This window comes from Mesorhizobium sp. CO1-1-8, assembly GCF_020164875.1.
Taxonomy (GTDB): domain Bacteria; phylum Pseudomonadota; class Alphaproteobacteria; order Rhizobiales; family Rhizobiaceae; genus Mesorhizobium.
Map to the genome: position 1 here is coordinate 1 of NZ_JAIUGZ010000021.1, position 55,876 is coordinate 55,876.

The 55,876-nt window shown below is 62.1% G+C and carries 56 protein-coding genes and 1 pseudogene (1 of these 57 cut by a window edge); 17 read left to right on the top strand and 40 right to left on the bottom strand.

What is annotated here, in order from left to right:
• Positions 1-84: 84 nt before the first annotated feature.
• The 6 genes from LB558_RS29025 to LB558_RS29050 all read right to left on the bottom strand — a co-directional run bounded on the left by LB558_RS29025 (position 85) and on the right by LB558_RS29050 (position 5,515).
• Positions 85-801 carry a Bax inhibitor-1/YccA family protein gene (locus LB558_RS29025; RefSeq protein WP_023812012.1) on the bottom strand — a complete coding sequence of 239 codons (717 nt, stop codon included), beginning with the start codon at positions 799-801 and terminating at the stop codon, positions 85-87.
• Positions 802-824: 23 nt separating this feature from the next.
• The gene (locus LB558_RS29030; RefSeq protein WP_224700663.1) at positions 825-1,598 is read right to left on the bottom strand and encodes an anti-sigma factor family protein; all 774 of its coding nucleotides are present in this window, start codon (positions 1,596-1,598) and stop codon (positions 825-827) included.
• The gene (locus LB558_RS29035; protein ID WP_263495446.1) at positions 1,595-2,110 is read right to left on the bottom strand and encodes a sigma-70 family RNA polymerase sigma factor; all 516 of its coding nucleotides are present in this window, start codon (positions 2,108-2,110) and stop codon (positions 1,595-1,597) included. The genes LB558_RS29030 and LB558_RS29035 overlap by 4 nt, the downstream gene beginning before the upstream one ends.
• 250 nt (positions 2,111-2,360) lie before the next feature.
• Complete coding sequence (locus LB558_RS29040) at positions 2,361-2,894, bottom strand: response regulator transcription factor (protein WP_224700665.1); 534 nt, start codon at positions 2,892-2,894, stop codon at positions 2,361-2,363.
• The gene (locus LB558_RS29045; protein WP_224700666.1) at positions 2,884-4,164 is read right to left on the bottom strand and encodes an ATP-binding protein; all 1,281 of its coding nucleotides are present in this window, start codon (positions 4,162-4,164) and stop codon (positions 2,884-2,886) included. Before LB558_RS29045 ends, LB558_RS29040 begins: the two co-directional genes overlap by 11 nt.
• 37 nt (positions 4,165-4,201) lie before the next feature.
• Complete coding sequence (locus LB558_RS29050; protein WP_224700667.1) at positions 4,202-5,515, bottom strand: MFS transporter; 1,314 nt, start codon at positions 5,513-5,515, stop codon at positions 4,202-4,204.
• A 166-nt stretch (positions 5,516-5,681) separates the two neighbouring features.
• On the opposite strand from LB558_RS29050, the gene cyoA reads away from it, so the two are divergent.
• From cyoA to mazG, 7 genes are all read left to right on the top strand, one after another.
• Positions 5,682-6,851, top strand: a complete 1,170-nt coding sequence (cyoA, locus tag LB558_RS29055; RefSeq protein WP_224700668.1) for a ubiquinol oxidase subunit II — start codon at positions 5,682-5,684, stop codon at positions 6,849-6,851.
• Positions 6,852-6,866: 15 nt separating this feature from the next.
• Positions 6,867-8,879, top strand: a complete 2,013-nt coding sequence (gene cyoB / locus LB558_RS29060) for a cytochrome o ubiquinol oxidase subunit I (RefSeq protein ID WP_224700669.1) — start codon at positions 6,867-6,869, stop codon at positions 8,877-8,879.
• 5 nt (positions 8,880-8,884) lie between these two features.
• Positions 8,885-9,511 (top strand): cytochrome o ubiquinol oxidase subunit III, encoded by a 627-nt coding sequence (gene cyoC / locus LB558_RS29065; RefSeq protein WP_224700670.1) that lies wholly within the window; start codon positions 8,885-8,887, stop codon positions 9,509-9,511.
• A complete protein-coding gene (cyoD, locus tag LB558_RS29070; RefSeq protein WP_224700671.1) occupies positions 9,508-9,888 on the top strand; it encodes a cytochrome o ubiquinol oxidase subunit IV in 381 nt (126 codons plus the stop codon). Before cyoC ends, cyoD begins: the two co-directional genes overlap by 4 nt.
• Before the next feature lie 96 nt (positions 9,889-9,984).
• Positions 9,985-10,692, top strand: a complete 708-nt coding sequence (locus tag LB558_RS29075; RefSeq protein ID WP_224700672.1) for an SURF1 family protein — start codon at positions 9,985-9,987, stop codon at positions 10,690-10,692.
• A 257-nt stretch (positions 10,693-10,949) separates the two neighbouring features.
• Positions 10,950-12,134, top strand: a complete 1,185-nt coding sequence (locus tag LB558_RS29080; RefSeq protein ID WP_224700673.1) for an aromatic amino acid transaminase — start codon at positions 10,950-10,952, stop codon at positions 12,132-12,134.
• A 139-nt stretch (positions 12,135-12,273) separates the two neighbouring features.
• A complete protein-coding gene (mazG, locus tag LB558_RS29085; protein WP_013531500.1) occupies positions 12,274-13,098 on the top strand; it encodes a nucleoside triphosphate pyrophosphohydrolase in 825 nt (274 codons plus the stop codon).
• Between the two features lie 6 nt (positions 13,099-13,104).
• Here mazG and hflX read toward each other — a convergent pair whose 3' ends face one another.
• The 8 genes from hflX to dusB form a co-directional block, all read right to left on the bottom strand.
• Positions 13,105-14,496 carry a GTPase HflX gene (gene hflX, locus LB558_RS29090; protein ID WP_224700674.1) on the bottom strand — a complete coding sequence of 464 codons (1,392 nt, stop codon included), beginning with the start codon at positions 14,494-14,496 and terminating at the stop codon, positions 13,105-13,107.
• Positions 14,497-14,742: an RNA chaperone Hfq gene (gene hfq, locus LB558_RS29095; RefSeq protein ID WP_006202172.1), complete on the bottom strand. Its 246-nt coding sequence runs from the start codon at positions 14,740-14,742 to the stop codon at positions 14,497-14,499.
• A 145-nt stretch (positions 14,743-14,887) separates the two neighbouring features.
• Positions 14,888-15,751 (bottom strand): D-amino-acid transaminase, encoded by an 864-nt coding sequence (locus tag LB558_RS29100; RefSeq protein ID WP_224700675.1) that lies wholly within the window; start codon positions 15,749-15,751, stop codon positions 14,888-14,890.
• A gap of 99 nt (positions 15,752-15,850) precedes the next feature.
• The gene (locus LB558_RS29105; RefSeq protein ID WP_127259225.1) at positions 15,851-17,212 is read right to left on the bottom strand and encodes a sigma-54-dependent transcriptional regulator; all 1,362 of its coding nucleotides are present in this window, start codon (positions 17,210-17,212) and stop codon (positions 15,851-15,853) included.
• On the bottom strand, positions 17,202-19,487 hold the full coding sequence (locus LB558_RS29110) for a sensor histidine kinase NtrY-like (protein WP_224700676.1): 2,286 nt from the start codon (positions 19,485-19,487) through the stop codon (positions 17,202-17,204). Before LB558_RS29110 ends, LB558_RS29105 begins: the two co-directional genes overlap by 11 nt.
• A 129-nt stretch (positions 19,488-19,616) precedes the next feature.
• A complete protein-coding gene (ntrC, locus tag LB558_RS29115; protein ID WP_224700677.1) occupies positions 19,617-21,077 on the bottom strand; it encodes a nitrogen regulation protein NR(I) in 1,461 nt (486 codons plus the stop codon).
• A complete protein-coding gene (locus LB558_RS29120) occupies positions 21,074-22,216 on the bottom strand; it encodes a two-component system sensor histidine kinase NtrB (RefSeq protein ID WP_224700678.1) in 1,143 nt (380 codons plus the stop codon). Before LB558_RS29120 ends, ntrC begins: the two co-directional genes overlap by 4 nt.
• Positions 22,213-23,241: a tRNA dihydrouridine synthase DusB gene (dusB, locus tag LB558_RS29125; RefSeq protein WP_224700679.1), complete on the bottom strand. Its 1,029-nt coding sequence runs from the start codon at positions 23,239-23,241 to the stop codon at positions 22,213-22,215. The genes LB558_RS29120 and dusB overlap by 4 nt, the downstream gene beginning before the upstream one ends.
• Positions 23,242-23,483: 242 nt before the next feature.
• Between dusB and LB558_RS29130 the strand changes: the two genes are divergently transcribed.
• Complete coding sequence (locus LB558_RS29130) at positions 23,484-24,713, top strand: bifunctional 2-C-methyl-D-erythritol 4-phosphate cytidylyltransferase/2-C-methyl-D-erythritol 2,4-cyclodiphosphate synthase (protein WP_224700680.1); 1,230 nt, start codon at positions 23,484-23,486, stop codon at positions 24,711-24,713.
• On the top strand, positions 24,710-25,219 hold the full coding sequence (locus LB558_RS29135; protein WP_224700681.1) for a CinA family protein: 510 nt from the start codon (positions 24,710-24,712) through the stop codon (positions 25,217-25,219). Before LB558_RS29130 ends, LB558_RS29135 begins: the two co-directional genes overlap by 4 nt.
• Here the strand turns inward: LB558_RS29135 and LB558_RS29140 are convergent.
• From LB558_RS29140 to LB558_RS32980, 17 genes and pseudogenes are all read right to left on the bottom strand, one after another.
• Entirely contained in the window at positions 25,195-25,653 is a 459-nt protein-coding gene (locus LB558_RS29140; protein WP_224700682.1) for a type II toxin-antitoxin system RatA family toxin, read from the bottom strand. The two genes, LB558_RS29135 and LB558_RS29140, sit on opposite strands and share 25 nt — an antisense overlap.
• A gap of 12 nt (positions 25,654-25,665) precedes the next feature.
• Complete coding sequence (gene lipA, locus LB558_RS29145) at positions 25,666-26,631, bottom strand: lipoyl synthase (RefSeq protein WP_224700723.1); 966 nt, start codon at positions 26,629-26,631, stop codon at positions 25,666-25,668.
• Between the two features lie 134 nt (positions 26,632-26,765).
• Positions 26,766-27,023 (bottom strand): GlsB/YeaQ/YmgE family stress response membrane protein, encoded by a 258-nt coding sequence (locus LB558_RS29150; RefSeq protein ID WP_023812036.1) that lies wholly within the window; start codon positions 27,021-27,023, stop codon positions 26,766-26,768.
• A gap of 89 nt (positions 27,024-27,112) precedes the next feature.
• The gene (lpdA, locus tag LB558_RS29155) at positions 27,113-28,558 is read right to left on the bottom strand and encodes a dihydrolipoyl dehydrogenase (protein ID WP_224700683.1); all 1,446 of its coding nucleotides are present in this window, start codon (positions 28,556-28,558) and stop codon (positions 27,113-27,115) included.
• Positions 28,559-28,569: 11 nt separating this feature from the next.
• Complete coding sequence (locus tag LB558_RS29160; protein ID WP_224700684.1) at positions 28,570-29,205, bottom strand: SGNH/GDSL hydrolase family protein; 636 nt, start codon at positions 29,203-29,205, stop codon at positions 28,570-28,572.
• Complete coding sequence (locus LB558_RS29165) at positions 29,202-29,357, bottom strand: hypothetical protein (protein WP_224700685.1); 156 nt, start codon at positions 29,355-29,357, stop codon at positions 29,202-29,204. The genes LB558_RS29160 and LB558_RS29165 overlap by 4 nt, the downstream gene beginning before the upstream one ends.
• Positions 29,358-29,371: 14 nt before the next feature.
• Positions 29,372-30,742, bottom strand: a complete 1,371-nt coding sequence (locus LB558_RS29170; protein WP_224700686.1) for a pyruvate dehydrogenase complex dihydrolipoamide acetyltransferase — start codon at positions 30,740-30,742, stop codon at positions 29,372-29,374.
• Between the two features lie 18 nt (positions 30,743-30,760).
• Positions 30,761-32,164: a pyruvate dehydrogenase complex E1 component subunit beta gene (locus LB558_RS29175; RefSeq protein WP_224700687.1), complete on the bottom strand. Its 1,404-nt coding sequence runs from the start codon at positions 32,162-32,164 to the stop codon at positions 30,761-30,763.
• A gap of 15 nt (positions 32,165-32,179) precedes the next feature.
• Positions 32,180-33,217: a pyruvate dehydrogenase (acetyl-transferring) E1 component subunit alpha gene (gene pdhA / locus LB558_RS29180; protein ID WP_183452669.1), complete on the bottom strand. Its 1,038-nt coding sequence runs from the start codon at positions 33,215-33,217 to the stop codon at positions 32,180-32,182.
• Between the two features lie 194 nt (positions 33,218-33,411).
• On the bottom strand, positions 33,412-33,735 hold the full coding sequence (locus LB558_RS29185) for an FtsB family cell division protein (protein WP_224700688.1): 324 nt from the start codon (positions 33,733-33,735) through the stop codon (positions 33,412-33,414).
• Between the two features lie 276 nt (positions 33,736-34,011).
• Positions 34,012-35,286, bottom strand: coding sequence for a phosphopyruvate hydratase (gene eno, locus LB558_RS29190; protein WP_136622487.1), 1,275 nt, complete (start codon positions 35,284-35,286; stop codon positions 34,012-34,014).
• Between the two features lie 483 nt (positions 35,287-35,769).
• Positions 35,770-36,135 (bottom strand): PRC-barrel domain-containing protein, encoded by a 366-nt coding sequence (locus LB558_RS29195; RefSeq protein ID WP_127260143.1) that lies wholly within the window; start codon positions 36,133-36,135, stop codon positions 35,770-35,772.
• An 84-nt stretch (positions 36,136-36,219) separates the two neighbouring features.
• Positions 36,220-36,403: pseudogene (locus LB558_RS29200) on the bottom strand (dodecin family protein).
• A gap of 116 nt (positions 36,404-36,519) precedes the next feature.
• Positions 36,520-37,380: a 3-deoxy-8-phosphooctulonate synthase gene (gene kdsA, locus LB558_RS29205; protein ID WP_224700690.1), complete on the bottom strand. Its 861-nt coding sequence runs from the start codon at positions 37,378-37,380 to the stop codon at positions 36,520-36,522.
• Positions 37,377-38,264, bottom strand: coding sequence for a VOC family protein (locus LB558_RS29210; RefSeq protein ID WP_224700691.1), 888 nt, complete (start codon positions 38,262-38,264; stop codon positions 37,377-37,379). Before LB558_RS29210 ends, kdsA begins: the two co-directional genes overlap by 4 nt.
• A gap of 115 nt (positions 38,265-38,379) precedes the next feature.
• Positions 38,380-38,670, bottom strand: a complete 291-nt coding sequence (locus tag LB558_RS29215) for a Dabb family protein (RefSeq protein ID WP_224700692.1) — start codon at positions 38,668-38,670, stop codon at positions 38,380-38,382.
• A 100-nt stretch (positions 38,671-38,770) separates the two neighbouring features.
• Positions 38,771-38,905: a hypothetical protein gene (locus tag LB558_RS32980; RefSeq protein WP_263495447.1), complete on the bottom strand. Its 135-nt coding sequence runs from the start codon at positions 38,903-38,905 to the stop codon at positions 38,771-38,773.
• Between the two features lie 146 nt (positions 38,906-39,051).
• Between LB558_RS32980 and LB558_RS33270 the strand changes: the two genes are divergently transcribed.
• The 3 genes from LB558_RS33270 (at position 39,052) to LB558_RS29225 (ending at position 41,646) form a co-directional block, all read left to right on the top strand.
• The gene (locus LB558_RS33270) at positions 39,052-39,249 is read left to right on the top strand and encodes a hypothetical protein (protein WP_412033506.1); all 198 of its coding nucleotides are present in this window, start codon (positions 39,052-39,054) and stop codon (positions 39,247-39,249) included.
• Between the two features lies 1 nt (position 39,250).
• The gene (locus LB558_RS29220; protein WP_224700693.1) at positions 39,251-40,507 is read left to right on the top strand and encodes an SAM-dependent methyltransferase; all 1,257 of its coding nucleotides are present in this window, start codon (positions 39,251-39,253) and stop codon (positions 40,505-40,507) included.
• A gap of 137 nt (positions 40,508-40,644) precedes the next feature.
• Entirely contained in the window at positions 40,645-41,646 is a 1,002-nt protein-coding gene (locus LB558_RS29225) for a glycerophosphodiester phosphodiesterase family protein (RefSeq protein ID WP_224700694.1), read from the top strand.
• 31 nt (positions 41,647-41,677) lie between these two features.
• Here LB558_RS29225 and LB558_RS29230 read toward each other — a convergent pair whose 3' ends face one another.
• Together LB558_RS29230 and LB558_RS29235 are read right to left on the bottom strand one after the other, a co-directional pair.
• The gene (locus tag LB558_RS29230; protein ID WP_224700695.1) at positions 41,678-43,657 is read right to left on the bottom strand and encodes a bifunctional 2',3'-cyclic-nucleotide 2'-phosphodiesterase/3'-nucleotidase; all 1,980 of its coding nucleotides are present in this window, start codon (positions 43,655-43,657) and stop codon (positions 41,678-41,680) included.
• Positions 43,658-43,803: 146 nt separating this feature from the next.
• Positions 43,804-45,069, bottom strand: a complete 1,266-nt coding sequence (locus LB558_RS29235; RefSeq protein ID WP_224700696.1) for an NAD(P)/FAD-dependent oxidoreductase — start codon at positions 45,067-45,069, stop codon at positions 43,804-43,806.
• Between the two features lie 166 nt (positions 45,070-45,235).
• Here LB558_RS29235 and LB558_RS29240 point away from each other — a divergent pair, with 166 nt between their 5' ends.
• The gene (locus tag LB558_RS29240) at positions 45,236-45,886 is read left to right on the top strand and encodes a 5-formyltetrahydrofolate cyclo-ligase (RefSeq protein WP_224700697.1); all 651 of its coding nucleotides are present in this window, start codon (positions 45,236-45,238) and stop codon (positions 45,884-45,886) included.
• Here LB558_RS29240 and LB558_RS29245 read toward each other — a convergent pair.
• A complete protein-coding gene (locus LB558_RS29245) occupies positions 45,883-46,356 on the bottom strand; it encodes an Lrp/AsnC family transcriptional regulator (RefSeq protein WP_013531467.1) in 474 nt (157 codons plus the stop codon). The two genes, LB558_RS29240 and LB558_RS29245, sit on opposite strands and share 4 nt — an antisense overlap.
• Positions 46,357-46,511: 155 nt before the next feature.
• Between LB558_RS29245 and ald the strand changes: the two genes are divergently transcribed.
• Positions 46,512-47,627 (top strand): alanine dehydrogenase, encoded by a 1,116-nt coding sequence (gene ald, locus LB558_RS29250; protein ID WP_224700698.1) that lies wholly within the window; start codon positions 46,512-46,514, stop codon positions 47,625-47,627.
• Positions 47,628-47,831: 204 nt separating this feature from the next.
• Positions 47,832-49,106, top strand: coding sequence for an outer membrane protein (locus LB558_RS29255; protein WP_224700699.1), 1,275 nt, complete (start codon positions 47,832-47,834; stop codon positions 49,104-49,106).
• Positions 49,107-49,340: 234 nt separating this feature from the next.
• Here LB558_RS29255 and LB558_RS29260 read toward each other — a convergent pair whose 3' ends face one another.
• The 6 genes from LB558_RS29260 to LB558_RS29285 all read right to left on the bottom strand — a co-directional run bounded on the left by LB558_RS29260 (position 49,341) and on the right by LB558_RS29285 (position 53,870).
• On the bottom strand, positions 49,341-49,808 hold the full coding sequence (locus LB558_RS29260) for a DUF1203 domain-containing protein (RefSeq protein ID WP_224700700.1): 468 nt from the start codon (positions 49,806-49,808) through the stop codon (positions 49,341-49,343).
• A gap of 157 nt (positions 49,809-49,965) precedes the next feature.
• Entirely contained in the window at positions 49,966-50,523 is a 558-nt protein-coding gene (locus LB558_RS29265) for an OmpA family protein (protein WP_127260154.1), read from the bottom strand.
• A gap of 110 nt (positions 50,524-50,633) precedes the next feature.
• On the bottom strand, positions 50,634-51,197 hold the full coding sequence (locus LB558_RS29270; protein ID WP_224700701.1) for a GNAT family N-acetyltransferase: 564 nt from the start codon (positions 51,195-51,197) through the stop codon (positions 50,634-50,636).
• 5 nt (positions 51,198-51,202) lie between these two features.
• Complete coding sequence (gene sseA / locus LB558_RS29275; RefSeq protein WP_224700702.1) at positions 51,203-52,054, bottom strand: 3-mercaptopyruvate sulfurtransferase; 852 nt, start codon at positions 52,052-52,054, stop codon at positions 51,203-51,205.
• Between the two features lie 38 nt (positions 52,055-52,092).
• Positions 52,093-52,836, bottom strand: coding sequence for an alanyl-tRNA editing protein (locus tag LB558_RS29280; RefSeq protein ID WP_224700703.1), 744 nt, complete (start codon positions 52,834-52,836; stop codon positions 52,093-52,095).
• Positions 52,836-53,870: a cysteine synthase A gene (locus tag LB558_RS29285; RefSeq protein WP_224700704.1), complete on the bottom strand. Its 1,035-nt coding sequence runs from the start codon at positions 53,868-53,870 to the stop codon at positions 52,836-52,838. Before LB558_RS29285 ends, LB558_RS29280 begins: the two co-directional genes overlap by 1 nt.
• 331 nt (positions 53,871-54,201) lie before the next feature.
• Here LB558_RS29285 and LB558_RS29290 point away from each other — a divergent pair, with 331 nt between their 5' ends.
• Positions 54,202-55,023, top strand: coding sequence for an SDR family oxidoreductase (locus LB558_RS29290; RefSeq protein ID WP_023812065.1), 822 nt, complete (start codon positions 54,202-54,204; stop codon positions 55,021-55,023).
• 77 nt (positions 55,024-55,100) lie between these two features.
• A protein-coding gene (locus tag LB558_RS29295; protein ID WP_224700705.1) for an alpha/beta hydrolase crosses the window boundary here: on the top strand, positions 55,101-55,876 show its 5' portion. Its footprint extends 199 nt past the window's final position; only the first 776 of its 975 coding nucleotides appear in the window; the start codon lies at positions 55,101-55,103; its stop codon lies beyond the right edge, outside the window.

Here is a 55,876-nt window from a genome sequence, read left to right on the forward strand (position 1 = left end):
CCCCCCCCCCCCCCCCCCCCCCCCCCCCCCCACTTCTCCGCATCAAGAGCAATAACCCTCGCTCTTGCCCACAGCGGATAGTCGTTATTCGCGTTCGCCGGTAAAATTCAGCAGCAACTGGAAGATGTTGATGAAGTTCAAATAGAGCGAGAAGGCGCCGAATACGGCGAGCTTCTGGCGCGATTCCGCGTCGAAATTCTCAGCGTACTGTTCCTTGATCGTCTGCGTATCCCAGGCGGTCAGGCCGATGAACACGGCAATGCCGATCACCGAGATGGCGAACTGCAGCGCGGTCGAGCCGAGGAAGATGTTGACGATGCTGGCGATCACCACGCCGATCAGGCCCATGATCAGGAACGACGAGAACTGGGTCAGGTCGCGCTTTGTCGTGTAGCCATAGAGGCTGGTGGCGCCGAACATGGTGGCGGCGATGAAGAATGTGCGTGCGATGCTGGTTCCGGTGAAGACCAGGAACACGGAGGCGAGCGACAGGCCCATGACCGCGCAGAAGGCCCAGAACATTGCCTGGGCGCTGGCCGCGGACATGGTCTGCATCTTGAACGAGAACAGCATGACGAAGGCGAGCGGCGCCAGCATCACCACCCACTTCAGCGGGCTGGAGAAGATCGGCACGTAGAGCGCCGGCGTCGACGAGATCATGAAGGCGACGAGGCCGGTGACCACCAGGCCTACGCCCATATAGTTGTATACGCGCAGCATGTGCTGACGCAGGCCCTCGTCGAAGATGGCTCCGGTTTGGGCGCCGGCGCCGACGCGATATCCCAGATTGGGGGTGTTCATTTGCGTTCTCCTTTGTGGATCGATCAGTAAAGCGTCTTGGCGAGCGTCTCGGCGGCGCGGTCGAGGTCACGGACCTCGCTTCGTCCGACCACCGCATAGGCGACCTCGCCGATCTGGAAATAGGCCGAGGAAATATCGCCTGAGGGCGCGATCGTCGGCTTGACGACGTCGAAGGTTCCAGGCCGGATCGCAAACAGCGACACCAGTCCCATGTCTTTCGTCTCGACCGCCATCTCGACGCTCGGCCCAAAGCGCGACGGATAAATCTGCACGTCGCGAACCTTCCAGTCCTTGGGCAGCGATGGCATGACGATGGCGGTCGCGGCGCGTATCTCACCGGCGTTGTAATTGGGCGCCTCGGGCTGCGAGGGCATGTTCTCGCGCACCAGCGTCGTCCTGTGGGCTCGCACCGCCTCGTCGACATAGGCGGGCGGCTGCGGCGAGGCGACGACTTTGGTCACCGACATGGGCCCGATGATGCCGTTTGCCAGCCAGCCGGCGGCGACGAAGGCAGCAACCACCGCGGCGCGCTGCAGCCCACCGAAGATGCGGCCGCGGGCAAGCCCCCTCTCCAGCCGCCGCGCGGCATCGGCGGTCGCGGGCCGTGCCATGCCCCTGGAGCCGGCAAGCGCCACGCGCAGTTCATCGCGGGTCCTGAGATCCGACATCACGCGCGCGGCGGCCTCCGGGCGAGCGGACAAGAATGCCTCGACCTCGATGCGGCGGGTGACGTCGATCTGGTCGTCGACATAGGCGTCGAGGTCTATATCCGTCACGGGATCGACAGTTGCGGTCATGACGGGCCTCCAACGATCCTGAGGTGGTTTTTTGCCTTCGCCGGCTTCTCCATCTCGCGCAGTGCGGCGCGCGCCCTGCCGATGCGTGACATCAGCGTGCCGAGCGGCACGCCGCTGGCTTCAGCGGCTTGGCTGTAGGAGAGGCCTTCGATGGCGACGAGGTGCAGCGCTGAGCGCTGTTCTTCCGGCAGACTGAAAAAGGCCTCGCGCACTTGCGCCAGGCGCACCGAATGTTCCTGCGGCGCCGGCGTGCTGCCCTCGGCCAGGTATCCGGCCTGTTCGAGGCGCGCCGCTTCGGACTTGCGGGACCGCATTGTGTCGATGAAGGTGTTGTGGGCGATCGACAGCAGCCACGCGCGCAGGTTTCCGCCGGAGCGGAATGTGCTGCGCCGCTCATAGGCGCGCACCAGCGCGTCATGCACAAGGTCCTCGGCGTCGATGCTGTCGCGCGTCAGCGAGCGCGCATAGCGGCGCAGCGAACCGAGCTGTCCTATGATGTCAAAGCGTGGCATCGACGGTTTCATGTCCTGTTTACGGAGCATGTGGGGATTTTAATCCCTGCCCTGCCAATTTTTCCCTTTGAGGACATCGTTCGCCTCTACCCTCGCCCCGCAGCATCGAGCAGCCATCCCTGGAGCCGCATGATAAGGCCGAGAAATACAAGCTCCCGGAATCGTTGTGCGGGTGATTTCCATCGGTGCATCGACGGCAGGCATGGCGGCAGTGGGCCCAATGTGGCGACTGGAATGGAGTAGATCGTGCCTACTTCACACGCCTCTTCTCAAGCTTTCGCGCCAGAGTCCGGCGGTGCATGCCCAGCCGTCGTGCCGTTTCGGAGATGTTGAAGTCGGCCTCCACCAGCGTCTCGTGGATGCGCTCCCATTCGAGGTTCTTTATCGAGGTTGGCCGCTCGGCCAGCGGCACCGAAGCATTGCCCTCGACCTGGCCGAAAGCCGCTTCAATGTCGTCTGTATTGGCGGGCTTGGCGAGATACTGGCAGGCGCCGAGCTTGATCGCCTCGACAGCGGTGGCGATGCTTGCAAAGCCGGTCAACACGACGATCCGCATTTCAGGATCGTGTTCGTGCAGCGCCCTGACGCATTCCAGGCCCGAGCCGCTGGCGAGCTTGAGATCGACCACGGCATATTGGAAGGCAACGGTGCCGATCAGCGCATGCACGCCGTCGACGCTCCGGCAGCTATGCGTTTCGTAATCACGCCGTTCGAAAGACCGGCGCAGTGCGTTGGCAAAGGCGATGTCGTCCTCGACGATCAACAGCGTGCGTTTACTCGGCATTGTGCCCTCGCGGAGACAGAGCAGCCAGCGGCAGATTCAACGTGACCGAAGCTCCCCCCTCGTTTCTGTTTCTTACGGTGACGCTACCCCCCAGCTTGCGGATGACATTGACGACCAGAAACAGGCCGAGACCGCTACCTGGCCGGTTCTTGGTCGACGTGTAGGGCTTGCCGAATTCTGCAAGCATGGCTTCTTCAAATCCCGGTCCCACGTCGACAACTTCGACGATGAGATCGTCAGCGTGGCGGCTGACGATCAACCCGACCCATAGAGGCGACGCTTCAAGTGCATTGTCCAGTACATTGAACATCACCTGTTTGAGCGCGGGATCGGAGACGATCTCCTGGTTGGCGCCGAAACGCCTGGTGTATTCGAAACCTTGCGGCAGCCGTGTCGATTTCCATTCGGCCACCAGCTCCGCGAAGAAGGCGTCGACGGAGGTGCGAACCGTGCCTTCGCCGCGCAATTCGCCCGACGACATCAAGATTCCCGAAACGATCTTCTTGCAACGGTCCAACTGGCCCTGCATCTCCCGGATTTCCTGCGCCAGATCCGGATCGGCCTCGAGAGCCGGCATACGCTGCCAGTCATTGAGGATGACGGAAAGCGTGGCCAGCGGCGTGCCGAGCTCATGTGCGGCGCCAGAGGCGAGCAGGCCCATCCTGACGATGTGAGCCTCCTCCGCCGATTGCTGCCGCAAATCCGCAAGATGGGCGTCGCGGGTGCGAATGTTGTTCTGGACCCTGGTGATGAACAGCACCAGAAGCGTTGCCGCCAGGACGAAACAGATGAACATGCCCTGGATGTGCAGGCTGAACAGCCCGGCACCGTGTGCGGCGGGCAGGCTGATCTCACGGTAGAAGGTGGTCAGCGCGATGAAGCACGTGCTTGCAGTGAAGACAAGCGCCCAGACCGACCATGTCTCCAGCAGTACCGCGCCCAGGATGACCTGGAGCAGGTAAAGCGAAATGAAGGGATTGGACGCGCCGCCGCTCAGGTAAAGCTGGACCGTCAACGCGGTGACGTCGAGCAGCAGTCCAAGAAACAGCTCGGTGTTGGTGATCGCGTCCTGGCTGCTGTGCCGCCGCAGGCTGGCGACGTTGAGCGCGATCAGCAGCAGGATGACCACCGCCATCGGCACCAGCGGCAGCCCGATGCCAAGCGCGTAGCGGACGAACAGGATCGTCACGATCTGACCACCGACCGCGATCCAGCGCAGTTGAATCAGAAGCAGGAAATTCTGTTTGTTGGTCTTGTCGTGCAGAGTCATTGGACCGGGAGGTCCCAGCCCTGGCCAAGCAGGTCACTCAAGCGGGCGTCCGATCCAGGCGCTGGTTGAGCCTCAGCGCCAGCAGCGTGCATAGCGCTCCCGACAACAGATAGGCGCCTGACGAGATCAGGCCGAAATGGGCGGACAGGAACAGGGCGACAATGGGGGCGAAGCCTGCGCCGAACAGCCAGGCGAGGTCCGAGGTCAACGCCGCGCCGGTATAGCGGTAGGTCTTTGAAAAGTTCGAGGCGAGTGCACCTGAAGACTGGCCGAACGACAGGCCGAGCAGGACGAAGCCCAAGACCATGAAGACGGACTCTCCGACGAAGCCGCCATCGAGCAGCTGTGGCGCGAAACCGCTGAACACGGCGATGGCCACCGCCGAGCCTCCGAGCAAGGGCCAGCGTCCGACCCGGTCGGCGACGAAGCCCGAGATCGCGATTGCCGCCAGGCCGAAGAAGGCTCCGATCGTCTCGATGACCAGGAACCGTGCTGGTCCCTCGCGCGTGAACAGGAAGATCCAGGACAGAGGAAACACCGTCACCATGTGGAACAGGGCGAAGCTCGCCAGCGGCGCGAAGGCGCCGAGCACAACAGTGCGCCCTTCGGCGCGCAACGTCTCGCGAACGGAAGTCGGCTCCAGTTCCTGGCCTTCGAACAGTCTGGTGTATTCCGGCGTCACCACAATGCGCAGCCGCGCGAACAGGGCGACGACGTTGATGGCGAAGGCGACGAAGAACGGGTAGCGCCAGCCCCAGCTGAAGAAGTCTTCAGCCGACAGGTTGCCGACGAAATATGCAAACAGGGCGCTGGCAACGATGAGCCCGAGTGGCGCGCCCAGCTGCGGGATCATCGCATACCAGCCGCGACGCTTTTCAGGCGCATTCAACGCCAGCAGCGAGGCAAGTCCGTCCCATGTCCCGCCCAGCGCCAGTCCCTGACCGATCCGGAACATGGCCAGCAGCCAGGCCGAAGCCGCGCCGATCTGGTCGTAACCGGGCACGAAGGCGATCGACACGGTCGAGGTCCCCAGCAGGAACAGCGCGATGGTGAGTTTGGCGCTGCGTCCGTAGGCGCGGTCGAGCGCGGTGAAGATCGCCGTCCCGATCGGCCGCGCGATGAAGGCAAGCGCGAAGATGGCGAAGGAGTAGAGCGTGCCGGTCAACGGGTCGGCATAAGGAAATACGAGCTTCGGAAAGACGATGACGGAAGCGATCGCGTAGACGAAGAAGTCGAAGAATTCCGACGTCCTGCCGATGATGACGCCAACGGCGATTTCACCGGGCTTCACCTCATGATGGCGCGCGGTGATCCGTCTTGCGTCGGCTTCGATCTTCGAAGTTGGGCTCACAGCATTCTCCGTCGCCCCGCCGCGGTCTCATACGATCGCTTGCCATGTGCGCGGGCCAGATGCTTTGATGACGCCTGCCGCGTCATTGCGGCATTGGACAAATTGTCCAATGCCTTCATTGCCGCGGTACGGCTAGCACTGGGGGGAACAACCGACAGGTCATACATTGAGCCGTCTCCGTACCCTTTTCCTGCTGCCCCTGCTGGCATCGCTCGGCTCCTGCAGCATGGTCGTCATGGACCCTGCCGGCGACGTCGCCGCGCAGCAGCGCGACCTGCTGATGGTGTCCACGGCACTGATGCTGATCGTCATCATACCGGTGATGGCCCTCACCATATTCTTTGCCTGGCGATACCGCCAGTCCAACCGCGAGGCGCGCTACGAGCCGGATTGGGACCACTCGACCCATCTCGAGCTCGTCATTTGGGCTGTGCCGCTTCTGATCATCATCTGCCTGGGCGCAGTGACCTGGATGGGGACGCATCTGCTCGACCCCTATCGTCCGATCGGACGTGTATCGGCCGGCAAGCCGCTGCCGCCAGACGTGCGCCCGCTTGAGATCGAAGTCGTCGCGCTCGACTGGAAATGGCTGTTCATCTATCCCGAGTACGGCGTCGCGGTGGTCAACGAATTGGCTGCGCCGGTGGACCGGCCGATCAGCTTTCGCATCACCTCCGCATCGGTGATGAACTCCTTCTACATTCCAGCACTGGCCGGCCAGATCTATGCGATGCCGGGTATGGAAACCAGGCTGCACGCCGTCATAAACAAGTCCGGCGACTATGAAGGATTCTCCGCCAATTACAGCGGCGCCGGCTTCTCGGGAATGCGCTTCGCGTTCCACGGCCTCGACGATGCCGGTTTCCAGGCATGGATCGCGAAGGCAAAGGACGGCGGCGGCAAGCTCGACCGAAACGGCTATCTGGAACTCGAACGGCCCAGCGAGAACCAGCCCGTGCGCCACTATGCGGCGGTGGATACCGATCTCTACAAGGCGATCCTCAACATGTGCGTCGAGCCCGGCAAGATGTGCATGAGCGAGATGTCGCAGATCGACGCCAAGGGCGGTCTGGGAATGGCCGGCATCCGCAACACCCTTCCGCTGCTGTACGACAAGTTCGCCCGGCGCGGCACGATATTCGGCCCTACCCCCTCCTATGTCGCCAGCATATGCACGACCGAAGAAGCACTGGCGGCTTCAAAGGCTGATCAATCCGCCACGCCGATGACCTCGACGCCGATAGTCGGCGCTGGTCTGCAACGGCCACGGCCCCTGTCGATCCGACTGCCGTCACCTTCCGCAACCGGCACGCTTCGGTCGCCCTTCAACTCCTGAGGCGCCACGCAAGACATGTTCGACAATCCTGCTCTTCTCAAGGCGATCTTCGGCCGGCTTACGCTCGAGTCGCTGCCGCTGCACGAACCCATCGTGGTCGCGACATTCATAGTGGTCGCGCTGGGCGGCATCGCCCTCGTCGGCGCGCTGACCTATTTCAAGCTCTGGGGCTACCTGTGGCGCGAATGGTTCACCAGCGTCGACCACAAGCGCATCGGTGTGATGTACATGGTGCTCGGCATCGTCATGCTGCTGCGCGGCTTCAGCGACGCCATCATGATGCGGCTCCAGCAGGCGATGGCCTTCGGCGGTTCGGAAGGCTATCTCAATTCGCATCACTACGACCAGATCTTCACCGCGCACGGCGTGATCATGATCTTCTTCGTGGCGATGCCGCTGGTGACGGGCCTGATGAATTTCGTTGTCCCGCTGCAGATCGGCGCGCGCGACGTGTCGTTTCCGTTCCTCAACAATTTCAGCTTCTGGATGACGGTCGGCGGAGCGGTCATCGTCATGATGTCGCTGTTCGTCGGCGAATTCGCCCGCACCGGCTGGCTGGCCTATCCGCCGCTGTCCGGTATCGGCTACAGTCCCGATGTCGGTGTCGATTATTATATCTGGGCACTGCAAGTGGCGGGCGTCGGCACGCTGCTGTCGGGCGTGAACCTGGTCTGCACCATCGTCAAGATGCGCGCGCCAGGCATGACCATGATGAGAATGCCGATCTTCACCTGGACCGCGCTCTGCACCAATGTGCTCATCGTCGCCGCCTTCCCGGTGCTGACGGCGGTGCTGGCTCTGCTGGCTCTCGACCGCTATGTCGGCACCAACTTCTTCACGAACGACTTCGGCGGCAATCCGATGATGTACGTGAACCTGATCTGGATCTGGGGCCACCCCGAGGTCTACATCCTGATCCTGCCGGCCTTCGGCATATTCTCCGAAGTGACCTCGGCCTTCTGCGGCAAGCGGCTCTTCGGCTACACATCGATGGTATACGCAACCATCGTCATCACCATCCTGTCCTATCTGGTCTGGCTGCATCACTTCTTCACCATGGGGTCGGGAGCGAGCGTCAACTCGTTCTTCGGCATCACAACGATGATCATTTCGATTCCGACAGGCGCCAAGATATTCAACTGGCTGTTCACCATGTACCGGGGCCGCATCCGCTTCGAACTGCCTATGATGTGGACAGTCGCCTTCATGCTGACCTTCGTGGTCGGCGGCATGACCGGCGTGCTGCTCGCGGTTCCGCCGGCAGACTTCGTGCTCCACAACAGCCTGTTCCTGGTCGCGCATTTCCACAACGTCATCATCGGCGGCGTGCTGTTCGGCCTGTTTGCCGGCATCAGCTACTGGTTCCCCAAGGCATTCGGCTTCCGGCTCGATCCGTTCTGGGGAAAGATGTCCTTCTGGTTCTGGGTGGTCGGCTTCTGGTTCGCCTTCATGCCGCTCTACATACTTGGCCTGATGGGCGTAACGCGCCGGCTGCGCACCTTTGAGGATCCCTCGCTGCAGATCTGGTTCATCATCGCCGCCTTCGGCGCCTTCCTGATCCTGCTTGGCATCGGGTCCTTCCTCATCCAGATCTTCGTCAGCGTGCGCCGGCGCGAGCAGCTTCGCGACGATACCGGCGATCCGTGGGACGGGCGTACCCTCGAATGGGCGACCTCGTCGCCACCCCCGGCCTACAATTTCGCCTTCACCCCGGTCGTCCATGATCTCGACGCCTGGGCGGACATGAAGAAGCGCGGCTACCAGCGTCCTCTGACAGGCTTCCGCGACATCCACATGCCGCGCAACACCGGAGCCGGCGTTATCCTGGCCGGGTTGAGCGTGGTGCTTGCCGTGGCGCTCATCTGGTACATCTGGTGGCTGGCGATCGTCAGCTTCGTCGCCCTGATCGGCTACGCGATCGCGCACACCTTCAACTATAGCCGGGATTTCCACATTCCTTCCAGTGACGTGGCGCGAGTCGAGGATGAGCGGACACGTCTGCTCGCGGCCGAGGGCCAGGCGGGGTGAACAACATGGCACACGCCGATACGGTGATCGACGACACGATCTTCCACCTGGAAGACGACCACGGCCATGCCGAGAGCGGCAGCAGCACCATGCTCGGCTTCTGGATCTATCTGATGAGCGACTGCCTCATCTTCGCGATGCTGTTCGCGGTCTACGGCGTGCTCGGTGGCAACTACGCGGCCGGGCCCTCGCCGAAGGACCTGTTCGATCTTCCGCTGGTCGCGCTCAACACCACCATGCTGCTTCTGTCCTCCATCACCTATGGCTTCGCGATGCTGGAGATGGCGAAAGGACGAGTGAGGCCCATGCAGGTGTTGCTGGTGATCACTGGCCTGTTCGGCCTCGCCTTTCTCGGCATCGAACTCTACGAATTCGCCCATTTCATCCACGAGGGGGCGACGCCGCAGCGCAGCGGCTTCCTGTCGTCGTTCTTCACATTGGTCGGAACGCACGGCCTGCACGTCACCTTCGGCCTGGTCTGGCTGGTGGTGCTGATGGTGCAGGTCTCCAGACATGGGCTGATCGCCGCGAACCAGCGGCGCCTGATGTGCCTGAGCATGTTCTGGCACTTCCTCGACGTCATCTGGATCGGCGTCTTCACCTTCGTCTATCTGATGGGAATGTTGCGATGAGCGCCAGGCACCAAACAGACACCAGCGACCACAACCACGCGCATCACGGCGTCGATCACGGCTCGCTGCGCGGCTATCTGACAGGCTTCGGCCTGTCCGTCGTGCTGACGGCCATTCCCTTCTGGCTGGTCATGACCAACGCGCTCGGCAATCAGATGGCGTCGGCGATTGCCATCATGGCCTTCGCCGTCGTGCAAATCATCGTCCACATGGTGTTCTTTCTGCATATGAACACCAGGTCGGAGAGCGGCTGGACCATGATGGCCCTGATCTTCACCCTCATCCTGGTGGTGATCGCGCTGACGGGCTCGCTCTGGGTCATGTACCATCTGAACGTCAACATGATGCCCGGCCATGATATGAGTCAGATACCCTGAGAGAGGGACCTGGCTTTGGATGAACAGGCGTGGACGACACCGCATTCTAATACAGGCGCCGGCCAAAGGTTTACGCGTTCGCGATGGACGCTGCTGGTGCTTTGCCTTTGCGGGGCGATCGGCGCCACCGGCTTCTCGGCGCTTGGTGTCTGGCAGCTGGAGCGCCGGGTCTGGAAACTCGACCTGATCGAGCGGGTCGACCAGCGTCTCAAGGCAGTACCTGTGGCCGCCCCGGCGCCTTCGGCCTGGCCAGCGATCAACGCCAGGGATGACGAGTATCGCCAGATAGCCGTCACGGGCCGGTTTCTCGGTGATCGCGAGATCCTGGTCCAGGCGGTCACCGATCTCGGCGGTGGCTTCTGGGTAATGGCGCCGTTCCGAGCGGATGCTGGTTTCACCGTGATGGTGAACAGGGGTTTCGTGCCGACGGACAAGCGCGATCCGGCAACCCGCTTCGCAGGCAAGCCCTCGGGCGATCACACCGGAATTCACGGCCTGTTGCGCATCAGCGAACCGAAAGGCGGCTTCCTGCGTACCAACGATCCGGCCGCCAACCGCTGGTATTCGCGCGATGTGCAGGCGATCGCCACGACGCAAGGCCTCGGGCAGGTCGCTCCTTATTTCATCGATGCCGATGCCACGCCCAATCAGGGAGGGTGGCCGGTCGGCGGCCTGACGGTCGTTTCGTTCCACAACAACCATCTGGCCTATGCCCTGACATGGTTCGGGCTGGCCTTGATGGTGCTGGGCGCGGTCGCCTATCTGTTGCGGCAGGCTGTGAAAGACAGGCACGGCGGGGGATGACCGCTGGCCGAGGCAAAGCCGAAATTGCGCACGGAAGCGCTCATGCCGGCGCGGACGATGGCGTGATCTCGCTGTTGGTGCCGGCTTGTCATTTTCCCATGTGCATCCATGGGTTCCGCATCAAACCCCGTGCATATCACAGGAGCGTGCAGGGCAGGCTTCGCGGCACCCCCGTCTCGGGCTGGAGCACCCAGCTAAAACCGCTGGCGAAACGGGACCGATTTGCGTATCACTCCGCCGCCATTGGAGCCCTATCGATGTTTGAGACCCTGCAGCCAGCCTCCGCCGACAAGATTCTGGCCCTGATCGGCCTTTATCGTGCCGATCCGCGTCCAGACAAGGTCGACCTCGGCGTCGGAGTCTACAAGGATCGCGACGGCAAGACGCCGGTCATGCGCGCCGTGCGGGAAGCGGAAAAGCGCCTGCTGCAGGCCCAGGACACCAAGACCTATCTCGGCCTTGCCGGCGATACCGGCTTCAACACGGTGATGGCCCGGCTCGCCTTCGGTCCAGGCGCCGATATGACGCGCATCCGCGCCGCACAAGCACCCGGCGGCTCAGGCGCACTACGGCTGGTGGCGGAACTGCTGAAGCGGACACGCTCGGATGCAACCATCTGGCTGTCGGACCCGACCTGGCCGAACCACATGCCGGTGATGCGCGCCGCCGGCCTGCAGATCCGTGAATATCCCTATTTCGACGCCGCGTCGGGCGCCGTTCGTTTCGACGACATGCTGGCGGCCCTGCGGACCGCAGAGAGCGGCGACGTCGTGCTGCTGCATGGCTGCTGCCACAACCCGACCGGCGCCAATCTGGATGCGGCCCAGTGGGCGGCCGTTGCCGATCTGGTCGTCGAGCGTGAGCTGCTGCCGTTTGTCGACATCGCCTATCAGGGCTTCGGCGATGGTCTTGAGGCCGACGCCCTCGGCTTGCGCCTGCTGGCCGCAAAAGTTCCGGAGATGGTCGTCGCGTCGAGCTGCTCGAAGAATTTCGCCGTCTACCGCGACCGTGTCGGCGCGGCGATGATCCTGGCCAGGGACGGCGCACAGGCAGATGTGGCGATGAGCCAGATGCTCTCAGCGGCGCGCGCCATGTATTCGATGCCGCCGGACCATGGTGCGGCAGCCGTGCGCATCGTGCTCGAAGACGCCGCCTTGCGCGCCGACTGGGAAGCCGAGCTCGAAGAGATGCGCCTGCGCATGCTCAGGCTTCGGGTCCAGTTCGCCGAGGCGCTGCGCCGGCAGTCCAATTCCGATCGTTTCGATTTCGTCGCCAGCCATCGCGGCATGTTCTCCCGCCTTGGCCTCACGGAAGCGCAGGTCGAGCGGCTGCGTGCCGAGCACGGCATCTACATGGTCGGCGACAGCCGTATCAACGTCGCCGGCCTGCCCGAGGACGGCATGGACGAACTCGCCAAGGCGATCGTGTCTGTCCTCGACTGACGGGCTCACCTGTGGACAAGGCGCCCTCGCCGGCTGACAACGTTGGCCGCGCGACCGGCGGCGCGATAGCATCCGATAGACTGTTTTGACGCAATTCCGGACAGAAAACCGTTTCACACTTTTCCTGGAATAGCTCTAGATGACGCCATCGAAAGACATTTCGCGCCTGATCGAGATCATGGCGGCGCTGCGGGCGCCGAAGACCGGCTGTCCCTGGGATATCGAACAGGATTTCTCGACCATCGCGCCCTATACGATCGAAGAGGCCTATGAGGTTGCGGATGCCATCGCGCGCGGCGACCTGGACGATCTGCGCGACGAACTCGGCGATCTGCTGCTGCAGGTCGTCTATCACGCACAGATGGCCGAAGAGGCCGGCGAGTTTGCCTTCCCCGACGTGGTGCAAGCCATCACGACGAAGATGATCCGTCGCCACCCACATGTCTTCGGCGACGAAAAAGCCCGCAGCGCCGGCATGGCCAAGGGCATGTGGGAAAAGATCAAGGCCGAAGAGAAGGCGGAGAAACGAAGCGCCCGTCTCGCCCGCGGTCTCGATCCCGAAGACAACGGCAAGGGGTTTCTGGACAGCGTTCCGGTCGCCCTGCCCGCGCTGACCCGAGCACTGAAACTTCAGGAGAAGGCCGCTCGCGTTGGCTTCGACTGGAGCGAGGCAGCGCCCATTCTCGACAAGATCGAGGAAGAGATCGGCGAACTGCGCGAGGCACTGGCCAAGGGTGACACCGCCTCGATCAAGGACGAGTTCGGCGACATGCTGTTTGCCGTCGTCAATCTCGGCCGTCACCTCAAACTCGATTCGGAAGCAGCGCTGAGCGGCACCAACGAAAAATTCCGCTCACGTTTCCATTATGTCGAGCAGGCTTTGGAGAAAGCCGGCAACACGCTGGACAAGGCTGATCTGGCCGAGATGGAAGCACTATGGCAGGAAGCTAAGACCGCGAAGTAAGTTACATTAGCCGTTGTTTTTACGACGCAATCTGCTTTCGATCTCTTCGCGGGCGCTTTGCGTGGCCTTGAGCGAGATGGTGGCGCTGCCGTCATCATTGTCGCTTCGCGAAACGACATCGCCATTGCGGTAAAGCCAGTCGACAAGGCCGAACTGTGCCGGTTCTATCGTCACCGTCATGTCTTCGAGTTCGCCCGCCATTCGCGTTTCGATGATCGCTTTCAGCGCATCGATACCCTCGCCGGTCACCGCCGACACCGCAATCGGCGGCGCCTTGCTGGCGTCGGCGCCATCGGCAAGCAGCCGGGTCCGGTTGCCCTCGTCGAGCCGGTCGATCTTGTTCCACACTTCAATCACACGCTTGGCGTCACCGGCGTCAACGCCAAGATCGGCCAGGATACGCTCGACATCTTCGGCCTGGGCCGCCGTGTCCGGATCCGAAATGTCGCGCAGATGAAGCACGAGATCGGCCTCGACCACCTCTTCCAGGGTGGCGCGGAAAGCTGCGATCAGATGCGTCGGCAGGTCCGAGATGAAACCGACCGTGTCGGAGAGAATGATCGGCGTGCCATGTGGCAGGCGCACGCGGCGCAGCGTCGGGTCGAGCGTGGCGAACAACATGTCCTGCGCCAGCACATCCGCTCCGGTCAGCCGGTTGAACAGCGTCGACTTGCCGGCGTTGGTGTAGCCGACGATCGCCACCACCGGGAACGGCACCTTCCTGCGCTTGGCGCGGTGCAGGTCGCGCGTGCGCCGCACCGTTTCCAGCTCCTGCTTCAGCTTGATGATCTTTTCCTGCAACTGCCGCCGGTCGGATTCGATCTGTGTTTCGCCGGGACCCCCGAGGAAGCCGGCGCCGCCGCGCTGGCGCTCCAAATGGGTCCAGCTGCGCACGAGGCGGCCCTTCTGGTAGTTGAGATGGGCGAGTTCGACCTGCAGCGTGCCTTCCTTGGTGCGTGCACGCTCGCCGAAGATCTCGAGGATCAGCCCGGTGCGATCCAGCACCTTGGCGTTCAGCTCTTTTTCGAGATTGCGCTGCTGCACCGGGGTCAGCGGATGGTCGACGACGACCACTTCCGCATGTCCCTCTTTGACGATTTCCGCGAACTCCGCGACCTTGCCGCTGCCGAGCAGCGTCGCCGGGCGCGGATCGTTGACGGTCACCACCGCTGTGTGGACCAGGTCCAGGTTGATGGCGCGGGCAAGGCCAACGGCCTCGTCGTGACGAGCATCAGCCGAACGCATCAGCCGCGGGCGGTTGGTCTCGTCGTCGTTGCGCTGGTGGCGGGTAAGGACGGGCACAATAACAACGGCCCGGGTCGGGCCCTTGGCCTCGGTCCCAGGGTGATGCGCTTGTTTCCCGCGAACGGTGGCGTCCGCGTCTTTCTCACGTGCCAATCAGGCGCCCTGGCTTTCCTCGCCATCGAACATCTGAACCGGCTGGCTCGGCATGATCGTGGAAATAGCGTGCTTGTAGACGAGCTGGGAGTGACCGTCACGGCGCAGCAGCACACAGAAATTGTCGAACGAAGTGACCACGCCGGTCAGCTTCACGCCGTTGATGAGGAAGATGGTGAGCGGGTTCTTGCTCTTGCGAACTGAATTCAGGAACAGGTCCTGAAGGTTTTGCGATCGTTCCGCCATTGTTCTTGTCTTTCGCCGATCCCCTTCGGTTTGCAAGCCAATGCGCCAAATTAACGGGCGCATGTCAAGCTCGCAAACACCGTCTTGTCGTCAGTAACGACAAGCAGAACGAGATATATTGATGTTCATTCCACCTGTGCGGTTATCAGGCTGGACTTTTTTCCGCAATGTCAAAAAAGGCCTGCCGCAACGAAAGTGTTATTGAGCCGGGATGCCCATTGGCGACCGTATCGCCGTCGATGGCCACCACCGGCATGGCGATTGTCGTTGCGGAGCTGATGAACGCCTCGCGTGCCGCCTTGGCCTCGGCGACGGAAAAACCGCGCTCCTCGATCTTCAGGCCAAGCTTGGCCGCCACTTCGAACATGGTCGTGCGGGTGATGCCGCGCAAGATGCCGTGCTCGGCCGGCCTGGTGACCAGGACGCCGTCCCGGGTGACAATCCAGGCATTGGACGAGCCGCCTTCCTTGACGTTGCCTTCACCGTCGACGAACCAGGCTTCCTGCGCGCCGGCTTCCTTGGCCTTCTGCTTGGCCAATACATTGGGCAGCAGCCCAACGGTCTTGATGTCGACGCGGTCCCAGCGGTTCTCGGGCACGGTGATGACCGCGATGCCGGTCTCGGCTCGCTTTGCACCAGCGGCGGGATCGGCCTTTCTGGCGGTCACCACCAGGGCTGGCTTCGTGTCGGCGGAAGGGAAGGCGAAGTCGCGGCTGGCCACGCCGCGCGTCACCTGCACGTAGACCAGGCCATTGGCGACGTGGTTGCGATTGACCACCTCGCGCAGAATGAGCGGCAGCACGTGAGAGGTGACCGGCCACGCGATCGACAATTCGCTCAGCGAGCGGTTCAGCCGGGCCAGGTGGCGCGGCATATCGACGATGAAACCACGCGCCACCTCGCAGACCTCATAGACGCCGTCAGCGAACTGATAGCCACGGTCCTCGATATGCACGGCAGCATCGGCGTGCGTGACGTAACGCCCGTTGACATAGGCAATGCGCGGCATGGGCAACCTCTAGGGAATTCTCGGGCTTTCTTATGCGATTCCACTGCGGCCGTAACCGGCAAATGCTTGGCCCAGGCGCGGCGGCTGGATATGACGCGCTCAGACGCCCAGCGACTTCAGCTTGCGATGCAGAGCGGAGCGCTCCATGCCGATGAACTCGGCGGTCTTCGAGATGTTGCCGCCGAACCGGTTGATCTGGGCGATCAGATAGTCCTTCTCGAACTGCTCACGCGCTTCACGCAACGGCAGCGCCATGATGTGCTGGTCGGATTGATTGGGCGTGCGCGGCATGACATCGCCGATCTCGGCCGGCAACAGGTCCGCGGTAATCGGCGAATCGACGTCGTCGCCGCGCGCAAGGATCATCAGGCGCTCGACATTGTTGCGCAACTGACGAACGTTGCCCGGCCAATTGTGCGCCTGCAGAACGGCCAGCGCGTCGTCGCCGATGCGGCGCGGCTTGATGCCGGCCTGGCGGGCAATCTGCTTCATGAAATTGTCGACGAGGTAGGGAATATCCTCACGCCGCTCGGCCAATCCCGGCACGATGACCGGAACAACCGCCAGGCGATGGTAAAGATCCTCGCGAAAACGACCGTCGGCAATCATCGCTTCGAGGTTCTGCGACGTGGAGGAGATGATGCGGACGTCGACCTTGACCCGCTTGGTTCCCCCTACCCGCTCGAACTGCTGCTCGACCAGCACGCGCAAGATCTTGTTCTGCGTCTCGCGCGGCATGTCGGCCACCTCGTCGATGTAGAGGATGCCGCGATGGGCCTCCTCCAGCGCGCCGACCTTGCGCTCGACGCCATTCGATTCGGTGCCGAACAGCTCGATCTCCATGCGCTCGGGCGTGATGTTGGCGGCGCTCAGCGTCACGAAAGGTGCGCCCTTGCGCGCCGACAGCGTGTGGATGGCGCGCGCGGCCAGCTCCTTGCCCGAGCCCGACGGTCCGATGATCATCACGCGGCTGTTGGTCGGGGCGACACGTTCGATGGTCTGGCGCAACTGGCTCATCGCCGACGACATGCCGATCAGGTCGAAGGTTTCGCCGCTGCGCAGCTTGAGGTCGGAAACCTCGCGCCGCAATTTCGAGGTCTCGAGCGCACGCTCGGCAATAAGGATCAGCCTGTCGGCTTTGAACGGTTTTTCGATGAAGTCATAGGCACCGCGACGGATGGCGGAAACCGCCGTTTCGATGTTGCCGTGGCCGGAGATCATCACCACCGGCAGGGTCGGGTGCATCGTCTTGATCTCGTCGAGCAGCGCCAGCCCGTCCAGACGCGAGCCCTGCAGCCAGATGTCGAGGAAAATCAGCCGCGGCGCGCGATCAGCTATAGCAGCGAGCGCGCTGTCTGCGTCGAACGCCGTACGGGTTTCGTGACCTTCGTCGCTCAGAATGCCCGCGACGAGTTCACGGATGTCTTCCTCGTCATCGACGATGAGAATATCAGACGCCATTACCGACCTTTTCAGTTTCTCTTTCGTTTTCCGTCCTGCTTTCGCCGCGTGGAGACGCAGCAGCCGCAGGCGGCAGGATGATGCTGATCATCGCGCCGCGCCCGTTGTGGAAGTCCGCAGGGGCATCATGAAGCTCCAGCCTGCCACCATGGTCCTCCACGATCTTCTTGACGATAGCGAGACCGAGCCCGGTGCCCTTCTCGCGTGTGGTCATATAGGGCTCGAGCAGCCGTTGGCGATTCTCGCGCGGCAGGCCTTTGCCATTGTCGATGACGTCGATTCGAATCGCGCCATTCTGGCGCCCGGCTTGAATCCGGATTATGCCGTGCGAACCGTCCTTCTGTTCCAATCCATCGATTGCCTCGGCGGCGTTCTTGATCACATTGCCGAAAGCCTGCGCCATCAGACGGCTGTCGAACGTACCCTTGAGCGGCTCGTTGCCGAACACGCGCTCGAAAGCAATGTCGGCGCGGCTGACTTCAACCAGGAACGAGGCCTCGCGCAACGATTCGCGCAGGTCGATGGCTTTCATCTCTGGCTTGGGCATGCGCGCGAAAGCCGAGAATTCGTCGACCATGCGGCCGATATCCTCGACCTGCCGGATGATGGTGTCGGTGCATTGATCGAAAATCTCGCGGTCCTCGGTGATGACCTTGCCGAAGCGTCGCTTGATGCGTTCGGCGGAAAGCTGGATCGGCGTCAGCGGATTCTTGATCTCGTGGGCGATACGCCGCGCCACGTCGGCCCAGGCGGAGGAGCGCTGGGCCTGAACCAGATCGGTGATGTCGTCGACCGTCACGACATAGGATTTTTCATCCGAGCCGTCGTCGCCGGCCTCGATGGTGATCTGCACGTTGAAGGTTCGCTCGGCGCCGGCGCGGTAGAAGGTCACCTGCTCGCGATAGACAGGCTTGCCGGACTTGCGGCCAATCTCGAAGACGCGGCCGACATGCGGCAGCACGGCGGAAAGGTTCTGCCCAAGGGCTGCGCTGGCGGAAATCGCCAGCATCGCCTCGGCCGAACGGTTGACGATGGTAACGATGCCGTAGGGATCGACGCCAATGACGCCGGCGGTGACGCCGGCAAGCACGGCTTCGGAGAAGCGGCGCCGTTCGTCGATCAGGTCCTTGGCCGACAGGATCTCGTTGCGCTGTGATTTCAGTTCCAGAAGCATCTTGTTGAACGTATCGCCGAGCGAGGCGACATCGCCGTCGGATGGCCTGACGGGAACCGCGACGTCGAGATTGCCGGTCGCCACCTCGTCGGCGGCGCCGATGAGCTGGCGAATGGGCCGCACCAGGCGGTCGGCGACCGCAATGCCGGTCCAGATCGCGGATAGGATGATGATCAGCGTCAGGGACAGATAGGGCAGCGCGAAGGCCACCTGCGAGGTGCGCCTGTTATCTTCGAGACCACGATATTCGTCGGTGTTGGACCTGACGATCTGCCGTGCCTTGATCACTTCGGGATCGACGAGCCTAATGGTGTAGAGATAGAGCCCTTCGATCTCCCGCAGCTTGACGATGGCCCCCATGATGTTGCGCGTTTTCGGTTCGATCAGCACCGGTTTGCCGTCGGCAGCGCTGGCCACGGCGCCTTCCGGCGGCTCGGGCATGGCGAAGTCCGTATCGGTCTTGGCGCTCATGACGAACGAGCCGTCAGGTTTGATCAGCGCCGCATGGGCCAGCGAACGGCCCACGGCTTCCTTGTTCATCAGGTCGAGGAAGCCCGTCCGATCGAGGCCGTAGAGTGTGCGCGACGCATCGAGATCATAGGCCATCGACAGTGTCGTGCCCTGGAGGTTGCGGGCATTTTCCTGGACATAGGCGTCGGCGATCGACAGCGACGAATTGACGATCGTCTTGGTGCGGATTTCGAACCAGCGGTCGAGGCCGATGTCGAGCGTGATTGAGGCGATGATGGCCACCATGATGGCGGGAATGGCGGCAACCAGGGCGAACATGGCGACAATGCGCACATGCAGCCGCGAGGCGGCCTTGCCGTGCCGGCGCGCCATCAGGATGCGGTGCACTTCACGTCCGACCAGCGCGATGAGGAACAGGACGAAAGCCGCGTTGAGGGCAATCAACGCCAACGTCGTCGACTCATTCGGTGTGATCGGCGTGGCACCGACGAGGATGGTGAACGAGATCGCCGCAGTCATCAGCGCGCCGACGACCGCGATCACGCCAGGCAGCGCAAGCAGCCGGCGCCCGTCACGAGCGCCGGGTTCGCTGAAAAGCGATTGGTTTGTTGTCGGTGCCTGCAGAGCCATGTCGCCGTCTAGAGCCATGATTGCGTCGGATGTATGCAACGCATTGTGGCGATTATGCAACAAGTGTGACCGAGACGGAAATCTTTCGCGAGCCGATCCCCTGAAAAGAGCGCGGGCTCAGATCAAGGCTCAGCCCTGCCGCGACGATTTGTAGACGTTGACGCCGAGATCGCGAATCTTCTTGCGTAGCGTGTTGCGGTTCAATCCCAGCAATTCCGCGGCCTTGATCTGGTTGCCGCGGGTTGCCGTCATCGAGGCTAGGACGAGCGGATATTCGACCTCGGCCAGAATGCGCTGGTAGAGGCCGGCGGGAGGCAATTCGCCGGCAAAGGAGGCGAAATAGCGCTGCAGAAAATGCTCGGCCGCCTGGCCGATCGACAGGTCGTCGGGAATGAGGTTGCCGCCGCCCGGCACTACCGGACGTTCGCCGGTCTTGAGTTCGGCTTCGATGATCTCGGCGGAAATCTCGTCCTGCGAATAGAGCGCAGCGAGCCTGCGAACCAGGTTTTCCAGTTCGCGCACATTGCCAGGCCATGGATAGCGCTTCATCAACTCGATGCCGCCAGAAGAAATGCGCTTGGTCTGCAGGCCTTCCATCTCGCCGAGCTTGAAGAAGTGCCGGACGAGATCCGGCACATCCTCGGAGCGCTCGCGCAGCGCCGGCAACCGGAGCGGCACGACGTTGAGGCGATAGAACAGATCCTCGCGGAACAGCCCCTGGTTAATCAGCGTGCGCAGATCCTTGTTGGTAGCGGCGACGATGCGCACGTCGGTCTTGATCGGCGTGCGTCCGCCAACCGTCGTGTATTCGCCCTGCTGGAGCACGCGCAGCAGGCGTGTCTGCGCCTCCATCGGCATGTCGCCGATCTCGTCGAGGAACAAAGTACCGCCTTCAGCCTGCTCGAAGCGCCCGGTCGAGCGGTTCTGCGCGCCGGTGAAGGCACCCTTCTCGTGACCGAACAGTTCCGATTCGATCAGGTCGCGCGGGATCGCCGCCATATTGATGGCGACGAAGGGGCCGCCGCGACGGCGGCCATATTCATGCAGCGCGCGCGCCACCAGCTCCTTGCCGGTGCCGGATTCGCCCGAGATCATCACCGTCAGGTCGGTCTGCATCATGCGCGCCAGCATGCGGTAGATGTCCTGCATGGCGGCCGAGCGGCCGACCAGCGGCATCGCGTCGGGCTGTTCTTCCGGCCTCGGATCGATCTTCGGCCGACGCGGCTCGGAAAGCGCCCGGTTGACGATGTTGAGCAGCTCGGTCAGGTCGAACGGCTTCGGCAGATATTCATAGGCGCCGGTTTCGGACGCGCGGATGGCCGTCATGAAGGTGTTCTGGGCGCTCATGACGATGACCGGCAGCTCCGGCCTCGCCTTCTTGATGCGCGGCAGCATGTCGAAAGCGTTTTCGTCCGGCATCACCACATCGGTGATGACCAGATCGCCCTCGCCCGCCGCCACCCAGCGCCAAAGCGTCGAAGCGTTGGATGTGACGCGCACCTCATGACCGGCGCGCGAAAGCGCCTGGTTGAGGACGGTACGGATCGCCGCGTCGTCGTCGGCGACGAGGATATTGCCGCGAACGGTCATTTGCGGTCTCCTTCACCGTCATCATCGGTGCCGTTTGGCGCTTCTTTCCAGGCCGGCATCAGGATGCGGAATGTGGTGCCGCGCGGCGTCGATTCGCATTCGATGATGCCGCCATGCTCGCCGACGATCTTGGCGACCAGCGCCAGCCCCAGTCCCGAGCCGTTCGGCTTGGTGGTGATGAACGGGTCGAACAGGATCGGCAAAATATCTTCCGAGACGCCGGAGCCGTTGTCGCGCACGCAAAATTCCAGCGGCAGCGATACGCGGTCCTGCGTGCCCGGAACGGAAACGCGGATACCCGGCCGGAATGCGGTCGACAGCACAATCTCGCCCTGCGGGTCGCTGCCGATCGCCTCAGCGGCGTTCTTGACCAGATTGAGGAACACCTGGATGAGCTGGTCGCGGTTGGCAAACACCGGAGGCAGAGAAGGATCATAGTCCTCCAATATCTTGATTCTCTTGGCAAAACCGTTCTTGGCAATCGCCTTCACATGGTCGAGCACGACATGGATGTTGACGGGGTAGCGGTCGATCGGCCGCTCGTCGGAAAACACCTCCATGCGATCGACCAGCGACACGATGCGGTCGGTCTCGTCGGTGATCAGCCGCGTCAGCGCACGGTCCTCGTCGGTAGCCGACAGTTCCAGCAACTGGGCAGCGCCGCGGATACCGGAGAGCGGGTTCTTGATCTCATGGGCAAGCATTGCCGCCAGGCCGGTGACCGAGCGTGCTGCGCCCCGATGCGTCATCTGCCGGTCGATCTTGTCGGCCATCGACCGTTCCTGGAACATCACCACCACCGAGCCCGGAAATTCCGGTACCGGCGCGACATAGAGATCGACGACCTTCTCGATGCCGAGGCGCGGCGACGACACGTCGACCCGATACTCGTTGACCGGGGCTCGGCGCTCGCGCACCTGGTCGACCAGCGTCAGCAGCGGGCTGCCGAAGGGAATGAGTTTTGACAGCGTGTTGCGGGCGAGCATGGTCGCGCTCGAACGAAAGAAGTCCTCCGCGTCAGCGTTGGCGAAGGTGATGAACCCCTCCTCGCTGATCATGATCACCGGGCGGCGGATGGTGTTGAGCACGATCTGGGCGGCATCCGTCATTTTAGCGCCTTGGCCGGCGGCGGCGTTCATGCGGCGCTCCGCAGGTTCAAAGGTTGCGGATCGCGCGAAAACACGTCGCGCAGCAAGGCGATGACGCGCGCTGGCTCGAATGCGGTCAGTATGGCCTTTCGGCTGTCGTCGGCGACGCCGCCGGCATGCCGATCAAGATACCACCCGAGATGCTTGCGCGCCTGGCGCAGGCCGCTCTCGGCGCCGTAGAGCACCAGCATGTCCTCGTAGTGGGCCACGATGTAGTCGGCGAGCGCCGTCGGGTTCTGTGGAATATTTGGCGTCGCTTCACCTTTCGCTGCGGACGCAATGCCACCTGCGATCCAGGGCGCGCCATAATGGGCACGGCCGATCATCACGGCGTCGGCACCCGATTGATCGAGAATGTCGGCCGCTTCCGTCGGCGAAGAGACGTCACCATTGGCGACGACCGGGATGGACACGGCTTCCTTGACGCGGGCGATGGCGCGCCAGTCGGCTTTGCCCTGATAGAACTGGCAGCGCGTTCGGCCGTGCACGGTCACCATGCTGACGCCGGCCTGCTCGGCGCGGCGCGCCAGCATCGGCGCGTTGAGCGCGCCTTCGTCCCAGCCAAGCCGCATCTTGACCGTCACCGGCACCTCGACCGCGCCGACAACGGCGTCGATCAGCGACAGCGCGTGGTCGAGATCCAGCATCAATGCCGAACCGGCATAACCGCCTGTGACCTTTTTGGCCGGGCAGCCCATGTTGATGTCGATAATGTCGGCCCCCTCACCGGCTGCGATCCTGGCACCTTCGGCCATGTGCAGCGCCTCACAGCCTGCAAGCTGAACCATATGGACGGGCAGGCCGGAGTGGCGTATGCGCAGGTTGAAACCGGCCCTGCCCTTGGCGAGTTCCCCGCTGGCAACCATTTCGGACACGACCAGGCCCGCTCCATGCGCGTGGGCACGCTGCCGGAACGGCTCGTCCGTAATTCCCGACATCGGCGCGAGGAACACGCGATTGCGGAGTCTCACACCGCCGACATCAAGCGGCGCGGCCAATTTGGTCAAGTTAACCATGCACAAAAACCAAGCATCTTCATTCGCTGCACATTCTCTAGCCATATCGGCCGCGATGTGCAACGCGGAATGACGCCACATTAAGGCGCAATTGGGAAAATACTGGCCTTCGGCTTTGGCCGCGACCGAGGCGCCGCGCGTTCTTGAGACGCGCAAAGAGGCTTTGGAATTTCATAGTTAGCGCACGATCTTTCCGAAAACCGATTACACTTTTCGGGATCGTGCGCTAGGACCAAACGGGCATGACTGACGCAAGTGAAAATCACGTTTCGAGTGAGGATGGCAAGGTCGCGGTGGTGATCGTTGCGGCCGGCCGTGGCGCGCGCGCCGGACAGGCCAACGGACCGAAGCAATATCAACACATTGGCGGCTTTGCCGTCATCGCGCACACGCTGGACATTTTTCTGGCCCACCCGCGGACCGGCGAGATCGTCGTCGCCATTCATGCCGACGACCATGAACTGTTCCGGCAGGCGGCGGGCGTCAACGCCGAGCGTGTCACCGCCGTTATCGGCGGGGCAACCAGGCAGGAATCCGTCCGCCTCGGCCTGCTTGCCCTAAGAGGCCACGCGCCGGGGCAGGTTCTGATCCATGATGCCGTCCGCCCGTTTGTCGATGCGGACCTGATAGATCGTACCATCGCCGCCATCGGCGAGCGCGAGGGCGCATTGCCCGCTTTGCCCGTCGCCGACACGCTGAAGCGCGAATCGGCCTCCGGCGTGGTTGGCGAAACCGTTTCGCGCAGCGGGCTTCACGCGGCGCAAACGCCACAGGGCTTTCCGTTCTGGCCCATTCTTGCCGCACACGAGAAAGCCCATCATCTGGGAAAAATGGATTTTACCGATGACGCCGCGATCGCCGAATGGGCGCATATTCCGGTCAAGATCGTTCCGGGCTCGCCCGACAATGTCAAACTCACCTGGGCACGGGATATTGCGATGGCGGACCAGCGGCTTTCCGGCGAACGCGTGCGCTTTCCCGACATCCGTACCGGCAATGGCTACGACGTCCACGCCTTCGAGCCCGGCGACCATGTCACCCTGTGTGGCGTCGCCATTGCGCACGACAAGAAACTGTCGGGCCATTCAGACGCCGATGTCGGTCTGCACGCCTTGACCGATGCGCTGCTGGCGACTTGCGGCGCCGGCGACATCGGCACGCATTTTCCGCCGTCCGACCCGCAATGGAAAGGCGCTGCGTCGCGGATCTTCGTCGAGCATGCGGCAGGGCTGGTGCGCGAGCGCGGCGGCCGCATCGCCAATGCCGATATCACGCTGATCTGCGAAGCGCCGCGCGTCGGCCCGCATCGCGAGGCGATGACGGCAGCCCTGTCGCAGATGCTGGCAATTTCCGCGGACCGCATCTCGATCAAGGCGACAACCAACGAAAAGCTCGGCTTTGTCGGGCGCGAGGAAGGCATTGCGGCCATCGCCACCGCCAGCGTGGTGTTTCCCGGCGAGGTGCCGGAATGAACAACAATGAGCTGGCGAACGCCCTGCTGCAAGCCTGCCGAAAACGCGGCATCATGCTGGCGACCGCGGAAAGCTGCACCGGCGGCATGATCATCGCCGCCCTTACCGACATCGCCGGCTCCTCCGCCGTGGTCGATCGCGGCTTCATCACCTATTCCAACGAAGCCAAGATGGACATGCTCGGTGTTTCCGCCGCCACGCTCGAGGCGCATGGCGCGGTTTCACGCGAGACTGCGATCGAAATGGCGACAGGCGCGCTTGCCCGTTCGCGCGCCGGGCTGACCCTGGCGGTCACCGGCATCGCCGGGCCCGGCGGCGGTTCCACGGAAAAACCGGTCGGCCTGGTGTGGTTCGGGGTCGGCCTGGACGGCCAGGCCGTGATAGCCGAACACAGGCTGTTTGCCGACAAGGGTCGCGACTTCATCCGCAGGGAAACCGTACGGCACGCATTGGAACTGGGGTTGCGTGCGCTTGGCCGGCCTCAGGCCGAGGGTGCCGCACCGTAGATGACGTCGGCGCGCTTCTCGAAAGCCTCCGCGAACATGCGGAAGGCACGATCGAACATGGTCCCCATGACCGCGCCCAGAATACGGCTCTTGAACTCGTAGTCGATGAAGAAGCGGACGGCGCAACCGGCGCCGTCGGGTTCGAAACGCCAGACATTGCTCAAATATTTGAACGGGCCGTCGATGTATTTCACGTCGATGGTGCTCTCGTCGGGCTTCAGCAGCACCTGCGTTGTAAAGGTTTCGCGGATCGCCTTGTAGCCGATGCTCATGTCGGCAAGGAGAACGGTACGCCCGTCACGCTCCTTGCGCGAGCGAACCGTCAGCGCTTCGCAAAGCGGCAGGAATTGCGGATAGGATTCAACATCGGCAACCAAAGCGAACATCTGCTCGGGTGTATGGGATACGCGTCGGGTGGCTTCGAATTTTGGCATGAAACCAGCTGATTAAGCCGATTTCTTGAGAATCGCTTCCCGTGCCGCGCGCAGCCGGGCGAAATCATCGCCCGCATGATGCGACGAGCGCGTCAGCGGGCTCGATGCCACCAGCAGGAAACCCTTGGTCCGGCCGATCGTCTCGAAGGACTTGAATTCCTCCGGCGTGACGAAACGGATCACCGGATGGTGCTTCTTGGACGGCTGCAAATACTGGCCGATGGTCATGAAGTCGACATTGGCGGACCGTAGATCGTCCATCAACTGCAGGATTTCATTCCGCTCTTCGCCCAGCCCCACCATGATGCCGGACTTGGTGAAGATCGACGGATCAAGCTCCTTGACCCGCTGCAACAGCCGGATCGAATGGAAATAGCGGGCGCCCGGACGAACCGTCAGATAGTTCGACGGTACGGTTTCGAGATTATGGTTGAAGACGTCGGGCTTGGCCGCCACGACGATCTCCAGCGCGCCTTCCTTGCGCAGGAAGTCGGGCGTCAGGATTTCGATCGTGGTCGACGGCGTTGCCGCCCGAATGGCGCGGATGACCTCGGCGAAATGCTGCGCACCGCCATCGGCAAGATCGTCGCGGTCGACCGAGGTGATGACGACATGGGTCAGGCCCATCTGCTTGACGGCATGCGCGACGCGGGCCGGCTCATCGGCATCAAGTGCTGTCGGAATGCCGGTGGCGACGTTGCAGAACGCGCAGGCGCGCGTGCAAATCTCGCCCATGATCATGAAGGTGGCGTGCTTCTTTTCCCAGCACTCGCCGATGTTGGGGCAGCCGGCCTCTTCGCAGACCGTCACCAGCTTGTGCGACTTCACGATTTCGCGCGTTTCGGCATAGCCCTTCGACATCGGCGCTTTGACGCGGATCCAGTCGGGCTTGCGCAGCACATCCTGATCAGGCTTGTGCGCCTTTTCCGGATGCCGCAAGCGCGGGGCGTTGGCGATCGTATCGAGGACAGTGACCATCGGGAAACCTGGTTTCATTCGCGACCGCCAGTCAGGCGTTCGCCGTGTTCATCTAAGACTTTTCAACGCAAAGAAAAAGGCCGCTGCGGCGCATGCCGCAACAGCCTTTTTCTCATAGCGGTTCTTCAGCGGTATTAACGACGCACCAGGCGTCCGGCCCAGATCAGCAGGCAGGCGCCGATAAAGCCGGTGATCAGATAGGCAATCCAGCCAACCCCGAACGGGCCGAAATTGAGAGCCTGCAGAATGGCGTTCAGCACGACCGCGCCAACGATACCCATAACAATGTTCATGAAGATGCCGGTGTTGCTCTTCATGAACATTTCGGCGAACCAGCCTGCCAGACCGCCGATAATGATGGCTGCTATCCAGCCGACGCCATTCAGGTGCATATGCCGTCTCCTTGTGTGATGGAAGAAAGTGCATCCGCAAACGAAGTACCTTGCCGCCGGGTTCCATCTGTAGCAGCGCTTTCAATCTATCACGCGTTGAGCGCGCGGCCATAGGCGTCGAGCACGCTTTCCTTCATCATCTCCGACAGCGTCGGGTGCGGGAAGATGGTGTGCATCAGCTCTTCCTCGGTTGTTTCGAGGTTCATCGCCACGACAAAGCCCTGGATCAGTTCGGTCACTTCGGCGCCGACCATGTGGGCGCCGAGCAATTGACCGGTCTTCTTGTCGAAGATGGTCTTGATGAAACCCTGATCCTCGCCGAGCGCAATAGCCTTGCCATTGGCGGCGAACTGGAAGCGCCCGACGCGGATTTCCTTGCCCTCGGCCTTGGCCTTCGCTTCGGTCAGACCAACAGAGGCGACCTGCGGGTTGCAGTAGGTGCAGCCGGGGATCTTGAGCTTGTCGATGGCATGCACGCCGGGAAAGTTCGCGATCTTTTCGACGCACACCACGCCTTCATGCTCGGCCTTGTGGGCAAGCATGGGCGGACCGGCGACATCGCCGATGGCGTAGATGCCCGGCACGTTGGTCTTGCCGTAGCCGTCAACGACGACGCAGCCACGTTCGGTCTTCACGCCGAGCGCCTCGAGCCCGAGGCCCTCGATGTTGCCCTGCACGCCGACGGCCGAGATCATCCGATCGGCGGTGATCTTCTCGACCTTGCCATCCTTCATCTCGACATGCGCGGTGACCGAGTTCGTGCCCTTCTCGACCTTGGTCACCTTGGCTTCGAGGATGATCTTCATGCCTTGCTTCTCGAACTGCTTTTGCGCGAATTTCGAGACTTCAGCATCCTCGACCGGCATCACCGCCGGCAACAACTCGACCACCGTCACGTCGGCGCCCATGGTGCGGTAGAAGGAGGCGAATTCGATGCCGATGGCGCCTGACCCCATGACCAGCAGCGATTTCGGCATCTCCTTCGGTACCATGGCCTCAAAATAGGTCCAGATCAGCTTGCCGTCCGGCTCGATGCCGGGCAGCGCGCGCGGCCGGGCGCCGGTCGCCAGGATGATGTGCTTGGCGGTGTAGGTGCCCTCGCCCTTGACGCCTTTCGGCACAGGCGGCTGCGGCTCCATCGGCTTCTTGGCCGTCTTCGACACGACGATCTCACCTGGCTTCAAAAGCTTGGCTTCGCCCCAGATGACGTCGACCTTGTTCTTCTTCATCAGGAAGGCAACGCCACCGTTGAGGCGCAACGAGACCTTTCGCGAGCGGTCGACCACGGCAGCCGTGTCGACGCTGACCTTGCCGTCCAGCTTCAGCCCGTAATCCTTCAGATGATCCGAATAATGCATGATCTCGGCCGAGCGCAGCAGCGCCTTGGTCGGGATGCAGCCCCAGTTGAGGCATATGCCGCCGAGATGCTCGCGCTCGACGATCGCCGTCTTGAAGCCGAGCTGGGCGGAACGCACAGCCGTGACGTAGCCGCCAGGGCCGGAGCCGATGATGATGACGTCATAGTTCTCAGCCACGGTCTTCTCCTTCACAATTCCAGCATGACGCGCACGACTGGTGTCAGCGCCTCGCCTATGTTTCGTGTGTTTTCGGCATCGAGGTGGACACCGTCGAGCGGGGTGGTCGCTGCCACGCTGCCGGCGTCGAAGAAGCCGCAGCCAGCCTCATCGGCAAGGGCGGCATAGAGCGGCGCCAGCCGGGTCGAAGCGTCGTCGCCGCCGGCAAACATTTCCTTGAATTCGGCATTGTCGGTGCGGCTGACCACAGGCGGCGACACGATCAGGATCTGCGGCGCCGGCCATTCGAACGGGTAGTCATGGCCACGCACGATGTCGATCAGACGCTGGATACCTTGCTTGGCCGCGACCGGATTGCCGTGGATCCACGGCTTCATGTCGTTGGCACCGAGCATGATGACAATCAGGTCGATTGGAGCATGCGTCGTCAGGATCGTCGGCAGCAGCCTGGCGCCGTTGCGATCGGCGCCAGCCAGATGGTCGTCGAAGGCGGTGGTGCGGCCATTGAGGCCTTCGGCGATGACTTCGACGCCACTGCCGAGCCCGGCCTCCAGTACGCTCGGCCAGCGGTCTTCCAGCGCGTGGCGTCCGCCTTCGGCATTGTAGCCCCAGGTCAGCGAGTCGCCGTAGCAAAGAACCGTCTTCATGCGCCCACCTGTGCCTTGATCGAACCGCTTCCCACCCGCCAGCGCACGAACAGCCAGTGAACCAGCACAGTGGCCAGGTTCGGCTGTGCAACCATGCCGCCGGCGAATCCGGAAATGATGAAAGCGAAGAGGCTGGTGAAGACTGTCCGCACCGTCCTCTCCCTTCCTAGACCAGCATGCCCATCGGGTTCTCGATCAGGCGCTTGAAGGCGACCAGCAGTTCGGCGCCGAGCGCACCGTCGACAGCACGATGGTCGGTCGACAGCGTCACCGACATCACGGTGGCGATTTTGATCTCGCCGTTCTTGACCACCGCCCGCTCCTCACCGGCACCGACGGCCAGGATGGTCGCATGCGGCGGGTTGATGACGGCGGCAAAATCCTTGATGCCGAACATGCCGAGGTTGGACACCGCCGTGGTGCCGCCCTGGTATTCTTCCGGCTTCAGCTTGCGGCTGCGCGCTCGGCTGGCCAGATCCTTCATCTCGTTGGAGATGGTGGACAGCGTCTTTTCGTCGGCATGCCGAATGATCGGCGTGATCAGCCCGCCAGGGATCGACACGGCAACGCCGACATCGGCATGCTTGTGCTTGACCATGGCGGTTTCGGTCCATGACGCATTGGCATCCGGCACTGCCTTCAGCGCCATGGCCATGGCCTTGATCACCATATCGTTGACCGACAGCTTGTAGGCCGGAGCCTCGCCCTTGTCGGTCTTCTTCACCGGAGCCGCCGCATTGATCTGCGTGCGCAGCGCCAGCAGCGCATCGAGCTCGCAATCAAGCGTCAGGTAGAAATGCGGAATGGTGGTCTTGGCCTCGACCAGGCGCCGCGCAATGGTCTTGCGCATGTTGTCATGCGGCACGAGGTCGTAGGAGCCCTGTTCGAACAGTTTCAGCACCTGATCGTCCGACATCGCCTTTACCGCAGGCGCAGGAGCAGGAGCGCCGGCCGGAGCCTTGGCTGCGGGTGCTGCCTTGGCGCCACCGCCGGCAATCGCGGCATCGACATCGGCCTTCACCACACGGCCATGCGGGCCGGTGCCGGTCACACCGGACACATCGACGCCGGCCTCCTTGGCGATGCGGCGTGCAAGCGGCGAGGCGAAAGTGCGCTCACCAGCAGCATGACCATTGCCGGCTGGAGCCGCCTCGGCGTTCGGAGCGGCTGCGGCAGCAGGTTCTGCCTTCGGTGCCTCGGCCTTGGCCGCTTCAGCCTTGGGCGCTTCAGCCTTCGGCGCTTCGGCTTTCGGTGGCGCACCGCCACCGCTTTTCGCGGCAGCGCCTGCATCCTCACCTTCAGCAGCAAGCACCGCGATCAGCGCGTTGACCTTGACGCCCTCTGTGCCGGCGGGAACGACGAGCTTGGCGACCGTCCCCTCATCGACAGCCTCGACTTCCATCGTCGCCTTGTCGGTCTCGATCTCGGCGATGACATCGCCCGGCGAAACCTTGTCGCCCTCTTTCACAAGCCACTTGGACAGATTGCCCTCTTCCATCGTGGGCGACAGGGCCGGCATGGTGATGTTGATTGGCATGTTGTCCTCCCGCCCGGTTCAGCGATACGTGACGGCTTTGACCGCCTCGATGACCTCGCCGACATTCGGCAAAGCCAGTTTTTCGAGGTTGGCCGCGTAGGGCATCGGCACATCCTTGCCGGCGATGGTGATTACAGGCGCATCGAGGAAATCGAAGGCGCGCTGCGACACCTGGTTGGCGATGTGATCGCCGACCGAGCTTTGCGGATAGCCCTCCTCCACCACGACCAGCCGGTTGGTCTTCTTGACCGAGGCGATGATGGTGTCGAGGTCAAGCGGACGGATCGTGCGCAAATCGATGATCTCGGCATCGATGCCCATGCCGCGCAATTCTGCCTCGGCTTTGACCGCATAGGTCATGCCGATGCCGAACGAGACGATGGTAACGTCCTTGCCGGTCTTGTGAATACGCGCCTTGCCGATCGGCAGCACGAAATCATCCAGCTTCGGCACGTCGAAGGACTGGCCGTAAAGGATTTCGTTCTCGAGGAAGATGATCGGATTGGGATCGCGGATTGCAGCCTTGAGCAGGCCCTTGGCGTCGGCCGCCGTGTAGGGCATCACCACTTTCAGGCCCGGAATGTGGCTGTACCAGGCGGCATAGCACTGTGAGTGCTGGGCGGCGACGCGTGCGGCGGCACCGTTCGGTCCACGGAACACGATCGGCGCGCCCATCTGGCCGCCCGACATATAGAGCGTCTTGGCGGCGGAGTTGATGATCTGGTCGATCGCCTGCATGGCGAAGTTGAAGGTCATGAACTCGACGATCGGCTTCAGGCCGGCCATCGCCGCACCGACGCCGACGCCGGCAAAGCCATGCTCGGTGATCGGCGTGTCGACGACGCGGCGCGGCCCGAACTCCTGCAGCAGCCCTTGCGTGATCTTGTAGGCGCCCTGGTATTCGGCGACCTCCTCGCCCATGACAAAAACATCGCCGTCGCGGCGCATTTCCTCGGCCATCGCATCGCGCAGCGCTTCACGCACCGTGGTCGAGACCATCTCCGTGCCAGCCGGAATGTCCGGATCGGCGGCGATTTCCGTCTTTGGTGCAGCAGCGACCGGTGCGGCGGCAGGCTTTGCTGCCTCCGCCTTGTCCTCGGCGGCGGCCGGAGCCTCTGCGTTTGCAGGTGCTTCCGCCTTGGCGGGAGCCGCGGCCTTGCCGATATCCCCGGCACTTTCGCCGTCCTGAAGCAAAACGGCGATCGGCGTGTTGACCTTGACGCCCTCGGTGCCAGCGGCGATCAGGATCTTGCCCAGCGTGCCTTCATCGACGGCCTCGACTTCCATTGTCGCCTTATCGGTCTCGATTTCGGCGATCACGTCGCCGGCGACGACCTTGTCGCCCTCGTTCTTCAACCACTTGGAAAGATTGCCCTCTTCCATGGTCGGCGAGAGAGCGGGCATGAGAATTTCGATCGGCATGTCCTTGCCCTCCCGTTACAATACGATATCGGTCCAGAGTTCGGACGGATCCGGCTCTGCATCGTTCTGGGCAAATTCGGCGGCGTCGGCGACGATGTCGCGGACCTCCTTGTCGATGGTCTTGAGCTCGTCTTCGGTCGCCCACTTCTTCTCGATCAGCCGCGCCTTGACCTGTTCGATCGGGTCATGGTCGGAGCGCATCTTCTGCACTTCTTCCTTCGAGCGGTATTTTGCCGGATCGGACATCGAGTGGCCGCGGTAGCGGTAGGTCTGCATTTCGAGAATGATCGGTCCGTTGCCGGCGCGGCACCATTCAGTCGCCTGGTCACCGGCGGCCTTAACGGCGCGGACGTCCATGCCATCGACCTGGATGCCGGGAATCTTGAACGAAGCGCCACGGTGCGAAAAATTGGTTTCCGCCGAAGAGCGCGACACCGAGGTGCCCATGGCATAGCGGTTGTTCTCGATGATGTAGATCACCGGCAGCTTCCACAGCGAGGCCATGTTGAAGCTTTCATAGACCTGGCCCTGGTTGGCCGCGCCGTCGCCGAAATAAGTCAGCGAGACATTGTTGTTGTCGCGGTAGCGGTTGGCGAAGGCCAAGCCCGTGCCGAGCGACACCTGGGCGCCGACGATGCCGTGACCGCCGTAAAAGTGCTTTTCCTTGGAGAACATGTGCATGGAGCCGCCCTTGCCCCGCGACAGGCCGCCGCGACGCCCGGTCAGCTCGGCCATGACGCCGCGCGGCGACAGCTCCATCGCCAACATGTGGCCGTGGTCGCGATAAGCGGTGATCATCTGGTCGCCGTCGATCAGCGCCATCTTCATGCCGGTGACGACCGCTTCCTGGCCGATATAAAGGTGGCAGAAGCCGCCGATGAAACCCATGCCATAAAGCTGGCCGGCCTTTTCCTCGAAGCGGCGGATGAGCAGCATGTGCCGGTAGGCGGCAAGCTCTTCGTCCCTGGTGAATTCGGCAGGCTTGGGTGCGGAAAGCCCCGATTTGCCGTCGGATTTGGATTTGGCAGGCGCTTTTCTGGCGGCGGTGGCCATGCATCACTCCCTGTTGGCGTCTCTTTGCGGACATTAGAGCAGGATGAAATCTGCTCTGGGGAGATCAGCTCCTCCCCACCGATTTCAGGGAGGCTAACACGCGTCAGAGCGTTGCGCCATGCCGAATTTGCATAGCTGGCATGCGCCTAAGCGTTTAAAATCATTGAAAATATTGGCGATTAACTTGAAATAAGTTATTTCGCTGAGGTCGGCAACATAATGGTGATTTCGTCAGCCTGGGACAGATTGAGTGCCTTGCGCGCCTGCTCATCGAGCATGTCCTTCTCGAGCGTGCCTTCATGCATCAGTCGAACGCGGCGCTCAAGTTCCATGCGGCGCGCCTTGATCGCATCGAGCTGGCCCTGCAGCACAACCGTCTGGGCTTCCAGCTGATATTTCGAGTAGATGCCGAATTCGCCGTGATAGGCATGAAAGCCGAAATAGGCCAGGAACGCCACGCAAAGCGAGGGAATGATCAGCCGGCCGGTGTTTCTCTGCTTGTGCTGACGCGTCCACATCGCCCGATTCCTCTAGAGCATGATGCCGAAAAGTGGGAAGCGGTTTTCGGACGACCTAATGCTCTATCTCTTTGATTTAGAGTCGGATTCAGATTTCGGGTCGAACAGACCTGAAATCATCCGGCTCTAGGCCGCGAACTCAGGCGGCTCGCGATCTTTTTCGCCCGATTGTGCTTAACGGACGGTTACAGGCGACCTGTTTGGCGGCGCCGAAACGAAAAAGGGCGGGAATGCTCCCGCCCTTTTGTCCGGTATCGATGAGCCGGTGTTTCCGGATCAGCCCTTGACCACCGACTTGCCGGCGTAGCTTGCCTGCTTGCCGAGTTCTTCCTCAATGCGGATCAGCTGGTTGTACTTGGCCATACGGTCCGAGCGCGACAGCGAGCCGGTCTTGATCTGTCCGCAATTGGTGGCGACGGCGAGATCGGCAATGGTCGAATCCTCGGTTTCGCCCGAGCGGTGCGACATGACGGCGGTGTAGCCGGCCTTGTGCGCGGTCTCGACGGCGTCGAGCGTTTCCGTCAGCGAGCCGATCTGGTTGACCTTGACCAGGATCGAATTGGCAACGCCCATGCGGATGCCGTCGCGCAGCCGCGCCGTATTGGTGACGAACAGGTCGTCACCGACCAGCTGCGTCTTCTTGCCAATCAGGTCGGTCAGATACTTCCAGCCTTCCCAATCGTCCTCGGCCAGGCCGTCTTCGATCGAGATGATCGGATAGTCGGCGGCAAGCTTGGCCAGGTATTTGGCCTGCGCCTTGGGGTCACGCGTCTTCTTCTCGCCCTCATAGACGTAGTTCCCGTCCTTGAAGAATTCGGTCGCCGCGCAATCGAGGCCGAGCGCAATTTCCTCGCCCGGCTTGAAGCCGGCCTGCTCGATCGATTCCATGATGAAATCGAGAGCCACCGGCGCGCTCTTCAGGTTCGGGGCGAAGCCGCCCTCGTCGCCGACATTAGTGTTGTGGCCGGCATCCTTCAGCTTCTTGCGCAGCGTGTGGAAGATTTCCGAACCCCAGCGCACCCCTTCGCGCAGCGTCGGCGCACCGATCGGCAGGATCATGAACTCCTGGAAGTCGATCGGGTTGTCGGCATGCGCGCCGCCATTGATGATGTTCATCATCGGCACCGGCAGGACATGCGCCTTGGTGCCGCCGACATAACGGTAGAGCGGCAGACCCGAAGCATCGGCCGCGGCCTTGGCCACCGCCAGCGACACGCCGAGAATGGCGTTGGCGCCGAGCCGGCTCTTGTTGGGTGTGCCGTCAAGCTCGATCATGGTCTGGTCGATATGGATCTGGTTTTCGGCTTCCATGCCGCCGATCGCCTCGAACAGCTCGCCGTTCACCGCTTCGACCGCCTTGAGCACACCCTTGCCGAGATAGCGGGCGCCGCCGTCGCGCAGTTCAACGGCCTCGTGGGCACCGGTCGAGGCGCCCGACGGCACCGCCGCGCGGCCCATCGAGCCGTCTTCGAGAATGACATCGACCTCGACGGTCGGATTTCCACGGCTGTCCAGGATTTCACGCCCGACAATGTCGATGATGGCGGTCATTTGCGATGTCCTCGATTGATCTGATGAATGCCGCACGTCTTAGCCAAAGCGCCGCAAAAGGCAATCGGCCGGCCGGCAATTATTGCCGCGGCATCAGCCCAAAGCGCGGCGCGTTTAAAACGGATTCAGTCGCGACGCTTCAGGTTTTGTTTTCAAGCATGTCGTTCTCCCAAAACCGGGACTACTTTTGGGCGACATGGATCAGGCGATTCACGAAGCGCAAATCGCTGTCATCATAAGTCATGTACGATCAGCCGGCTTCCGGTTAAGGTGCAGCGCGCGGGGCGAAACAGGAGGAGTTTCGCCATGTCCCAGTTGAGTGGTATCGTGAGTCTGTTCCTGATCGCGGCGGCCTTTCTGACGTCATGCGACAATCGGCAGTCGCCGTCCAAGGCGATAGTCCCTTTGCACATCAGCGAGTAGCTGCTGCATCAAACCAAAAAATGGCCCCGTCGCAACGGGGCCATTTTTGGTTTTGGGCTGTCAGTGCCAGTAAGGCGTGACTTTGTAGTATTCGTAGGATGCGTCGCGAGCGGTCTCGCCATTCGCGTCGGTCAGTTCGTTGATCGAATAGGCGGGTGCCGCCTTCAACTGCTCCTTGGAAAACGGCACGACATAGCCGCCCATGTCCTCATCATAGTCGAGGCTGGCCCACGGAATGGCGTGATATTTCTCGCCGATGCCGAGGAAGCCGCCAAAACCGATCACCGCGAACATAATGCCGTTCGCCATCTTGTCGAGCATTACATCCTCGATGCTGCCGATGCTCGTACCTTCGGTGTTGTAGACCGATGTGCCGATGACTCGCGAAGCGGCGATGGCTTGGGTGTGGCCTGTCTGGGTTGTCATGATTGTGCTCCTCACAGTCGTTGAACCATACTTGGACAATGAGGGGCGCAGGCGAAGGTTCCCGACTTTTTCGGCGTCGACCGATCACTCCGCGACGACGAAGGTGACCTTCATATTGACGCGATAAGCAACAATCTTGCCGTCTTGGACGACGATCTTCTGGTCCTGGATCCAGGCGCCCTCGACGTTCTTCGGGGTTTTGGGTGCGCGCGCAATTCCCTGTTCGATGGCGTCCTGAAAGAAAGCTCTTCTTCGATGACGATGTGATTTCGGTGCCGCGGGGACAGACATCGCTCCTGCTGCCAAAACGCTCATTTGCCGGTCGAGCGTACAGGCGGCTTGCGCCTCCACAAGCGTCGGCGGTCGACAGAGGATATGTCCGGGCTAGAGACCCTTGGCGATGCGGTCGAATGCCATCAGCCGATCGAGCAGGGCAGGCATGTCCTTCAGCGGCAGCATGTTCGGGCCGTCGGAAGAGGTCGAATTGTCAGGATCCTGATGGGTCTCGATGAACACGCCGGCGACGCCGACAGCGACGGCCGCGCGCGCCAGCGTCTCGACAAAGCGGCGCTCGCCGCCCGAGGAGCCCCCCTGCCCGCCCGGCTGCTGCACCGAATGGGTAGCATCGAAGATCACCGGCGCGCCGATCTCGGCCATGATGGGAAGAGCGCGCATGTCGGAGACCAGCGTGTTGTAGCCGAAAGAGGCGCCGCGCTCGGTGGTCAGCACATTGGCGTTGCCGGAACCGGTGATCTTGGCGACGACGTTCTTCATGTCCCAGGGAGCAAGGAACTGTCCCTTCTTCACGTTGATGACCTTGCCGGTTTTCGCCGCGGCGACCAGCATGTCGGTCTGGCGCGACAGGAAAGCCGGAATCTGCAGGACATCGACATGCGGCGCGACGATGGCGCACTGCTCCTCGGTGTGGACATCGGTCAGCACGGGGAGCGAAAATTCCTTGCGCAGTTCGTCGAAGACGGGAAGAGCCGCGTCCATGCCGGCGCCGCGCGTCGCCGACAGCGAGGTGCGGTTGGCCTTGTCGTAGCTGGTCTTGTAGACGAGGCCTATGCCGAGCCTGCCGGTCAGTTCCTTCAGCGCGCCGGCCATGTCGAAGGCATGCTGGCGCGATTCAAACTGGCACGGGCCGGCGATCAGGGACAAAGCCGCCTTGTTGTCGAAGACGACATTGCCGACGGTTACAGACGAATTGGGCGCCATCGAACTGGACGCTTGCGGCTTGCTCATGGGATCTCCCGGAAGATGAAAGCCGCGCCCTGTCCGGGTGCGGGCCGCACGACAATATCATTGCCCGTTATATCGTATTGGACGGAATTGGCTGCAAGCAGCCTCGATGTCACATCGGCGTTCCGAACCGAAAAGACCACCGCTGCGAAGCGCAGATCTGTCGGCGCGCCGGCCGGCAGGCCAAAGCGCGCGGTGAAAGCCGCGCGGTCGAGCACGCTCAAATCTGCATTCGGCAAGGGAAACATGCCGCCCTGCCTGTCGGCGGCCGGATCATCCACCGCCACGGAAATCAGCCCATGCTGCTTACCAGGCGCATCGCTGACCGCCAAGATCTCGACAATTCCGGTCGCGCCGTTGGCGTGGGCCTGCAAAGCCGTGCGGTCAACATCAGGCGCGTTGACGCGCTCGCAGGCAAACAGAAAGGCGTCCGTGGCTTCGGCTCCGGCTGCGAAGGCGAGCTTGAACGATGCGGTGTCGCTTTTGCCGGCCGGGTCGGTGAAGGCGCGCGAAAAACCCAGCATTTCTCCCGCCGAGACGCCGGCATCGACATAGCGTCCATGGTCGGCATCGGCATTGCCCGTACCTAGAACAATGGCGGAAAATCCCTCGTCGCCGTTGCCGTCGCGATAGGCGCGATCACGCGTGACGAAGACATTGCCGTCTGCGATAGCCTTTGTCGCCACCTGTTCGTCGCCGACCGCCAGCGGTTCGAGATAGGGGCCGTCGGCCAGGAAAACACAGCAGTTTTCCGTTCCGAAGGGATGGATGCCGGTCGGGGCCACGACGAAGCCAAGCGCGGCGAGCCGGGCTCGCGCCACCTCAAGGCTCTGCGTCGGCAGCACCAGGTGATCGAGCGGATGAGTGCCAGTGGTGGTTCGGGTCATGCAGCCGCGATGTGCATCATTCCGCAAATCGGTTCAAGACTTGATCGCAATCCCGGCCAGTTCGCCCGCCAGTTCACCGGACGTGGAAAAGGCACCAACTGGTACAAGGCCTCAATCAGCTTCCGGCAACGACATCGGCGGAATAGCGCAGTTCGCGCATCGGTTTGACCTTGCTGGTGGTCTGCGCATAGAGCGGGTGCGCCTTGTAGGCGGCCAGCGCGGCGTCATCGGCGAACTCCGCATAGACGACCACGTCGACTTCATCCGACATCGGATCGACCTTGGTGTTGAGCGTGACCTCGAACAGGCTGGAATGGGGAATCTCGCCGAGCGCCAGCAGGCCGGTGCGCACGGCCTCGACATCCTCTTTACGCCGCGCGCTGAAGAAAACGATATGCCGGATCAACGCCGCCTCCTCGATCAAAAATGCCGGGGTTCTTTTGTGACGGCAGGACTGTGGCGTCAATCGACAAGGATGTCGCGGGTGCCGATCGTTCGAATGGATGCTAGATCTGGCCGGTGATGGATCGCACGACGTGCGAGACACCCCTCACGGTGGCGTCGAGATACCGGCCCTCACGGTACATGCCGTCCCAGATCAGGAAGAACGCGATGGCGGCGATGACGATTACATAACGCATGGCTAAATCTATCGCACAAGCAAGGGAGCAGCCATAGGCGTTTTCGGCGCGCACGGCCTTTGCTGTGCAAAAGGCGGATCCACGCCAACGAGAGCAATCCGCTTGGCACAGCCCCGCTTGCAGCCTGCCTCTTGAAGTTCCCCCTGATGACGTGGAAGATTGTCGCAGGGATTCACTGGGAAGTGCTGAAGCTCCGGTTAAGGGGCACGCGCTTTCGTTCGACCCGCCCGCCGCCGAACCGGTCAGCTACCGGATCAAGGCAACGGCGTTCGGACCTGGCGAATGATCCAAGAGAACCGCGGGTCGGCAATTTGCGCCGGCACCGCGGAAATCCAGGGGCATGAGATGGCACAAAAGGAACATTTTGGCGTAGCGTTGAGCGATGCGATCCGGCTCGACGAATTCAATTTCGCCGAGATCGTCAGGGGTTTGCCGGCGAAGGCGCGCATGGTGCTGTCGGCGGCGATGAACCTGCCGCGCGGGTCGCTCAAGGTCAGGATGCCGGATGGCCGCGCCGTCCTCGTCGGCGGCAAAGGACCTGGCCCAGACGCCGAACTGGTGCTCAAGAACTGGCGCTTGCCCGGCCGCGCCTTTTCCGGCGGCACGATCGGCGTTGCCGAATCCTATATGGACGGCGATTGGGAAAGCCCCGACGTGACCAGCTTCCTGGAACTGTTCGTGGTCAATTCGGTCATTGGGGAGCGTATCGCGGGCGGCACCAGTTGGCTGATCAACACCGTCCAGCGCATTCGCCACTGGTTCAACCAGAACACGCGCACCGGCTCGAAGCGCAACATCTCGGCGCATTACGACCTCGGCAACGCCTTCTACAAGGAATGGCTCGATCCGAGCATGACCTATTCCTCGGCGCTCTACGCGACCGGCGCCAACGACCTGGAAAGCGCCCAGGCCGCCAAATATCGCGCCCTGGCCAAGGATATAGGAATCGGCCCGAAGGACCACGTGCTGGAAATCGGCTGCGGCTGGGGCGGCTTCGCCGAATTCGCGGCGCGCGAGATCGGCTGCCGGGTGACCGGGCTGACGATCAGCCGCGAGCAGCACGACTTCGCCACGGCACGCATCGTCAAGGCCGGGCTTGCCGACAAGGTTGACATCAAGCTGCAGGATTATCGCGACGAAACCGGCACCTATGACCGCATCGCCTCGATCGAGATGTTCGAAGCGGTCGGCGAGAAATACTGGCCCGTGTTCTTCAGCAAGATGAAGGCCTGCCTGAAGCCCGGCGGCACCGCCGGCCTGCAGATCATCACCATCAACGAAGCTTCTTACGACACGTATCGCGCAAGGCCGGATTTCATCCAGCGCTACGTGTTCCCTGGTGGCATGCTGCCGACGCCGTCGATCCTGAAGGCACTGGGCAAGGATCACGGCCTCGCCCATCTGCGCGAGCGCGTGTTTCCGGACGACTACGCGCGCACGCTCGCCGAATGGCGCCTGCGGTTCTGGGCGTCATGGGAGAAGATCGTCCCGCTCGGCTTCGACGACCGCTTCAAGAAGCTGTGGGAATTCTACCTGCACTATTGCGAGGCCGGATTCCGCGCCAGCTACATCGACGTGCGCCAGGTGGTCTACAAGGCGTAGGCCGACACGCCTTTCGATTTCATTGCCGCCGACCAGCCTATGTCGAGCATGATCTCGACATCGCCGCGCGATCGCCGTCAAAAAGTCCGATCGCGAAGCAGGATGCCGCGCAGGACGGACGAATCGGAAATCACCTGATGCGCAAACGGACGATCTTCTTCGGCGTCATGGTTGTCGCTGCGGCGGGCATCTGGCTCAACAACACGTCTCTGTTGTCGAGCCGCCCCGCCGGCAGCCCGGAGGTGCTTGCCCATCGCGGCCTTGCCCAGGACTACGCTCGCGCAGGCATGACAGGAGAGACCTGTACGGCCAGTCGCATGTTGCCGCCGCGCCATCCCTACCTCGAAAACACGATCCCCTCGATGGAGGCCGCCTTCGCACTGGGAGCGGATGCGCTCGAACTGGATATTCACCCGACGACAGACGGCAAGTTCGCCGTCTTCCACGATTGGATGCTCGATTGCCGCACCGAAGGCAAGGGAGAAACACGCAGCCATTCCATGGCCGAGTTGAAGACGCTCGATGTCGGCTATGGCTACACGGCCGATGGCGGCAAGAGTTTTCCATTTCGCGGCAAGGGTATCGGCATGATGCCGTCGCTGGATGAGGTTGTGACGCATTTCCCGGCCCACCGCTTCAACGTCAACGTCAAGAGCAACGATCCGGGCGAAGGCGAGAAGCTGGCCGCCTGGCTTGCCAGGCTGGCGCCTGTGGAGCGCGACTATCTGTCGGTCTATGGCGGCGACAAGCCGATTGCCGCAATCAAGACCGCGCTGCCGGACATGCATACGCTAAGCCGCGCGTCGCTGACGCAATGCATCCTGCGCTATGCCGCGTTTGGCTGGAGTGGCTACGTTCCAGATGCCTGCCGCAAAGGCACCTTGCTCATCCCCGTCAACATCGCGAAATGGATGTGGGGTTGGCCGAACCGGTTTCTCGATCGCATGCAGGGCGTCGATAGCCGCGTCTACCTGCTCGGCCCCTATTCCGGCGGCGACTTTTCGCAAGGGGTCGACGATCCCGAACTAATCGAGCAGCTGCCGGACGGCTATTCCGGCGGCATTTCCACGGATGCGCTGGATCTCGTCTTGCCTGACATCAAGGAGCGGTTCGCGCCGCGGGCTGAATCCACGCCATAAGGCCTGGACTCGAGCCGACCCGAACCACCCTTCAGAGAAGGATGCGGTATTTCGCGAATCCTGCCTCGCCCTCGCCCGCCGGTTCGATCTTCAGCGATTTCACCTGCGCAATGAAATCCTTCGCCTTGGCGCCGGTTTCGAACACGGCGCTGGTTCCAGGCAGCGGCGCGAACGACCAGTTGCCGTCCGCCGACGGGTTGATCGTGCCTTCGCTGACGATATAACGGACGATGACGTCGCGATTGGTGTCCGGCGCTTCATAGATAATCTTCGAGGCATTGATGTCGGGGAAATTGCCGCCGCCACCGGCCCGGTAGTTGTTGGTCGCGACGACGAATTTCTGTTTGGGATCAATCGCTTTTCCATCGAAACTCAGGTCGACAATGCGATTGGCGCCAGCGTTAGCCGGCCCGCCCTTGGCATCGTATTTCGACGGCTGCGACAGGTCTATTTTATAGGTCACACCGTCGATGACGTCGAAATTGTAGGATGGGAAGTCGGTGTTGATAAGGGCCTGATCGGCCTTCCCTGGCTCGATCCGGTTGAAGATGCCGGCCGACATTTCCAGCCATTCCTTGACCTGCGCCCCGGTGATTTCGACCGCACGCACGGTGTTGGGATAGAGGTAGAGGTCGGCAACGTTCTTGATGGCGATGTCGCCGGCCGGCACGTCGGTATAGTAGTCGGCGCCGTTGCGCCCACCGGCCTTGAACGGAGCGGCGGCCGACAGCAGCGGCAAATCCTTCCATTGCGTGTTCTTGAGAATGTCTTTGAGGTACCAGGTCTGCGCCTGGCTGACGACCTGCACCGACGGGTCGTCAGCGACCAGCGCGAAATAGGAATAGAGCGGCGCGGAGGTCTTGCCGACAGGACGCCGCACATAGGCCAGCGTCGCCTGGTGGTCCTGTTCGAGCGCCGCGATGATGCGCTTGTCGTCCGGGACAGTCGGTTTGTTCTTGTTGTCGACGCGTTCGAAGATCGGCCGCGCCTCGGAAGTAGCTGAAACGACCTTCCATTTCGACCCGTCGCGTTCCAGCATCAGGTCGATCAGCCCCATATGCGAGCCCCAGAAGCCGCCCATGACGGCGGGTTTGCCCTGCAGCGTGCCTTTTTGCGTGTCGACACCATCGAGCGACTGGAAATCCTTCTTGCCCGGAAACACCAGATGCTGGTGACCGGTGAACACCGCGTCGATGCCGTCGACACCGGCGACGAAGAACGAGGCGTTCTCCATCGTGTCGCCCTGCTTCACGTCGATGCCGGAATGCGACAGCGCAATGACGATGTCGGCGCCTTCCTCCTTCATCTGCGGCACCCAGGCCTTGGCCGCCTCGACTATGTCGCGTGTCTTGACGTTGCCTTCCAGATTTTTCAGATCCCAGACCATGATCTGCGGCGGCACGAAGCCGATGATGCCGATCCTGATCGGCTGCTCGGCGCCCGAGCCATCCTTGATCTTCTTGTCGAGGATGACATAGGGCTTCAGATAGAGCTTGTCGTCGCGCGGGTTCGCGGCAAGCTCGGTACCCCGGATCAAATTGGCGCAGACGAAGGGAAAATTGGCACCGGCCAGTACCTTGTCCAGGAACGACAGGCCGTAGTTGAACTCGTGATTGCCCAGCGTCGAGCACTCGTAGCCGAGCAGGTTCATGCCTTTCATGATCGGATGCAGGTCGCCGTCCTTCAGCCCCCTCTCATAGGCGATGTAGTCGCCCATCGGATTGCCTTGCAGCAGGTCGCCATTGTCGATCAGCATCGAATTGATGGCTTCCTTGCACACTGCGTCGATCAGGGAAGCCGTGCGCGACAGGCCCATCGTATCGTTCGCTTTGTCGGCGTAGTAATCGTAAGGCAGCACGTTCACATGGATGTCGGTGGTCTCCATGATCCGCAGATGCGCCTGGTTACCTTGAGCCCTGGCCGAGAAGGGATGCAGCATGATCAGCGCCCCTGTGGCGGCGGCGCCCGCAAGGAGATCACGACGGGAGACGGGACGGAGCAGTTGCGACATGTTTTCTCCTTCGACAACCTGACAGGCCCTGCCCCGAAGCGAACTTCGCTCTGAAACCCGTTTAAGTCCATTCAACAAGTCGCGCGCATCAAGCCGCCACTCGATCAGCAACAGATGACGTGCGGATGAACGATCCCGGTGAAAAATCAGCCCTTGTCATCGTCGCCCTGGGTGATCAGCCGCGCGCTGCGTTGCCCCGTCGCGTAGATCCATAGCCAGCTCAGCGAAACCGCAAGCCGGTTGCGAAAGCCGATCAGGAAATAGATGTGGGCCACTCCCCACAGCCACCAGGCGAGCCAGCCGGTGAGCTTGATCCAGCCGAAATCGATGGCGGCGGCGCGTTTGCCGATCGTCGCCAGATCGCCGGCATGCTTGTAGTGGAAAGGACGCGGGGTCGTGTCACCGCCGAGCCGGGCCTTGATGGTAGCCGCAACATGTCGGCCCTCCTGCTTGGCGGAAGGCGCCACGCCGGGAACCGGCCGCCCGTCCGGTCGCAGCACATAAGCGGCGTCGCCGATGACGAAGATCTCCGGGCTGCCGGGCACGCTGAGGTCAGGCTCGACCAGCACCCTGCCCGCGCGGTCCGCCTTCGCTCCCAGCCATTCGGCGGCTGGCGAAGCGGCAACGCCGGCTGCCCACAGGATCGTTCGGGCTGCCAGTTGCTTATCGCCAAACACAACACCTTCGGCGTCGCAGCGCGTGACGGCCCGGCCGAGCTCGACCGTCACGCCGAGCCGCTCGAGCGCCTTCGATGCATAGTCGGAAAGTTTCGGTGCGAAATTGGCCAGGATGCGATCACCGGCCTCGATCAGCACCACGCGCGTTTGCCGCGTGTCGATGTTGCGGAACTCGCCGCGCAGCGTGTCATGCGCCAACTCGACGATGGTGCCGGCAAGCTCGACGCCGGTCGGCCCGCCACCGACGATCGCAATGGTCAGCGACGCCTGGCGTTTGGCGGGATCGGTCTCCCGCTCGGCCTGCTCGAAGGCAAGGAGAATGCGCCGCCGAATGGTGGTGGCGTCCTCCAGCGTCTTCAGGCCAGGTGCGAAAGGTTCCCATTCGTCATGGCCGAAATAGGCATGGCGGGCACCGGTGGCGAGCAGCAGCGTGTCGTAGGCGACGGCGCTGCGGTCATCGAGCAGCACGCGCTTGCCGGCGCGGTCGACACCGGTGACATTGGCGAGCAGCGTTGTCACATCCTTGCGCTTGCGCAGGAGATGGCGAACCGGCCAGGCAATTTCGGAGGTCGCCAGCGCCGTGGTCGCCACTTGGTAGAGCAGTGGCTGGAAGAGGTGATGGTTGCGCTTGTCGATCATGGTGATGCGCACCGGCGCGCCAGCAAGCGCGCGGGTGAATTCGAGACCGCCGAAACCCGCGCCGACTACAACGACATGATGGCTGGCCTGGTTCATCTTATTTCACCCCTGACGGGCAATATTGCCTGGCTGAAATGTAGGTACTTTTGTGCAATGCAGCAACGACCGCCGGTGCCCGAGACTCGTCGTTCCATGTCGTGAATGCACGTTGTTGTATCGTATCGCGAGGTATAGCGTCATCGAACACGCTTACGAGGTACGCATGGCCAACGATCATGACGACCCAAGTCCGGCGCAGTATTCGTCGCCGCCCTGCTTCATGCACGAACTCGATCCGGAATTTCGCGCGCCGCTGTCCGACTGGACCGATGTCAGGCGCTGGCGCAAGGCCGAGCGCGAACGGCTGATCGCCGCCCGGCTGGCGGTTTCGGCCGACGCGCGAACGGTGATGTCGCTACGCATCGCCGAAGGCCTGGACGCGATCATCGGCGAGATCGCCGGCCGCATGGTCAGTCTTTACTGGCCGTTTCGCGGCGAGCCGGATTTGCGGCCCTGGATGGCGTCCATAAACGAACGCGGCGGCCGCACCGCGCTGCCCATCGTCATCGAGAAGGGACAGCCGCTGATCTTTCGCGCCTACAAAGCGGGCGACCGGCTGGAAAAAGGTGTCTGGAACATCCCGATCCCGGCCGAGGGCGATCCGGTGCTGCCGGACATCGTCATCTCGCCGATCGTCGGCATCGATCCCCAGAACTACCGCCTCGGTTATGGTGGCGGTTTCTTCGACCGCACGCTGGCAGCGATGCCGTTCAAGCCGCTGGTCATCGGCGTCGGCTACGAACTGCAGCGCATCGCGACGATCTACCCGCAACCGCACGATATCCCGATGGATCGGGTGGTAACGGCGGTCTAAGCCATTTCCGGCTTCATCCCCATGGCGGTCCTATCGACGATTTCGCGCAGGGCAAAGGACGAATTGATCTTGGTCACGTGCGGCATCGCCGACAGCCACTCCTTGTGGATCCGCTCATAGTCGACGAGATCCTTTGCGGCGATCCGCAGGATGTAGTCGTACTCGCCCGACATCAGGTGACAGGACAGCACGTTCGGACAGCGCTTGATCGCCGCCTCGAAATCCGACAGCGTCTTCTCGAACTGTCCCGACAGCGATATGTGCACGATCGCCGTCATCTGATGGCCAAGTGCTGCATTGGAAAGCCGGGCGTGGTAGCCACGAATGGTTCCGGATTTCTCCAGATTGTCGAGCCGGCGCGAACAGGCCGACTGTGACAGGCCGACCTTCTCGGCCAGCGCCGCATTGGGTATCCTGCCATCCTTCTGCAAAGCCTCGAGAATGGCGATATCAATCCTGTCGAGCGGCATTATTCGTGAATCCTGCGAATATCTTATTGTTTTGCGCAACGATTATCGAAACCGGCCAGTTGACGCAAGCGCATTCGCAAACACCTGCGCAACGATTCGTGGTTCACTCCATCCATACAGGGAACGAGCCCAAAGGGCCGGATCAGGAGAAGAAAATGCGCGTCGGCTGCCCCAAGGAAATCAAGAACCACGAATACCGCGTCGGCCTCACCCCCGGCTCGGTCCGTGAATATGTCGCCCATGGCCACGAAGTGCTGGTTGAGACCGGGGCCGGGGCCGGCATCGGCGCCGATGACAACGCCTATCGCGCCGCCGGCGCCACGATTGCCAAGACGGCCGCCGAGGTGTTCGCCAGGTCGGACATGATCGTCAAGGTCAAGGAGCCGCAGCCTGGCGAATGGGCGCAGCTTCGCGAAGGCCAGATCCTGTACACCTATCTTCATCTTGCCCCGGATCCGGAGCAGACCAAGGGGCTGCTTGCGTCCGGCGTGACCGCAATCGCCTACGAGACCGTGACCGACGACCGTGGCGGCCTGCCGCTGCTGGCGCCGATGTCGGAAGTTGCCGGACGCCTGTCGATCCAGGCCGGCGCCACGGCGCTGCAGAAGGCCAATGGCGGCCGCGGCGTGCTGCTCGGCGGCGTGCCCGGCGTGCTGCCCGGCAAAGTCACCGTGCTCGGCGGCGGCGTCGTCGGACTGCACGCTGCCAGGATGGCGGCGGGACTTGGCGCCGACGTCACCATCATCGATCGCTCGATCCCGCGTCTGCGCCAGCTCGACGACCTCTTCGCCGGCCGCGTCCACACCCGTTACTCGACTGTCGAGGCGCTCGAAGAAGAGTGTTTTTCAGCCGACATCGTCGTCGGCGCGGTGCTGATCCCGGGTGCCGCGGCACCAAAACTGGTTTCGCGCGAAATGCTGTCGGGCATGAAGAAGGGCTCGGTTCTGGTCGACGTCGCCATAGACCAGGGCGGCTGCTTCGAGACCTCGCACGCCACCACTCATGCCGAGCCGACCTATGAGGTCGATAGCGTCATCCACTACTGTGTTGCCAATATGCCCGGCGCCGTGCCGGTGACCTCGGCCCACGCGCTCAACAACGCCACGCTTCACTATGGCCTGCAGCTTGCCGACAAGGGTCTGAAGGCGCTGGTCGACGATCATCATCTGCGCAACGGCCTCAATGTCCACAAGGGCAAGATCACCAACCGGGCTGTCGCCGAGGCACTCGGCTACGAACTGGTCGAGCCGAAAGCCGTTCTCGCCGCCTGATTTTCACGAAAACAGCTCCTTTCAATCCAGCCCGCCGGTTCCATGCCGGCGGGTTTTTTCTTGCGAGCTGTTTTCCAGCAAAGCACGGCGTGGAAAAATGTGACGCTACGGCACTTAGCTCATCATTGTTGCATATTTGTCATTCCCGTGCCGGCCGACTCCCTGCTAGAGACATTCTGGGTTTACTCATTGGGGTACGGGCATATGTTCATTCGCACATCCGCGAAGTCTTTTCTTCTTGGGGCTGTTTCTGCTGTGGCTTTGGTGTCTGCTGCTCATGCAGCCGATGTTGTACAGCCAGTTGAAGCCAGCGGCTTCAACTGGAGCGGCGCTTACGTCGGCGTTGGCGGCGGCTTTGGCGCTAGCGTGCATAAGTTCAGCGTGCCGGGCCTGGGCTTCAATGGCCTTGGTGGAAATGGCGTATTTGGTGAATTGACCGCAGGCTACGACTACATGGTTTCGGAGCGTTTCCTGCTCGGCGGTTTCATCGACGCGAATTTGAGCAATATCGGCCCCTCGTTGAGCATTGCCGGTGGCGATGTAGATCTGACAAATTCCTATGGCTTCGATGTTGGCCTGCGCGCCGGCTACCTGCTCAATCAGAATACGCTGGGCTATGTGCTCGGTGGCTATACCTGGCAGCATTTCAAGCTTGATGGCTCGGGCGCAGCGGACGGCTTGGAATTTTCGCAGGACCGCAGTGGCTATGTTCTCGGCGTTGGCATGGAAACCGTGCTGCGTGGCAACTGGACGCTGAAGACCGAATACCGCTATGCAGACTACGGCGGCAAGTCGGTCCTCGATCTTGGCGGCGCCTCTCTGGATGTCGAGCCGTCCACCCACACCTTCCATATCGCTGCCAACTATCGCTTCGGCGCGCAGAATGGTGGCGGCACTTCTTTTGCTAGCCCAGCCCACAACTGGAGCGGGTTCTATGTTGGAGGTGCGCTCGGTGCCGGCACGATGGTGCATGACCTGACGCTCCTAGGTGCCGTTGAGTTGGACGGCATCGGCGGCGAAGGCGTGTTCGGCGAGGCCAGCGTCGGTTATGATCATGATTTCGGCAGCTGGGTCGCAGGCGTTCAGTTGGACGCCCGTTATTCTGGCATCCAGTCCAAGCTTGATATCGGCGGCGGCTCAATCAAGGGCGACGCGGACTATGGCTTCGATGCCCTTGCTCGAGTTGGTGCCAAGGTCAACGAATCAACCTTGGCCTATGTGCTCGGCGGTTACAGCTGGCAGCATTTTGATCTGCATGCAGAAGCACCGGGTGGCGGCAGCGCCGACATCTACGACTGGGGCTCCAGCGGCTTCTCGATCGGTGGCGGCTTGGAAACAGCCGTTTCCAGCAATATGACCCTCGGCCTCGAGTACCGCTACTCGCAGTACCAGAAAGAAGACTTCGGCTCGGGTGGCATCCTCGAAGACACGCCGTCCTTCCAGACCGTCCGTCTCGGCGCGAAGTACAAGTTCAACTAAAAGGCCCTCCAGCCAAACAGTTGCAGCCCGTCGGCTCCATGCCGGCGGGCTTTTTCGTTGCACGAACAATTCTTGCGAAACCGCAGGCAACAAAAAAGCGGAGCCAAAGCCCCGCTTCCTCGATGTCGAGATTGCCGCCGGTTCATCCGCGGTCGGCAAATCGATCGACAGTCGCTTTCTATCGCGAATATGCGACGGGAGTACGACAACTGTTTCCAGCGGCTAATCTCAGCCTCAAGCGCGCTCGATGCGGCACTGGTAGCAATTGTTGCGCGCCGAACGGACATGGACGTAGGCGATCTCGTCGCGTTCCAGCAAGGTCTTGGCCCGCCCGGTGATGTCTCCGGTCGGGATCACGCCGCCGCTGCCATAGACGATGCGATCATCACTGCCATAGCCGCGCACGATGTAGTCGGGGCTTTCGAGAATCTCGGGCAGCGCCTCGCTCTCGGCAGCGCGGTCACATGCCTCGGCATGCAGGAAGATCGGCCCTGTTTCGGCATAGGGCTGAAGCTCCGGGAATGGCCTGTATGCCAGAACAAGATAGGCTTCGCCGGCTCCTATGTTCTTCAAGCAATGCCGGCAAGGCATGCCGTCACCGTCGGAGATCTTTCGCTCGGGCGTTTGGCCATAGGCATCGACGCCACCGCGCCGCAACGTCCTGACATCTTCGGTCGGCAAAGCTTTGAACTGGATGGCCATGGAAAAATCTCCGGTGTCGTCGACTGGAAATTATGCCTTTGAACTCTCGCCGCCCACCCGATTCCTGCCAAATGTCGAAGAGCCGATCGCCCCTCGGCGATCGGCTCTCATCAAGTTCCGTCAAAGGCGCCGGCTAATTAAAATTCGGAGCTGCGACTCAGCGGATGAAATCGTCAAAGCGGCGCAGCGTTACCCGGCGATTTTGCCAATTTTCGTTCTGCGTCTGCACCAGCAAAAACTCCTCCCCATAGCCGACTGTCTCGAGAGCATGACCCGGCACCCTAAATTCGCGCACCAATGTGCGCTTGAGCGAAACGGCGCGCTGTTCGGACAGGACCTGGTTCGACTGAAAGGAGCCGACGGCGTCGGTATGGCCCTCGATCAGCACGCGGGCACCGGGATCGCGGCGCAGGATGCGCCGCAGCGCGTCGGCAATGGTCTCGATCTTGTCGTATTGCGAGTTGGCAATAGCCGCCGAACCGAAGGCGAAGTTGATCGACTGGATATCGATCGAGCGGGCCATGCGGCGCAAATCCGGACGCCGCTTGAATTCCCGGATGGTGACGCGCTCGTTCGGCCGCAATTTCACACGCGGCGCCGCCTCGAGCTTCCGCTCGATCGTCGCGGCCGAAGGCGTTGTCGCCTGGGCTGCGGCCAGGCTTGGCATGGCAATCGCCGCAATCAGCGCGGCGGCAAGTGTACGGCGGGTCAGCATGTCTCGTCTCCTTCGGCCTTGGCCGCGTTGATGGTGCGGGCAACATGCCAAAAGCAGCCTGAAGGGCCGATGAACGACGGGTTCAGATTCGAGCTGGTGTCAGCTTCCGGCTAGGGCCGCATGACGCTGGCCGCGCGCTCGGTGAAAGGCAGCGGATGGACGATTTCCTTCTTTTGCGCCACCGGTGCGAAGCCGAGCTTCTGGTAGAGCGGCAGAGCCGCCGGATGATCGAGCGTGCAGGTCTGCACCGTCACCCGCTTCGGCCCATGCGACCATGCGGCAGAGATCGCGGAGCCGAGGAACCAGCGGCCGATGCCTTGCCCGGTCGCATGTTCCATCATGCCGAAATAGGCGAGCTCGACTTCTTCCGGCAGATGCGGCTTGAGATCGAAGAAGCCGGCCGGCGCGCCGTCGAGATAGAGCACCCTGATGTCGCGATCCTCGCGATGGATGCCGGCGGAAAGCTCGTCGTCATCCAGCCTCAGCACATTGACCCAGTGCCATTTGCGCCCCACCCGGTCCATCAGATAGCGGTAGAAATGCAGCGGAATGTCCTTGGTCTTCAGCAGCGCGACCTGACGGTTGTACGGCACAGGCGGCGAATAGGCCGGAGGCACATGCATCTCGAGGAACGTCACCGTGACGTCAATGTCTTCCAGCGCGCCGTTTTCCATCGTCTTCATTCCTTGCCGGTCACGACAGGCGTGTCGGAAAGCCCGCCCCACTCCGTCCAGGAGCCGTCGTAAAGCCTGTTGTTCGTATGGCCAAGCGTTTCCAGCGCCAGCGTCACCACCGCCGCGGTAATACCGGAGCCGCATGACGTGACGACAGGTTTCGACAGATCGATGCCGGCCTCCTCGATCACCTTGCGCAGGCGATCCTTCGACAGCAGCTCGCCATTTTCCGACAGCGCCGAATAGGGCAGATTGCGCGCGCCAGGCATATGGCCGGAGCGGATACCCGCGCGCGGCTCAGGCTCGGCGCCGGTGAAGCGGCCCGGCCCCCGGGCGTCGGCGATCTGGCTTGCCCTGGTGTCGACGATCCGGCGCATGTCGGCGAGGCTGGCGATGCGCCCGGCGTCGAAATCGGCATGGAACACACTTGGCGCGATCTTGGTCGGCTCAGCCGTCACCGGCCTGCCGGCGGCTTTCCAGCCATCGAAGCCGCCATCCAGAATATAGGTTTGGAAGACGCCCATCACCCGGAACATCCACCATGCCCGGGGCGCCGAGAAGAAACCCGGACCATCGTAGACGACGATGGTGTCATCGGCCGAAACACCCATGGCGCCGACATACTGGGCGAAATGCTGCGGCGACGGCAAGGTATGCGGCAGGGGCGAATCCGGGTCCGAGACGGCATCCTGATCGAGAAATCGTGCGCCGGGGATATGGGCCGACTCATACTCGCCGCGCGCATCGCGCTTCTGCGCCGGGAGATACCAGGATGCGTCGATGATCGTCAGGCCCGGCTCGCCGAGACGGTGCTGCAGCCAGTCTGCATCGACGGTGAAGGGGCTGTCCTCGGCCATTTTGTTCTCCTGCTCGCCTTTTGGCGATCACTGTCTGTTCAGGTTGCCGGCGTCGGCCCGAAGCGGATGCGGAATCGCCTGTTTTCGCGGCCCTTCTTCTCGATCTTGCCGATGTGGATTTCGCCGACTTCGCCGGTGCTTTTCACATGGGTGCCGCCGCAGGGCTGGCTGTCCACCGAGGCGTTGTCGCCGATACAGACCAGGCGGATCTTGCCGGTGCCGACCGGCGGCCGGACGTTCTTGGATTTCACCAGGCCGGGGTTGGCGGCCAGTTCCTCGTCGCTGATTAGCCTGACAAAGATCGGGTGGTCGGCCCGCACCAGGTCCATCAGCCCGGCGGTGACGTCCTCCTTGGTGAAGCCGGCATCCGGAGCATCGAAGTCGACCCGGCTGTCGTCCTCGGAAACCGAAGCACCGGTGATCGGAAATGGACAGACGACGGTGAGCAGATGGCAAGCCGCGTGCATGCGCATCAAGAGATGCCGCCGCTCCCAGTTGATGGCGAGCCCCACCTTCTCGCCGACCTGCGGAACCGCCTGCTCCGGCGCTGGCACGTGTATGATCTCGTCCTTGGTCTCACCTGTGAGGGTAGCGGCAATGGCGATGCGGCTACCATCGCCGCGTTCGAGATACCCGGTATCGCCCGGTTGGCCGCCCGAAGTGGCGTAGAAGATCGTCCGGTCGAGGATGATGCCGCCGCGATCGTTAACAGCAACGACCGTTGCGTCCGCCGTGCGCAGATAGGCATCGTCGCGAAACAGGGCGTCCGTCCTGTTTGCCATCACGCGACCTTTTCGAACGGCACCGAAATTGTGCTCTTCAGCTCCATCCAGCCCGGCACCGGCAGCTGCTTCTCGCGCAGGAATTCCGGGTTGAACAGTTTTGACTGATAGCGCGTGCCGTAATCACAAAGAATGGTCACGATGGTGTGGCCGGGGCCTAATTCCCGGGCCAGGCGGATCGCGCCGGCAATGTTGATGCCGGTCGAGCCACCGACGCAAAGACCCTCTTCCTGGATCAGGTCGAAAACGATCGGCAGCGCATCCTCATCGGGGATCTGGAATGAAAAATCCGGCGTGAACCCTTCGAGATTGGCGGTGATGCGCCCCTGCCCGATGCCTTCGGTGATCGAGCTGCCTTCGGACTTCAGCTCGCCGCTGGTGTAGAAGGAATAGAGCGCGGCCCCCAGCGGATCGGCGAGCGCGATCTTCACGTCCCGGCTTTTGGCCTTCAGACCGGAAGCGACGCCGGCCAGCGTGCCGCCCGAACCGACCGCCGAGACAAAGCCATCGACCTTGCCGCCGGTCTGGTTCCAGATTTCCTCCGCTGTGGTGCGGACATGGCCGTCACGGTTAGCGACATTGTCGAACTGGTTGGCCCAGATGGCGCCGTTCGGTTCGGTCCTTGCCAGTTGCTCGGCCAGCCGCCCCGACAGTTTCACGTAATTGTTGGGGTTCTTGTAGGGCACGGCAGGCACTTCGATCAGTTCGGCGCCGAGCAGTTTGATCGTGTCCTTCTTCTCCTGGCTCTGTGTGTCCGGAATGACGATGACGGTGCGATAGCCGAGCGCCTTGGCGACCAACGTCAGCCCGATGCCGGTATTGCCCGCCGTTCCCTCGACGATTACACCGCCGGGCCTCAGCAGCCCACGCTTCTCGGCATCGCGGATGATGAACAGACCCGCGCGATCCTTGACCGATTGGCCCGGATTCATGAATTCGGCCTTGCCCAGGATCTCGCAACCGGTTTGTTCCGAAGCTTTGTTGAGGCGGATCAGAGGCGTGTTGCCGATCGCGTCGATCACAGAACGGGGCATTCAGGATTCCTTGTGTAGGTGCGCCGAAACCCTAGAAACCCGAAGCTGCGGTTTCAAGGCAAGAATTTGTCTGGTCCAGTCGCATTTGCGGCACTGCTATCGCGCCAACGCTTCTCAACATCGCCTTCATGCCCCACAGTTCATTTCCGCACGGCGATGAAAAGCACCCTTTTCATTCGATTTCTTCACCGATAGAGCAATTCCAGGAAAAAGTGTGAAACGGTTTTCCGTCCGGAATTTCGTAAAAAACAAGGAGTCAGAGCGGGTCGCCGTTTCCGTGAAACGGTGAACTGCTCTAGAGCAAAGCACCAACAAGTCGACAGGGCGCAGCATGACACTCTACCGGGCTAACCCGAAGCACGGCGTCGCCTGGATCACGGGCGGCTCAAGCGGCATCGGCCGTGCCCTGGCCAGGGATCTTGCTTCCCAGGGCTATGCCGTCGCGGTGACGGCGCTTGACGACGATCCGATCGACACGCTTGTCGTCGAGACCGCGCAGATGCCGGGCAGCGTCACGGCCTTTCCCTGCGATGTCACCGACGAGCCGCGCATGGCAAGAACCGTCGCCGCGATCGAGAAGGAGCTCGGTCCCATCGTGCTCGCTATCTTCAATGCAGGGAACTACATTTCGACGCCGGGGGAGAATCTTGTCGTCAACGACTTTCGCCGGTCCTTTGAGGTCAATTATTTCGGCATCATCAACGGCCTCGTGCCCGCGGTCGAACGCATGCGTGTGCGGGCGCGCGGCCATGTCGTGCTGGTCGGCTCCGTGACATCCTATTTCGGCTGGCCGACAACTGCCGCCTATGGCGGCACCAAGGCGGCCATCAACATCCTGGCCGAGTCGCTAAAGTATGATTTCGACAAGATGAACGTGCGTATCCAGGTGTTCAATCCAGGCTTCATCGACACCCCGCTGACCGAGAAGAACATGCTGCCCATGCCGGGACTGATGCCAGTCAGCCGCGCATCGCGCCGCATGGCGCGAGGCATCAAGTCGGGCGGCTTCGAAGTCCATTTCCCCCGCCGGACAAGCTGGCCCCTGAAACTGCTCGGCCTGCTGCCGAGGCCGCTGTGCAGAGGGTTTATCAGCCTGATGACCAGTTGGAAGGCGCGGCCTCTGCACTACGACCGCAAGCCGCCGATCGAATAGGACGCCTGTGAAATTGGCAGGCTCCCATTTCGGGCCGCCGTCGCCATGGTTGAGACAAGTGCTGCGTGGAGTCTGCGATGGGGCGACGGATCGTGCTTGCTGTGCTGGGCCTTGTCGCCATTCTCGCACTGGCCTTCGTGCTCGGCCCGCGCGTTCGCGTCGACACCACGATCCGTTTCGATCCCTCGCTCATCGGTGACGATCCGCAGGCCTATGTGGCAAAGGCGGAAGCCGCCATCCCCCGAATCCGTGACGGGCTGGAGAAGGAGATCGTCTGGGCCGATCCGTTGGTGCATGCCAGGACGCCGCTGTCGATCGTCTACATCCACGGCTTTTCCGCATCGAAGGGCGAGGTCCGCCCGCTGCCCGACGACGTGGCCGACCAGCTCGACGCCAACCTCTTCTACACCCGCCTCACCGGTCATGGACAGGACGGCGCGGCGATGACGCAAGGCAGCATCAATGCCTGGATCAACGACTATGAGGAAGCGATCGCCGTCGGCCGGGCGATCGGCGACAAGGTGATCGTTATCTGCACCTCGACCGGCGGCTCGCTGGCGGTCTGGGCGGCAACGCAGCCGGGCGCATCGGACGGGGTGGCGGCGATCGCGTTCATCTCGCCGAATTTCGGCGTCAAGGCGTCCGGCGCCGAGATCCTGACCATGCCATGGGGCAAACAGATCGCCAGGCTGGTGGCCGGCAAGGAACACAGCTTCGTGCCGCGCAACGCGCTGCATGAAAAATTCTGGACCACCCGCTACCCAATCGAGGCAACCTTGCCGATGCAGGCGCTGACCGAGCTTGCCTATGGCGCGCCGGTAGAGAAGGCGACCATCCCTGCTTTGTTCATCTT

Excerpts from the sequence above, each read along its gene's own strand:
- LB558_RS29025 (WP_023812012.1), bottom strand. The coding sequence starts at position 801 with ATGAACACCCCCAATCTGGGATATCGCGTCGGCGCCGGCGCCCAAACC.
- LB558_RS29030 (WP_224700663.1), bottom strand. The coding sequence starts at position 1,598 with ATGACCGCAACTGTCGATCCCGTGACGGATATAGACCTCGACGCCTAT.
- LB558_RS29035 (WP_263495446.1), bottom strand. The coding sequence starts at position 2,110 with ATGCCACGCTTTGACATCATAGGACAGCTCGGTTCGCTGCGCCGCTAT.
- LB558_RS29040 (WP_224700665.1), bottom strand. The coding sequence starts at position 2,894 with ATGCCGAGTAAACGCACGCTGTTGATCGTCGAGGACGACATCGCCTTT.
- LB558_RS29045 (WP_224700666.1), bottom strand. The coding sequence starts at position 4,164 with ATGACTCTGCACGACAAGACCAACAAACAGAATTTCCTGCTTCTGATT.
- cyoB (WP_224700669.1), top strand. The coding sequence starts at position 6,867 with ATGTTCGACAATCCTGCTCTTCTCAAGGCGATCTTCGGCCGGCTTACG.
- cyoC (WP_224700670.1), top strand. The coding sequence starts at position 8,885 with ATGGCACACGCCGATACGGTGATCGACGACACGATCTTCCACCTGGAA.
- cyoD (WP_224700671.1), top strand. The coding sequence starts at position 9,508 with ATGAGCGCCAGGCACCAAACAGACACCAGCGACCACAACCACGCGCAT.
- LB558_RS29080 (WP_224700673.1), top strand. The coding sequence starts at position 10,950 with ATGTTTGAGACCCTGCAGCCAGCCTCCGCCGACAAGATTCTGGCCCTG.
- mazG (WP_013531500.1), top strand. The coding sequence starts at position 12,274 with ATGACGCCATCGAAAGACATTTCGCGCCTGATCGAGATCATGGCGGCG.
- hfq (WP_006202172.1), bottom strand. The coding sequence starts at position 14,742 with ATGGCGGAACGATCGCAAAACCTTCAGGACCTGTTCCTGAATTCAGTT.
- LB558_RS29100 (WP_224700675.1), bottom strand. The coding sequence starts at position 15,751 with ATGCCGCGCATTGCCTATGTCAACGGGCGTTACGTCACGCACGCCGAT.
- LB558_RS29105 (WP_127259225.1), bottom strand. The coding sequence starts at position 17,212 with ATGGCGTCTGATATTCTCATCGTCGATGACGAGGAAGACATCCGTGAA.
- LB558_RS29110 (WP_224700676.1), bottom strand. The coding sequence starts at position 19,487 with ATGGCTCTGCAGGCACCGACAACAAACCAATCGCTTTTCAGCGAACCC.
- ntrC (WP_224700677.1), bottom strand. The coding sequence starts at position 21,077 with ATGACCGTTCGCGGCAATATCCTCGTCGCCGACGACGACGCGGCGATC.
- LB558_RS29120 (WP_224700678.1), bottom strand. The coding sequence starts at position 22,216 with ATGAACGCCGCCGCCGGCCAAGGCGCTAAAATGACGGATGCCGCCCAG.
- dusB (WP_224700679.1), bottom strand. The coding sequence starts at position 23,241 with ATGGTTAACTTGACCAAATTGGCCGCGCCGCTTGATGTCGGCGGTGTG.
- LB558_RS29130 (WP_224700680.1), top strand. The coding sequence starts at position 23,484 with ATGACTGACGCAAGTGAAAATCACGTTTCGAGTGAGGATGGCAAGGTC.
- LB558_RS29135 (WP_224700681.1), top strand. The coding sequence starts at position 24,710 with ATGAACAACAATGAGCTGGCGAACGCCCTGCTGCAAGCCTGCCGAAAA.
- LB558_RS29140 (WP_224700682.1), bottom strand. The coding sequence starts at position 25,653 with ATGCCAAAATTCGAAGCCACCCGACGCGTATCCCATACACCCGAGCAG.
- lipA (WP_224700723.1), bottom strand. The coding sequence starts at position 26,631 with ATGGTCACTGTCCTCGATACGATCGCCAACGCCCCGCGCTTGCGGCAT.
- LB558_RS29150 (WP_023812036.1), bottom strand. The coding sequence starts at position 27,023 with ATGCACCTGAATGGCGTCGGCTGGATAGCAGCCATCATTATCGGCGGT.
- LB558_RS29160 (WP_224700684.1), bottom strand. The coding sequence starts at position 29,205 with ATGAAGACGGTTCTTTGCTACGGCGACTCGCTGACCTGGGGCTACAAT.
- LB558_RS29170 (WP_224700686.1), bottom strand. The coding sequence starts at position 30,742 with ATGCCAATCAACATCACCATGCCGGCCCTGTCGCCCACGATGGAAGAG.
- LB558_RS29175 (WP_224700687.1), bottom strand. The coding sequence starts at position 32,164 with ATGCCGATCGAAATTCTCATGCCCGCTCTCTCGCCGACCATGGAAGAG.
- pdhA (WP_183452669.1), bottom strand. The coding sequence starts at position 33,217 with ATGGCCACCGCCGCCAGAAAAGCGCCTGCCAAATCCAAATCCGACGGC.
- LB558_RS29185 (WP_224700688.1), bottom strand. The coding sequence starts at position 33,735 with ATGTGGACGCGTCAGCACAAGCAGAGAAACACCGGCCGGCTGATCATT.
- eno (WP_136622487.1), bottom strand. The coding sequence starts at position 35,286 with ATGACCGCCATCATCGACATTGTCGGGCGTGAAATCCTGGACAGCCGT.
- LB558_RS29195 (WP_127260143.1), bottom strand. The coding sequence starts at position 36,135 with ATGACAACCCAGACAGGCCACACCCAAGCCATCGCCGCTTCGCGAGTC.
- kdsA (WP_224700690.1), bottom strand. The coding sequence starts at position 37,380 with ATGAGCAAGCCGCAAGCGTCCAGTTCGATGGCGCCCAATTCGTCTGTA.
- LB558_RS29210 (WP_224700691.1), bottom strand. The coding sequence starts at position 38,264 with ATGACCCGAACCACCACTGGCACTCATCCGCTCGATCACCTGGTGCTG.
- LB558_RS32980 (WP_263495447.1), bottom strand. The coding sequence starts at position 38,905 with ATGCGTTATGTAATCGTCATCGCCGCCATCGCGTTCTTCCTGATCTGG.
- LB558_RS33270 (WP_412033506.1), top strand. The coding sequence starts at position 39,052 with ATGACGTGGAAGATTGTCGCAGGGATTCACTGGGAAGTGCTGAAGCTC.
- LB558_RS29220 (WP_224700693.1), top strand. The coding sequence starts at position 39,251 with ATGGCACAAAAGGAACATTTTGGCGTAGCGTTGAGCGATGCGATCCGG.
- LB558_RS29225 (WP_224700694.1), top strand. The coding sequence starts at position 40,645 with ATGCGCAAACGGACGATCTTCTTCGGCGTCATGGTTGTCGCTGCGGCG.
- LB558_RS29230 (WP_224700695.1), bottom strand. The coding sequence starts at position 43,657 with ATGTCGCAACTGCTCCGTCCCGTCTCCCGTCGTGATCTCCTTGCGGGC.
- LB558_RS29235 (WP_224700696.1), bottom strand. The coding sequence starts at position 45,069 with ATGAACCAGGCCAGCCATCATGTCGTTGTAGTCGGCGCGGGTTTCGGC.
- LB558_RS29240 (WP_224700697.1), top strand. The coding sequence starts at position 45,236 with ATGGCCAACGATCATGACGACCCAAGTCCGGCGCAGTATTCGTCGCCG.
- LB558_RS29245 (WP_013531467.1), bottom strand. The coding sequence starts at position 46,356 with ATGCCGCTCGACAGGATTGATATCGCCATTCTCGAGGCTTTGCAGAAG.
- ald (WP_224700698.1), top strand. The coding sequence starts at position 46,512 with ATGCGCGTCGGCTGCCCCAAGGAAATCAAGAACCACGAATACCGCGTC.
- LB558_RS29255 (WP_224700699.1), top strand. The coding sequence starts at position 47,832 with ATGTTCATTCGCACATCCGCGAAGTCTTTTCTTCTTGGGGCTGTTTCT.
- LB558_RS29260 (WP_224700700.1), bottom strand. The coding sequence starts at position 49,808 with ATGGCCATCCAGTTCAAAGCTTTGCCGACCGAAGATGTCAGGACGTTG.
- LB558_RS29265 (WP_127260154.1), bottom strand. The coding sequence starts at position 50,523 with ATGCTGACCCGCCGTACACTTGCCGCCGCGCTGATTGCGGCGATTGCC.
- LB558_RS29270 (WP_224700701.1), bottom strand. The coding sequence starts at position 51,197 with ATGGAAAACGGCGCGCTGGAAGACATTGACGTCACGGTGACGTTCCTC.
- sseA (WP_224700702.1), bottom strand. The coding sequence starts at position 52,054 with ATGGCCGAGGACAGCCCCTTCACCGTCGATGCAGACTGGCTGCAGCAC.
- LB558_RS29280 (WP_224700703.1), bottom strand. The coding sequence starts at position 52,836 with ATGGCAAACAGGACGGACGCCCTGTTTCGCGACGATGCCTATCTGCGC.
- LB558_RS29285 (WP_224700704.1), bottom strand. The coding sequence starts at position 53,870 with ATGCCCCGTTCTGTGATCGACGCGATCGGCAACACGCCTCTGATCCGC.
- LB558_RS29290 (WP_023812065.1), top strand. The coding sequence starts at position 54,202 with ATGACACTCTACCGGGCTAACCCGAAGCACGGCGTCGCCTGGATCACG.